The 57,671-nt window shown below is 40.8% G+C and carries 46 protein-coding genes and 1 tRNA gene (1 of these 47 running past the window's edge); 25 read left to right on the forward strand and 22 right to left on the reverse strand.

Annotated features, from left to right (window positions below):
• The first annotated feature begins 118 nt into the window (after positions 1 to 118).
• A complete protein-coding gene (locus tag RMZ95_RS22945) occupies positions 119 to 2,317 on the forward strand; it encodes an Ig-like domain-containing protein (protein WP_322685118.1) in 2,199 nt (732 codons plus the stop codon).
• Between the two features lie 460 nt (positions 2,318 to 2,777).
• Here RMZ95_RS22945 and RMZ95_RS22950 read toward each other — a convergent pair.
• Positions 2,778 to 2,849 (reverse strand) — tRNA-Thr (locus RMZ95_RS22950).
• 383 nt (positions 2,850 to 3,232) lie between these two features.
• On the opposite strand from RMZ95_RS22950, the gene argF reads away from it, so the two are divergent.
• The 5 genes from argF to RMZ95_RS22975 all read left to right on the forward strand — a co-directional run bounded on the left by argF (position 3,233) and on the right by RMZ95_RS22975 (position 9,897).
• The gene (gene argF, locus RMZ95_RS22955) at positions 3,233 to 4,153 is read left to right on the forward strand and encodes an ornithine carbamoyltransferase (protein ID WP_322685119.1); all 921 of its coding nucleotides are present in this window, start codon (positions 3,233 to 3,235) and stop codon (positions 4,151 to 4,153) included.
• Between the two features lie 223 nt (positions 4,154 to 4,376).
• The gene (gene lexA / locus RMZ95_RS22960) at positions 4,377 to 4,982 is read left to right on the forward strand and encodes a transcriptional repressor LexA (protein WP_322685120.1); all 606 of its coding nucleotides are present in this window, start codon (positions 4,377 to 4,379) and stop codon (positions 4,980 to 4,982) included.
• A gap of 96 nt (positions 4,983 to 5,078) precedes the next feature.
• On the forward strand, positions 5,079 to 6,554 hold the full coding sequence (locus tag RMZ95_RS22965) for a DNA phosphorothioation system restriction enzyme (RefSeq protein WP_322685121.1): 1,476 nt from the start codon (positions 5,079 to 5,081) through the stop codon (positions 6,552 to 6,554).
• A gap of 496 nt (positions 6,555 to 7,050) precedes the next feature.
• Positions 7,051 to 9,123 (forward strand): AAA family ATPase, encoded by a 2,073-nt coding sequence (locus RMZ95_RS22970; protein WP_322685122.1) that lies wholly within the window; start codon positions 7,051 to 7,053, stop codon positions 9,121 to 9,123.
• A 204-nt stretch (positions 9,124 to 9,327) separates the two neighbouring features.
• Positions 9,328 to 9,897 (forward strand): Uma2 family endonuclease, encoded by a 570-nt coding sequence (locus RMZ95_RS22975; RefSeq protein WP_322685123.1) that lies wholly within the window; start codon positions 9,328 to 9,330, stop codon positions 9,895 to 9,897.
• Between the two features lie 31 nt (positions 9,898 to 9,928).
• On the opposite strand, the gene RMZ95_RS22980 is transcribed toward RMZ95_RS22975, so the two are convergent.
• Positions 9,929 to 10,054, reverse strand: coding sequence for a hypothetical protein (locus RMZ95_RS22980; protein ID WP_322685124.1), 126 nt, complete (start codon positions 10,052 to 10,054; stop codon positions 9,929 to 9,931).
• A gap of 91 nt (positions 10,055 to 10,145) precedes the next feature.
• Between RMZ95_RS22980 and RMZ95_RS22985 the strand changes: the two genes are divergently transcribed.
• The gene (locus RMZ95_RS22985; protein ID WP_322685125.1) at positions 10,146 to 10,619 is read left to right on the forward strand and encodes a DNA phosphorothioation-associated protein 4; all 474 of its coding nucleotides are present in this window, start codon (positions 10,146 to 10,148) and stop codon (positions 10,617 to 10,619) included.
• Between the two features lie 12 nt (positions 10,620 to 10,631).
• Here RMZ95_RS22985 and RMZ95_RS22990 read toward each other — a convergent pair whose 3' ends face one another.
• Both RMZ95_RS22990 and RMZ95_RS22995 read right to left on the reverse strand, forming a co-directional pair.
• Positions 10,632 to 11,837 (reverse strand): DNA sulfur modification protein DndB, encoded by a 1,206-nt coding sequence (locus RMZ95_RS22990; RefSeq protein WP_322685126.1) that lies wholly within the window; start codon positions 11,835 to 11,837, stop codon positions 10,632 to 10,634.
• A gap of 103 nt (positions 11,838 to 11,940) precedes the next feature.
• On the reverse strand, positions 11,941 to 13,539 hold the full coding sequence (locus RMZ95_RS22995; RefSeq protein WP_322685127.1) for a DGQHR domain-containing protein: 1,599 nt from the start codon (positions 13,537 to 13,539) through the stop codon (positions 11,941 to 11,943).
• Between the two features lie 181 nt (positions 13,540 to 13,720).
• Between RMZ95_RS22995 and dndC the strand changes: the two genes are divergently transcribed.
• The 3 genes from dndC (at position 13,721) to dndD (ending at position 18,380) form a co-directional block, all read left to right on the forward strand.
• On the forward strand, positions 13,721 to 15,373 hold the full coding sequence (gene dndC / locus RMZ95_RS23000) for a DNA phosphorothioation system sulfurtransferase DndC (RefSeq protein ID WP_322685128.1): 1,653 nt from the start codon (positions 13,721 to 13,723) through the stop codon (positions 15,371 to 15,373).
• Between the two features lie 45 nt (positions 15,374 to 15,418).
• Positions 15,419 to 16,039 carry a Uma2 family endonuclease gene (locus RMZ95_RS23005; RefSeq protein ID WP_322685129.1) on the forward strand — a complete coding sequence of 207 codons (621 nt, stop codon included), beginning with the start codon at positions 15,419 to 15,421 and terminating at the stop codon, positions 16,037 to 16,039.
• Positions 16,040 to 16,394: 355 nt separating this feature from the next.
• Complete coding sequence (gene dndD / locus RMZ95_RS23010) at positions 16,395 to 18,380, forward strand: DNA sulfur modification protein DndD (RefSeq protein WP_322685130.1); 1,986 nt, start codon at positions 16,395 to 16,397, stop codon at positions 18,378 to 18,380.
• 14 nt (positions 18,381 to 18,394) lie between these two features.
• On the opposite strand, the gene RMZ95_RS23015 is transcribed toward dndD, so the two are convergent.
• Positions 18,395 to 18,751 (reverse strand): four helix bundle protein, encoded by a 357-nt coding sequence (locus RMZ95_RS23015; protein ID WP_322685131.1) that lies wholly within the window; start codon positions 18,749 to 18,751, stop codon positions 18,395 to 18,397.
• 105 nt (positions 18,752 to 18,856) lie between these two features.
• Between RMZ95_RS23015 and dndE the strand changes: the two genes are divergently transcribed.
• The 7 genes from dndE to RMZ95_RS23050 all read left to right on the forward strand — a co-directional run bounded on the left by dndE (position 18,857) and on the right by RMZ95_RS23050 (position 24,619).
• A complete protein-coding gene (gene dndE, locus RMZ95_RS23020; protein ID WP_322669915.1) occupies positions 18,857 to 19,243 on the forward strand; it encodes a DNA sulfur modification protein DndE in 387 nt (128 codons plus the stop codon).
• 63 nt (positions 19,244 to 19,306) lie between these two features.
• A complete protein-coding gene (locus RMZ95_RS23025) occupies positions 19,307 to 20,755 on the forward strand; it encodes a DNA phosphorothioation-associated putative methyltransferase (RefSeq protein WP_322685132.1) in 1,449 nt (482 codons plus the stop codon).
• 255 nt (positions 20,756 to 21,010) lie between these two features.
• Positions 21,011 to 22,303, forward strand: a complete 1,293-nt coding sequence (locus tag RMZ95_RS23030; protein ID WP_322685133.1) for an AmpG family muropeptide MFS transporter — start codon at positions 21,011 to 21,013, stop codon at positions 22,301 to 22,303.
• Complete coding sequence (locus RMZ95_RS23035; RefSeq protein ID WP_322685134.1) at positions 22,288 to 22,710, forward strand: ABC transporter permease; 423 nt, start codon at positions 22,288 to 22,290, stop codon at positions 22,708 to 22,710. Before RMZ95_RS23030 ends, RMZ95_RS23035 begins: the two co-directional genes overlap by 16 nt.
• Before the next feature lie 196 nt (positions 22,711 to 22,906).
• Positions 22,907 to 23,095, forward strand: a complete 189-nt coding sequence (locus tag RMZ95_RS23040) for a hypothetical protein (RefSeq protein ID WP_322669912.1) — start codon at positions 22,907 to 22,909, stop codon at positions 23,093 to 23,095.
• A 21-nt stretch (positions 23,096 to 23,116) separates the two neighbouring features.
• The gene (locus RMZ95_RS23045) at positions 23,117 to 23,674 is read left to right on the forward strand and encodes a GNAT family N-acetyltransferase (protein WP_322685135.1); all 558 of its coding nucleotides are present in this window, start codon (positions 23,117 to 23,119) and stop codon (positions 23,672 to 23,674) included.
• A gap of 186 nt (positions 23,675 to 23,860) precedes the next feature.
• On the forward strand, positions 23,861 to 24,619 hold the full coding sequence (locus RMZ95_RS23050) for a HEAT repeat domain-containing protein (RefSeq protein WP_322685136.1): 759 nt from the start codon (positions 23,861 to 23,863) through the stop codon (positions 24,617 to 24,619).
• Positions 24,620 to 24,745: 126 nt separating this feature from the next.
• Here the strand turns inward: RMZ95_RS23050 and RMZ95_RS23055 are convergent, their stop codons facing one another.
• From RMZ95_RS23055 to RMZ95_RS23085, 7 genes are all read right to left on the reverse strand, one after another.
• Positions 24,746 to 25,153 (reverse strand): phosphomannose isomerase type II C-terminal cupin domain, encoded by a 408-nt coding sequence (locus RMZ95_RS23055; RefSeq protein WP_322669909.1) that lies wholly within the window; start codon positions 25,151 to 25,153, stop codon positions 24,746 to 24,748.
• A gap of 174 nt (positions 25,154 to 25,327) precedes the next feature.
• Entirely contained in the window at positions 25,328 to 26,671 is a 1,344-nt protein-coding gene (locus RMZ95_RS23060; protein WP_322685149.1) for a sorbosone dehydrogenase family protein, read from the reverse strand.
• 156 nt (positions 26,672 to 26,827) lie between these two features.
• Positions 26,828 to 28,039, reverse strand: a complete 1,212-nt coding sequence (locus RMZ95_RS23065; RefSeq protein WP_322685137.1) for an EAL domain-containing response regulator — start codon at positions 28,037 to 28,039, stop codon at positions 26,828 to 26,830.
• Positions 28,040 to 28,069: 30 nt separating this feature from the next.
• Complete coding sequence (locus tag RMZ95_RS23070) at positions 28,070 to 29,038, reverse strand: hypothetical protein (RefSeq protein WP_322685138.1); 969 nt, start codon at positions 29,036 to 29,038, stop codon at positions 28,070 to 28,072.
• A gap of 500 nt (positions 29,039 to 29,538) precedes the next feature.
• Positions 29,539 to 32,370, reverse strand: coding sequence for a family 10 glycosylhydrolase (locus RMZ95_RS23075; protein WP_322685150.1), 2,832 nt, complete (start codon positions 32,368 to 32,370; stop codon positions 29,539 to 29,541).
• 945 nt (positions 32,371 to 33,315) lie between these two features.
• Positions 33,316 to 34,641, reverse strand: coding sequence for a TIGR03279 family radical SAM protein (locus RMZ95_RS23080; protein ID WP_322685151.1), 1,326 nt, complete (start codon positions 34,639 to 34,641; stop codon positions 33,316 to 33,318).
• A 246-nt stretch (positions 34,642 to 34,887) separates the two neighbouring features.
• Positions 34,888 to 35,712: an undecaprenyl-diphosphate phosphatase gene (locus RMZ95_RS23085; protein ID WP_322685139.1), complete on the reverse strand. Its 825-nt coding sequence runs from the start codon at positions 35,710 to 35,712 to the stop codon at positions 34,888 to 34,890.
• A 446-nt stretch (positions 35,713 to 36,158) separates the two neighbouring features.
• Between RMZ95_RS23085 and RMZ95_RS23090 the strand changes: the two genes are divergently transcribed.
• The 3 genes from RMZ95_RS23090 to nadB all read left to right on the forward strand — a co-directional run bounded on the left by RMZ95_RS23090 (position 36,159) and on the right by nadB (position 39,919).
• Entirely contained in the window at positions 36,159 to 36,938 is a 780-nt protein-coding gene (locus RMZ95_RS23090) for a DUF3120 domain-containing protein (RefSeq protein WP_322685140.1), read from the forward strand.
• A 726-nt stretch (positions 36,939 to 37,664) separates the two neighbouring features.
• Positions 37,665 to 38,093, forward strand: coding sequence for a photosystem II complex extrinsic protein PsbU (gene psbU / locus RMZ95_RS23095; protein ID WP_322669903.1), 429 nt, complete (start codon positions 37,665 to 37,667; stop codon positions 38,091 to 38,093).
• A gap of 149 nt (positions 38,094 to 38,242) precedes the next feature.
• Positions 38,243 to 39,919: an L-aspartate oxidase gene (gene nadB, locus RMZ95_RS23100; RefSeq protein ID WP_322685141.1), complete on the forward strand. Its 1,677-nt coding sequence runs from the start codon at positions 38,243 to 38,245 to the stop codon at positions 39,917 to 39,919.
• A 143-nt stretch (positions 39,920 to 40,062) separates the two neighbouring features.
• On the opposite strand, the gene RMZ95_RS23105 is transcribed toward nadB, so the two are convergent.
• From RMZ95_RS23105 to btpA, 4 genes are all read right to left on the reverse strand, one after another.
• On the reverse strand, positions 40,063 to 40,269 hold the full coding sequence (locus tag RMZ95_RS23105; RefSeq protein ID WP_322685142.1) for a hypothetical protein: 207 nt from the start codon (positions 40,267 to 40,269) through the stop codon (positions 40,063 to 40,065).
• A 771-nt stretch (positions 40,270 to 41,040) separates the two neighbouring features.
• Positions 41,041 to 43,248 carry a CHASE2 domain-containing protein gene (locus tag RMZ95_RS23110; RefSeq protein ID WP_322669901.1) on the reverse strand — a complete coding sequence of 736 codons (2,208 nt, stop codon included), beginning with the start codon at positions 43,246 to 43,248 and terminating at the stop codon, positions 41,041 to 41,043.
• Between the two features lie 623 nt (positions 43,249 to 43,871).
• Positions 43,872 to 44,855, reverse strand: a complete 984-nt coding sequence (locus tag RMZ95_RS23115) for a vitamin K epoxide reductase family protein (RefSeq protein WP_322685143.1) — start codon at positions 44,853 to 44,855, stop codon at positions 43,872 to 43,874.
• Positions 44,856 to 45,007: 152 nt separating this feature from the next.
• Complete coding sequence (gene btpA / locus RMZ95_RS23120) at positions 45,008 to 45,856, reverse strand: photosystem I biogenesis protein BtpA (protein ID WP_322670041.1); 849 nt, start codon at positions 45,854 to 45,856, stop codon at positions 45,008 to 45,010.
• 747 nt (positions 45,857 to 46,603) lie between these two features.
• On the opposite strand from btpA, the gene rimO reads away from it, so the two are divergent.
• Positions 46,604 to 47,923: a 30S ribosomal protein S12 methylthiotransferase RimO gene (gene rimO / locus RMZ95_RS23125; protein ID WP_322685144.1), complete on the forward strand. Its 1,320-nt coding sequence runs from the start codon at positions 46,604 to 46,606 to the stop codon at positions 47,921 to 47,923.
• Positions 47,924 to 48,227: 304 nt separating this feature from the next.
• Entirely contained in the window at positions 48,228 to 49,757 is a 1,530-nt protein-coding gene (locus tag RMZ95_RS23130; protein ID WP_322669898.1) for a DEAD/DEAH box helicase, read from the forward strand.
• 162 nt (positions 49,758 to 49,919) lie between these two features.
• On the opposite strand, the gene RMZ95_RS23135 is transcribed toward RMZ95_RS23130, so the two are convergent.
• The 6 genes from RMZ95_RS23135 to RMZ95_RS23160 all read right to left on the reverse strand — a co-directional run bounded on the left by RMZ95_RS23135 (position 49,920) and on the right by RMZ95_RS23160 (position 54,429).
• Positions 49,920 to 50,867, reverse strand: coding sequence for an aldo/keto reductase (locus tag RMZ95_RS23135; protein WP_322685145.1), 948 nt, complete (start codon positions 50,865 to 50,867; stop codon positions 49,920 to 49,922).
• Between the two features lie 235 nt (positions 50,868 to 51,102).
• On the reverse strand, positions 51,103 to 51,327 hold the full coding sequence (locus RMZ95_RS23140; protein ID WP_322669896.1) for a hypothetical protein: 225 nt from the start codon (positions 51,325 to 51,327) through the stop codon (positions 51,103 to 51,105).
• Positions 51,328 to 51,528: 201 nt separating this feature from the next.
• Complete coding sequence (locus RMZ95_RS23145) at positions 51,529 to 52,035, reverse strand: hypothetical protein (protein WP_322685146.1); 507 nt, start codon at positions 52,033 to 52,035, stop codon at positions 51,529 to 51,531.
• A gap of 17 nt (positions 52,036 to 52,052) precedes the next feature.
• Positions 52,053 to 52,346 carry a hypothetical protein gene (locus tag RMZ95_RS23150; RefSeq protein ID WP_322685147.1) on the reverse strand — a complete coding sequence of 98 codons (294 nt, stop codon included), beginning with the start codon at positions 52,344 to 52,346 and terminating at the stop codon, positions 52,053 to 52,055.
• 127 nt (positions 52,347 to 52,473) lie between these two features.
• A complete protein-coding gene (locus RMZ95_RS23155) occupies positions 52,474 to 52,893 on the reverse strand; it encodes a hypothetical protein (RefSeq protein WP_322685148.1) in 420 nt (139 codons plus the stop codon).
• Between the two features lie 702 nt (positions 52,894 to 53,595).
• The gene (locus tag RMZ95_RS23160) at positions 53,596 to 54,429 is read right to left on the reverse strand and encodes an Rpn family recombination-promoting nuclease/putative transposase (RefSeq protein WP_409883520.1); all 834 of its coding nucleotides are present in this window, start codon (positions 54,427 to 54,429) and stop codon (positions 53,596 to 53,598) included.
• A 234-nt stretch (positions 54,430 to 54,663) separates the two neighbouring features.
• On the opposite strand from RMZ95_RS23160, the gene RMZ95_RS23165 reads away from it, so the two are divergent.
• From RMZ95_RS23165 to RMZ95_RS23175, 3 genes are all read left to right on the forward strand, one after another.
• Positions 54,664 to 56,097: a BCD family MFS transporter gene (locus RMZ95_RS23165; protein ID WP_322669892.1), complete on the forward strand. Its 1,434-nt coding sequence runs from the start codon at positions 54,664 to 54,666 to the stop codon at positions 56,095 to 56,097.
• 153 nt (positions 56,098 to 56,250) lie between these two features.
• Positions 56,251 to 57,057 carry an inositol monophosphatase family protein gene (locus RMZ95_RS23170; RefSeq protein WP_322669891.1) on the forward strand — a complete coding sequence of 269 codons (807 nt, stop codon included), beginning with the start codon at positions 56,251 to 56,253 and terminating at the stop codon, positions 57,055 to 57,057.
• Between the two features lie 215 nt (positions 57,058 to 57,272).
• Positions 57,273 to 57,671 carry the 5' portion of a hypothetical protein gene (locus RMZ95_RS23175; RefSeq protein WP_322669890.1) on the forward strand. The gene runs 174 nt beyond the window's last position, so only the first 399 of its 573 coding nucleotides appear in the window; its start codon is at positions 57,273 to 57,275; its stop codon lies beyond the right edge, outside the window.

Here is a 57,671-nt window from a genome sequence, read left to right on the forward strand (position 1 = left end):
CCTACCCCCAACACCCTGCCCAGACGAGCTTTCAGCTTTACAAGCGTGCCATTCGATACTTGGCCAATGTTAATGGACTACTCACTTATCAACTACGAACACAACGGCAAGGCATACTATGATTTACAAGATTAAACCCAAAATACTGGTATTAGCAATTGTTCAAGGGATTGCTTTTCAACCAAATAATGCTCCTGTACCATCTGGATATATTAAAGATATCGGTCAAGCCTACAATGATACTAGAGGTTTTGGTTGGGTGCGTGAAGATAGCTTAGGCAATAGTACACCCACTCCCCTTGATATCCAACTCAATACACGCGATCGCAACCAAAGTGGCATCGATCGGCGACTAAATAGACTGATTCATCTGCAATATCCTCCTAGCAATGCGGGAACAGGAGTAACGATACCTGCTGCTTGGGAATATGCCCTATCTAATGGTTCGTACAATGTGACTGTTAGCGTCGGTGATGCTATTAATAGTGTAAATAGTAAGCACCAGATCAATATAGAAGGGACGGCTGCTATTTCTGGCTTTGTACCAACGGCAACCAAAAAGTTTGCCGCAATTACCCGGATTGTTAATGTTTCCGATGGCAAGCTCACAATTGATGCTAAAGGTGGTAGGAATACTAAACTCAACTATATTGCGATCGCACCAGGTAATCGTCCCTCGATCAGAACGACCAATCCCAATGATGGTCAGACAAACGTGCCGCCAGATATCTCGATTACAGCAGACCTAAATCTCCCTAACAGTGGGATTGCGGTTAATACTATTTCCGCCTCAACCATCAAGCTGATCGAAAGCACTACTAATACACAAGTCAATGCCAATTACAACACTTCCGGTGGTGGAGATGTAATTGTAGTGTCTCCGATAAATCGTCTCAAGAACAATACCAAATATTTGTTACAAGTCACCGACGGGATTAAAGATAGTAATGGTGCTGCATTCTTACCCTATAGTATCAGTTTCACAACAGGCTCTTTTGTGAACCCAGTAAGCAATATTACTTTCGAGCAAATCTCACTAGCGAATGTACCTATCAAACCTTACACCACAGTATTGATTGGGCCTGACAATAAACTCTATGCTGCTACCTTATTGGGTGAGATTTTGCGTTTCCCGATTAATGCTGATGGCACTCTGGGTATGCCACAAACGATTTCCTCATTGCAGACTGCAAATGGTGGTAATCGAACGATCGTTGGTATGCACTTCGATCCCTCATCAACAAATGCTAACAACCTAATTCTATGGGTAACAAATAACTACTACTGGAATGCAACTGTTGAGGCGCCAGAGTGGAGTGGTAAGATTACTCGTTTAAGCGGTACTAATCTAGAGACAGTAAAAGACTATGTAGTTGATTTACCGCGATCGAGCCGGGATCATCTAACCAATAGCATTGAGTTTAAGCCCAATGAGCCAAACGTGCTCTATGTGTTGCAGGGTAGTAATAGTAGTACCGGCGCACCAAACACTGCCTGGAGTAATCGTCCTGAGCAGTTGTTAACTGCTGCTGTATTACGAGTTGACCTGTCCAAAATTACCTCACCTCCTTTAAGCGTTAAGACGGAGGATGGAGGTACTTATAACCCCTTTAAAGCGGACGTGCCTGTAACTATCTTTGCTACTGGTATACGTAATGCCTACGATCTGGTTTGGCATAGCAATGGTCAGTTGTATGTGCCAACGAATGGTTCAGCAGCTGGTGGCAATACGCCAAATACACCTATCCCTCTACCTCTTGCCTGTCACAACCGGATTGATAAAGCTACTAATGGGGCATATACTAGTCCATCTGTGCATGCTCTTAGCAGTCTAGGCACGCAGCGAGACTTTCTGTTTCGGGTTGTTAAAAATGGTTATTATGGTCATCCCAATCCGAAACGTTGTGAGTGGGTGTTGAGTGGAGGAAATCCTACAACTGGTACAGATCCAGTTCAGATAAGTGAATATCCCGTTGGTACTCTACCTGACCGGAATTGGAAGGGTATTGCCTTCGATTTTGGAGAGCATTTTTCACCTAATGGCATTATTGAATATCGTAGTCATGTTTTAGGTGGTCAGCTGCAAGGCAAACTACTGGTGACACGCTTCAGTTCAGGGAAAGACATCATTGTGCTAACACCAGGTGGCGCAAAGTTGGATATTATAAATTCCCAAACCGGTATTAGTGGTTTCACTGGTTTTAATCCAAGTCCATTGGATTTGATTGAGAATCCCACGAATGGAAATCTCTACGTAGCGCAACTCAGTCAAGAGACGGGCATGGGCAAAATTACACTTCTGCGTCCACTTAATTAATATCAGTACCGAGCGATCGCAATCAATTCATGCTTGTAGCTGCGCTGACTTTTCACGACATCTGGAAAACCTCTCTCTAAATCTCTCTCCTAAAAGGAGAGAGACTTTGAATTTTCCTCCTTCCCTGGTCGGGAAGGGGGTTAGAGGGTTAGGTTTTTGGTGGACTTTTCCACATAACGTGAAAAGTCAGGTACTTAGAAAGGGTTTTTACTGAAACTGCAAGCATTTATGTTTGCATTTACTCTTTAACAAGCATCGATCTCATAAGTTAATTTTTGTACTTTTATAATTCACTCCAAATTACGGTTGCATTCTAGCGCGACCATAAACTTTTTATATGCATTTATCTAAATTAATGGTTACGAAGCATTCAGAATTTTATAACCCGCAACTTGGGTTAATTATGATGTTGATACTTAATTCCAAACAATTCGGCGACACTAATTTGCGAATGTACTAAAGCCAGCAGCGGGATTTGAACTCGCGACCTTCCGATTACAAGTCGGATGCACTACCACTGTGCTATGCTGGCAAGTCTGACGATTACTCTTAAATTAGCAACCACAATTTATTATTGTACCATAATCCATTTATTTGTCTAGCTGTAAATTCTAAAAAATATCTGCTTCATCCTAAATTAAGTTAAAAGACCAGAAATTTTAGCAATATCGCTGCTTTTGTCGGTTTAAATGGTTGTTCTGGCGTTGCCATTGTGATGAACCAGAAACAATTAGGCATTCTGAATCATTGATAAAGTTGATAAATTAATATTTATAGCAAATTTATAGCAAAAGCTAACTCAAATCCTGGGCTGAACCCAAAAATACCTGGTCAGTTCTAAAACTATATTTTCTTGGCATGGCACGGCTGAATAAAGGAACAGAAATATATAATTATTTTTTAGAGATTACAAGCATGGCAGCATTGCTCGGACGAGATTTATTAAGTCTAGCGGACATCACTTCTACTGAACTTCAAGAACTCTTGCAATTGGCAACTCAACTTAAATCACAACAGTTGAAGTTGCAGTGTAATAAAGTTTTGGGGTTGTTGTTCTCCAAAGCTTCAACTCGCACACGGGTAAGTTTTACTGTGGCGATGTATCAACTTGGTGGGCAGGTAATCGATCTCAATCCTAATGTCACTCAAGTTAGTCGCGGGGAACCTTTGCAGGATACGGCGCGGGTGTTAGATCGATATCTGGATATTTTGGCAATTCGTACTTTTGCACACCAAGATTTAGAAACTTTTGCTCACTATGCCAAGATTCCGGTGATTAATGCGCTTACTGATACAGAACATCCTTGTCAGGTATTAGCGGATTTATTGACAATTCAGGAAACCTTTAATACCCTTGCTGGGTTAACTTTGACCTACGTGGGCGATGGGAATAATATGGCTAATTCTCTGATGTTAGGCTGTGCTTTGGTGGGGATGAATGTCAGAATTGCCACTCCTAGCGGATACGAGCCAGATTCTCAGATTGTAGAACAAGCAAGAGCGATCGCTAATAACAAAACGGAAGTCCTCGTCACTCACGATCCAGAATTAGCAGCTAAGGGTTCTGCTGTACTTTACACTGATGTTTGGGCGAGTATGGGGCAAGAAGCCGAAGCAGACAATCGGATGCCAATTTTTCAACCTTACCAAATTTCAGAGCAGCTATTAAGCCTTGCTGACCCAGAGGCAATTGTTTTACACTGCTTACCAGCCCATCGTGGTGAAGAAATTACCGAAGCTGTTATTGAAGGTTCTCAATCACGAGTTTGGGAACAGGCAGAAAATCGCCTGCACGCTCAAAAAGCCTTACTTGCTAGTATTTTAGGGGCAGAATGAAAGGAGTTAAGAGTTAGGAGTTAGGAGTTAGGAGTTAGGAGTCAAAATAGTGAGTGTGCAATTGGCTCCTAACTACTTGCTGGTAAAAAATCCGAAATAAATGGGTAAGAGAAAAGAGAATATTTTTACTTTTGCCTTTCATATTTTTACTTTTCTCTTGTTATGGGGAGTTTTTTGTAGTACTAATGTTCTAGAGACATTTATAATTACTTCTCGGAAATTTATGGAACGTCTAACAGAAGCTCAACAAGAACTTTACGAATGGTTAGCAGAATACATCAAAACGCACCAGCATTCGCCTTCAATTAGGCAAATGATGCAAGCGATGAACTTAAAGTCACCAGCACCAATTCAAAGCCGTTTAGAGCATTTACGCACTAAAGGATATATTGAATGGACTGAAGGACAAGCGCGAACGATTCGGATTTTGCGTCCTGTTAAGCAAGGTGTACCAATTTTGGGCACAATCGCTGCTGGTGGTTTAATAGAACCGTTTACTGATGCTGTAGATCATTTAGACTTTTCTAATTTCGATTTACCTCCCCAAACCTACGCTTTGCGCGTAGCTGGCGATAGCATGATTGAAGATTTAATTACTGATGGCGATGTGGTATTTCTGCGTCCAGTAGCAGAACCAAATCATTTAAAAAATGGTACTATCGTCGCCGCTAGAGTAGATGGATTTGGTACAACATTAAAACGTTTTTATCGCCAAGGCGATCGCGTTACCCTCAAACCAGCAAATCCTAAGTACAATCCCATTGAAGTCATGGCTCAACAAGTGCAGGTGCAAGGTTCTCTCATTGGTGTTTGGCGCGGTTACAACTGAGTAATGGGGACTGGGGACTGGGAAAGATAAATACTAATGTCCAATGTCCAATGCCCATTAATTAGGGTTCGTTACCATCTTTGTGCTTAACATTTTATGTACCTGACGAAAAATTCAGTGCAGCAACTGCCCACTTTCCGATTGAAATTACCATTTACAAGGGAAAGTAAGGGCAGTTATTACACGCAACCATTACCAGGATGCCCAAGAATGCCTGTGTCTCTGCAATTGCGGCAATATCAGCGTCAAGCGATCGCTAGCTGGTTTACCAACAATGGCAGAGGGACGCTGAAAATGGCTACTGGTAGTGGTAAAACTATTACTGCATTAGCGATCGCTTGCGAATTATATCAGCAGATTAATTTACAAGTTCTGGTGGTGGTATGTCCCTACCGCCATCTCGTTACCCAATGGGCGCGAGAATGCGAAAAATTTAATTTGCAACCCATTTTAGCTTTTGAGAATTTACGCACTTGGCAAAGTCAACTTTCTACCCAAATTTATAATCTGCGTTCTGGTTCTCAACGGTTTATCACGGTGATTACTACGAACTCCACTTTAATTGGAGATGGATTTCAGTCTCAACTCAAATATTTTCCCGCCAAAACTTTAATTATTGGGGATGAAGCGCATAATTTAGGCGCACCCAAGTTAGAAGAAAGTTTACCGCGTAGTGTTGGGTTGAGACTAGCTTTATCTGCGACACCAGAGAGGTATTTTGATGATTTTGGGACGCAATCTTTATTTGATTATTTTGGCCCAGTTCTGCAACCGGAGTTTACTTTGAGGGATGCGATCGCTCAAGGTGCTTTGGTACATTATCTGTATTATCCAGTGTTGGTGGAGTTAACTGAAGCCGAAAGTATTGCCTATTTAAAGTTAACTAAAAGAATTGGGCGATCGCTACTTTACCGAGATAGAGAAAATGCACAAGCAGGATTTGAAGATAATGAAGATTTAAAGCCGTTGTTGATGCAAAGAGCAAGGTTAATTGGTGCGGCAGAAAATAAATTAAATGCTTTACGGGATTTAATGGCAACTCGCCGCGAAACTACTCACACTCTTTTTTATTGTAGTGATGGTTCTCAAGATGCGGGACAACGTTCATCACTACGCCAACTTAAAGCTGTTGCTAAAATTCTCGGAGTGGATTTAGGCTACAAGGTAAGCACTTATACGGCTCAAACAACTTTACAAGAAAGGGAAATATTACGTCGTCAATTTGAAAGTGGGGAATTGCAAGGTTTAGTCGCAATTCGTTGTTTAGATGAAGGCGTCGATATTCCCGCAATTCAAACTGCGGTGATTTTATCAAGTTCTGGTAATCCCCGCCAATTTATTCAGCGACGGGGGCGAGTTTTACGTCCTCATCCTGCTAAAGAACGCGCCACTATATTTGACATGATTGTTTTGCCACCAGATTTAGATAGAGAAACTATAGAAGTTGAACGTAATTTATTGAAAAAGGAATTGCGTCGCTTTGTGGAGTTTGCTGATTTAGCTGATAACGCAGGGGAAGCAAGAATGAAGTTACTTGATTTACAAAAGCGATATGGTTTGTTAGATATTTGATGATGAACTATATAGTTATATTATTTTGTAAAATTTTTTGAGTTTTGAAAAAACAAGCATTAAGTATGAAATAATAAAATTATGAATTAGATCATAATGGGATGTAAGTAGCTTTAAAAAGTTTACTTACATCCCATTATGATCTAAATTGTTATTATTAACAATAACAGAAAACAATTGAATAATAAAGTCTTTTTTCAAAGAAAAGTATAAATTTAAAAAATAGTTTTTCCAAAATTAAAGATAACGCTAACAGTGGCTTTACGGAGGTAAATGCAGGACTAGAGAAAGTTAAAATATAGAAAAACTATATTTCCAAACCGAAGATGTCACAAGGTGCGAATATCGATGATGTGCAGGAGCCAATAACCAGTGCTCCGCCGGAGGTACGGCGAATTATTGAGCGGGTATGGAAGCTGGAAAAAGGCAGGCTAGATAAGAAGATTAACAGCCATATCAATGATAATATTTTGGACATTATTAAGGAAGAGGTGCGATGAAGCTGACTTCAATCAAGCTATGCAACTTTCGCTCCTTTTATGGTACAACACCAGAGATGCTTCTGGCTGGAGGGAATGTTCAAAACACAACGATTATTCATGGTAATAATGGTTCTGGAAAAACTAGTTTACTGAATGCCTTTACTTGGGTATTATATGAGAAATTTAGTGCAGCATTTGCATCGATAGAACAGTTAGTTAATAAACGTGCGATCGCAGAGGCTCAAAAAGGTCAAGTTGTAGAATGTTGGGTAGAGATTGGCTGGGAACATGAAGGTAAACGCTATCGTGTGAAACGCGCCTGTAGGGGTTATAAAAACGAAGGTGATTTTGACGCTGGCAAAACTAAATTAACCATGTGGGTTGGTGCAGATGATGGCAAATGGAATATACCAACTCAGCAACCAGACGATATAATTAATCAAATTTTACCCGCTACTCTACATCAATATTTTTTCTTCGACGGTGAACGAATTGAAGAAATAGTCCGTTCTGATAAAAAAGCTGAAATTGCCGAGGCTACAAAAATTTTCTTGGGTGTAGAAGTAATCAACCGTTCCATCAGACATTTAGGAGATGCTAAAAAAACTCTAGAAAATGAGTTAAAAGCGATTGGTGATTCTGAAATTAAACAATTGTTACGACAGCAAGAAAAGATAGAACGAGAGCGTGAACGCATTACCAAGCGACAAACTGAAATTAAAGAAGAGCTAGAATATCAACAAACTTTTAAAAAAGAGACAAGTAACCGCTTACGAGAACTGAGTGCTGCTAAGGAATTGCAAGAAAGATGGCAGGATTTAGAATCGCAAAAAGCGGCAAATCAAGAAGAATATAAAAAAACCAAGGAAGCGCTAAAAAAAGTTATTTTCGCACGGGGTTATACCGTTTTACTCTCAGAAACTACATCCCAGTTCCGAGGAATTATTAATGATTTGAAGCAGCGCGGCGAGTTAACATCAGGGATTTCGCGGGAATTTGTGAATGATTTACTTAATTCCCAACGCTGTATTTGTGGCGCAGAATTACACGAGGGTAATCATTCTCATACTCATGTGAGTAACTGGCTAAATAAAGCAGGTTCCTCGGCGGTAGAAGAAACTGCAATTCGGATGAGCGCTCAAGTAGATGAAATTGATAAGCAAGCAATAGGTTTTTGGGAAGAGGTTGATAGAGAACAAAGTAGAATTAATCAGTTAAGGCAAAGCATATCTCAAATTGAAGGCGATTTAGACAATATTCAAGAACGGTTGCGAAAAGATGCTAATGAAGAAATTAGCAGTTTACAAAAACGCTTAGATGAAATTGAAAGTAAAATTGATGAGTTAAATCGAGAACAGGGTGCAAATCAGCAGCAAATTGCTCAACTCACAACTGAGATTGAAGGTTTAAATAAACAAATTGCCAAGCAAAAGCTGAATGAAGACAAGCAAACCCTAGCACAGCGACGGATTAATGCTACTCAAGATGCAATTGAACGGTTAACAGAAGTTAGAAATCGTCAAGAGCAACAATTTCGCCTGCAACTAGAAAAGCGAGTACAAGAAATATTCATGGAGATTTCTGTAACTCCATACATTCCTAAAATTAGCGATAAATATGAACTGACATTAGTAGAAAATACTACAGGGATAGAAGCACCAGTTGCAGCTTCTACCGGGGAAAATCAAATTCTCAGTTTATCTTTTATAGCCAGCATCATTGACAAAGTGCGGGAATGGAGTGAGAAACGAAAAATGATGATGATTCCCGATAGTAGTACTTTCCCAATTGTCATGGATTCGCCGTTTGGAAGTTTGGATGAAAATTCGCGGCGACACATTGCCAAGACAATTCCCCAATTAGCGAATCAGTTGATAGTTTTAGTTACTAAGACTCAGTGGCGGGGTGAAGTAGAAGCAGAAATGACAGACAGAATTGGGAGAGAATATGTGCTTACGTATTATTCTTCTAAGCCGGATTGCGAACAAGATTATATTGAGTTGGGTGGGGAAAGATATCCTTTGGTAAAACAAAGTCCAAATGAGTTTGAGTATACGGAAATTATGGAAGTCGAACGGGATAGGTAATTACAGCAGTTTTGATGTCTTTGAACTACATCTGCCGTAAGGAACGTAGGCGCAAAGATTTTTTACAGGACTGATGTAAAATACTTCTCAAATTCTTATTCATCCGTTTTCTCTGTGCCTCTGTGGTTTAATTTTCCGTTACCTGTGCGTAAGTCTGATTTTAGTTACAGTTGAGGAAATTGGCTTTTGAGAAGGAATAAGCTTATGGTTGCGAGTCCAGACAGAAACTATATGTCCCCCCAGGAATATCTGGAATGGGAAGAACGCCAAGAAATTAAATATGAATATATTGATGGTGAAGTTTTCGCCATGACTGGGGGTACTCTTCCCCATAATGATATTGCTCTAAACTTCGCTTCAGCGTTAAAAAGTCACCTGCGAGGAAGTGGGTGTCGTGTGAATATGGCGGATGGAAAAGTAGGTGTATCGGAGAATGGGCCTTTTCATTATCCCGATGTTGTGGTGAGTTGCGATGAACGGGATAAACAAGCTATTCAATTTCTCCAATATCCCTGTTTAATTGTTGAAGTTCTTTCCCCAAGCACAGAAGCTTACGACCGAGGTAAAAAATTTACGCGGTATCGTCGCATTCAGACTTTGCAAGAATATGTCCTTATCGATGCTGAAAAAATTGCTTTAGATTGTTTTCGGTTAAATGATAGAGGACTCTGGGAGTTACATCCTTATGAAGCAGGGGATGAGGTTAATTTAACAAGCGTTGATTTCCATTTTCCGATTTCTTTAGTTTATGAGGATGTTCAATTATCAATTTAAATTTCACGCAAAGGCGCAGTTGCAGAGTAGACTATGTTAGCACATAATTTGTTTGTTTAGCGATCGCCCACATACTATCATAAAATAATACTTTGGCAATTGCGTAAACGTAGCGATCGCTTTTCGCTGTCGTTGTTTGTTTAGCGATCGCCCACATACTATCATCAAATCATACCTTGGCAATTGCGTAAACGTAGCGATCGCTTTTCGCTGTCGGTTAAGATGGCAACAATGTAAATATTAATATTATGGCTGAAACTGGCAGAATCAGGGTTGCTAAAGATAAGGCTGAGTTGGTGAAAGGTTTAACATCTTCAGATGGTGGAACAGGGCCTTTTAATACTTTTGCTGATGTGATTGTATTTGCAGCAGCTTTGGGTGCAAAGCATAAAAAACGGGTGGCTTTGGGAGAGATTTCTAAAAGGGAACCATCGCCAATCAGGATAGAGTATTTTGCCTCAATGGGAAATGATATTTTAATAAAATTATTAGCAATCAATGAAACTAAAGATATAAAAACACTATCTATTAATGAAGAAGAATATGAAAGACAACGCAATCATATATTTGAAGAGTACGCTAATGGTGGACTGGAAATATTGCAAAATGAGTTGCGTGGGTCAGTAGATTACTCAGAGCGAATTTTATTATTTCTCAATTATGAACGAACTAATGCAGAGCAACAAGACGAGGAATTCGATCTTACCAAATTCCTCTCTTGAAGTTGGACATTCTCAATAGGAGGGGTTTTCAATCCAACCTAGTTTAGATTTGAGCGTCTTGACTGCATCTGTTACCGCATTTGCACCAGTAGATAGTTTATAACGCTTATCTGGATTTTTAGGGTTAGGGTCTATCCTAATTAAATTATTCTCCCAAATTGGATCACTTCTTGTCCAATTTATCTGTGCAAGTTGGGAGACTTTATCTTGATTAAAAGAATAAGTATCTGGCGTATAAGTTAAGTATAGTAGACGGCCTAGTGTTTCTAGTCCAGCACTCATACCTAGTAACCCTTTTTCCTTAAATACAATTACCTCCTCAGATTTTAATTTTTTATCCGTTTTTTCAAAAGTATTTCGCGTTTGATTGCATTCATAAAAAAATTGATTTAAACAGTTAACTAAAGCCTCAGAGCATTTATCAACATCCAAATCTAGAAGCTCATCATTTGGATTGTTAGCAAAAACGCAACTAATGAATCTAGCTATGTAATTAGTTGTGTAAATTAAACCCTTTTTACTAGGAGGAGTTGCTTTAATTTTTTCTGTCCTATTATGAAACATTGGGACTTTTTCTATTAATTGCCACATAATGCCAATTTGACCTTCATACTCTCCAAATGACTTTAATAGAGAATTATCAAGTGGTCGAGTTTGAGCCATATCTTTAAAATCTATCTGACACTGACGAAAGTCTCCCTCTAGAACCAGAGTAATGGGGAAATCAGCATCACTAATTAATTCTCCTTCATCACTTTCAATCAATTCGTGAATTGCTCGCTTACGATGCTGACCATCAGTAATATCTAACTTAACTCCACGTCTAATTACGACTAAACAAATACCTCTAGTAAATTCTAGAATTTTTATCTTTTCGGCAGCTACATTCGCAGTTATTGTACCGAGAATCCAAGGTTTTCCTTTTCGGACACGCTCAAGAACATATTCCTTTATTTCCTCAACATGACCTTTTACCTCTGGGCGATTTTTACCTGAATTAGGATCATTGTCATCAGCCGGATCTGCCCGAAGAATATCAGAAAAGTGGCCAGCTGGTACGTTAATCTGTAGCATTGTCCGCTTTCCCTGTTGAAAAATTAACCCTGGATAGCACCGGACACGGTGATAAGTAGAAAAGAATGGCTCAATAAATGCACTAAACTGACCTTGAATTTCCGGGGTAACGTCATTGTTACTACCCTCGTTTGCTTGAGTCATACAAATACTGGTAAAATTCCTAAAGGGTAGTTCATAGTATATGCTTTTATTATACTAAAAGCACCGTAATAACCACAGGAAAAAACCTTATAAACTGTGTCAATTATAAAATAGGTGGAAGTCCTACAGCTTTCGGTTCAACAAACTCGCCATTAAAACTTATAGTTTTATCTTCCACAGTCCTAGCATCCGCTAAAGCCTTACGAAGTTCAGCACGTTCCATCTGTTCCTGAATTCCACCCAGGATATAAACTAATAATTTCGCCGCTAAATCTCGTCCAGCAATCTGCACCCGCTTTTTATTTGGGTCATACAAAACCCCATACCAGAGAGATTGGGGATATTCCATACCACTAAAGCCGCCTTGCTGGTCGAACTTCCGCAGCTTCTTAAAAATATCTGCTAGGGAAAAACCTTTTTTAAATACCAAAATTCCCAAAGCTTGCGCTAATGCAACTTGAGCAACCGGACGGAAAAGCATATTTCCTTCACCTCCATCCTTCTCAAAACTGAAGCGCCGCAAAGCTGGTGTATCCTCGTGTTCTAAAATTTTATAACTGGAAAGACTAGCCAAATTATCAAATAGCTTGCTAAATTCCTCAATCCCCTGCTCAAGTTCTTCATCCTCTGGACGCATGGGAATTAGACCTTTCTCCAAGGGTTTCCAGTGGGGGAACTTTTGAGCCAAATATCGCTCAGACATATCTTGTAGAGCTTGCAATGTCGTCAAAACTGTAGAATTGGAAGCTACCGTTGCACTATTCCAATTGACGCGGGGATTGCGTTCTTGTCGTTGTTCTAATAGTGGATGTGTAACTGCAATTTTTCTAGCAACGATCGCAAAACCATCATCTTCATTCAACTGGGTTAGTTGCCCTTTAGTCAACGGTGCAGCCATCAGGTTGACATGAACAAAAATCGATCTTACTCTGCGCCTCGCCTGGGTACGAGTTTCCCCAGCCGCTACCGCACAGATAAACTCAATACCAATTTTTTCCTTGGGTAAATTTTGCAAGTAAGCAAGGTCTACTTGGTACTTTTCTATCAAATCATTGACTGTAATAAAACTGTCATCAGCACCTTTATCTTTTTTATAGCGCTGGAGTTTACGAGTTTTGATTAACTCCATCAATCCTTGAACCCCCATTAGTCGATGTTGTCCATCTAGTGCATAAATGGTTACATCATCCTCAGAAATATTTAGCAAACCTACCTTATCGTCTTTATCTAGGGGTATAAAATCAGTCGTAGACTTAGTGGCGCGTCCTTCGCTATCCCACTCAGCAGCTTTAGGATTATCCACCCACGGTTGATTAATCACCACTAGCACAGGCGGAAACTTATGATTGTCTCTAGCCGCCAAATACTGCACTAGTGGCGCTTGACGTGACCAATCAAGGGGACGTTGCTGAATTTCATCAATACTATCTGCGTCAATCTCGACATTATCAGTTTCAGGATTGTACTTTTTCTGAAACAGAGGTAAACCAGAGGCGAAGTGAACCCGACCTGCAAACCATTCCAATGTAACAGAGCTAACATAAGCCTCAGTACCACCCATCTCGGTTTTTTGAACGAGAATCTGATCTTTTCTCCCTAAAAACTTCTCTAGGAGTAAAGCTAGTACCTGTTTTTCCTTATTTTCTCGTTCCAGGTATTCTCTAGCGATGTCAGCAGTTGGGTCATATGTACTATCTTTCATGTTAAATTTTAAAAACAGAATAGCATTATGTAGTTTAATTATCTAAAAAATTAGATATTAGTAGTAAAGTTTTTAAAAACTTTTATTCAACCCACGGAGGTGGGTTTTGGATGTGTAGCCGCGAATTCTATTCGCCCTATTTTCCCAGATATTATGCCAGTGTTTCCAGAGATTAGGAGAAATGACTACAGCACAACAACCAGAAAATCAAGTTCAGCAAGCGAATACTGTAGCAGATTTAGTGGCAGATATCCAAGCTCTCACTACTGAAATTCAAGAATTGTATTGCTTAGATGAAATACCTTGGGTTGTGGGTTACTCAGGGGGAAAAGACAGCACCGCGATTTTGCAGCTTGTGTGGAATGCGATCGCCGCACTCCCTGACGTAAAGCGAACTAAAACAATCTACGTAATCACCACAGACACACTGGTAGAAAATCCTATTGTTGCTACTTGGGTACGCAATTCTCTAAAACAGATGAAATCTGAAGCCCAAACCCAAGGATTACCATTTGAACCCCATTTGCTACAGCCAGAGTTTAAAGAAACATTTTGGGTAGGTTTGATTGGTAAAGGTTATCCAGCACCCAAAGGAAAATTTCGTTGGTGTACAGAACGCCTGAAAATTAATCCCTCTAACCGCTTTATTCGTGATGTGATTCGAGCGAGTGGAGAAGCGATCGTTGTGTTGGGGACTCGCAAAGCTGAAAGTACAAAACGTGCTAGCCGAATGAGAAAATTGGAAGCCCAACGGGTACGCGATCGCCTCAGTCCTAATATGAACTTGCCAAATTCTTTAGTTTATAGCCCTATTGAAGACTGGCAAAATGATGAAGTCTGGATTTATCTCATGCAGTGGGAAAACCCTTGGGGGTACAGCAATAAAGATTTATTTACCATGTATCGAGGCGCTTCTGCTGATAATGAATGTCCTTTAGTAGTCGATACATCTACCCCTAGTTGTGGTAGCTCTCGTTTTGGTTGCTGGGTTTGCACACTCGTTAGTCAAGATAAATCACTGGCGGCGATGATTCAAAATGACGAAGAGAAAGACTGGATGCAACCTTTACTTGATTTCCGTAAAGAATTAGATTCTGAAGAAACCCGTGATAAAAGAGATTTTCGACGTAGAAATGGTGGTGTCCAACTTTATGAACGTAACTTAGAAGATGGGACATCTATTGAACCTATTCCTGGCCCATTTATTAAAGAAGCGCGGGAGGAATGGTTAAGAAAATTGCTTACAGTTGAAAAACAAATTCGTCAAACAGCGCCAGAAAATATGCGCGATATTACCCTAATTACTCTAGAAGAAATGAGCGAAATTCGCCGCATTTGGCTAGAAGAAAGACACGAATTTGATGATAGCTTACCCCGGATTTATCAAGAAGTGACTGGTGAAGAATTTCAAGATCCCCGTCCTGGTGCTGACCTTAGCTTACTAGGTCGTGATGAATGGATAGTATTAGAAGAAATTTGTGAAGGTGACGCGATGCACTTGGAACTCATGGCGAAATTGTTAGACACAGAACGCCAGTATCGTAAAAAAACTCGTCGCGTGGGAATATACGAAACCTTAGAAAAATGTTTTAATACGAGTTCCCGTTCTCCAGAAGATGCGATTAAAAATGCTCGTTTGAAACGCGAATTAAGCGAAGCAGTTAGTCAAGGTGATGTTGCTAAAGTCAAGCAGATGACTTTGGGCGATGTTGCAGCAATCAATGAAGTCGATGAATGTGAAAGTGAAAGCGATGAACAGGTAACTTGGGCAAGTATGAAATTTAAAAATGAAAAAAATAGAATAATAGAAGATAGGAGTCAACAAACTACTTAAAGAACGCTTGACAAAGTTTGATTATCTTAAAACAAGCCAGGTTCTATGATTCAAGCCATACACAAATTAGTAACTTTTGAAGATTTTGCAGCTTGGCGGCCTGAAGGTGGAAGATACGAATTACATGATGGCGTGATTGTTGAAATAGCTCAACCAGTTGGAGATCATGAGGATGTTGTTGGTTTTTTGGCGCTAAATATATCTATCGAAATTGGGCGACAAAAACTTCCTTACTTCATTCCAAAAACTGTATTAGTCAAGCCATTTGAAGGTGACTCAGCTTATTCACCAGACATCTTAATAATCAATCGACCAAATTTAGTGAATGAGCCTTTCTGGAAAAAAGAATCAACTGTATCTCAAGCTACATCTATTCCCTTAGTTATTGAAGTTGTTAGTACTAATTGGCGAGATGATTACTACAAAAAATTAGCTGATTATGAGGCTATAGGTATTCCCGAATATTGGATTATAGATTACGCGGCTATAGGTGCTAGGAAGTTTATTGGCAATCCTAAACTGCCTACTATATCCATTTATGAATTAATTGATGGTGAGTACCAAGTTACTCAATTTAAAGGCGATACCCATATTGTCTCGCCTACTTTCCCAGAATTGAATTTAACCGCCGAACAGATTTTTCAAGCTGGAGGTGTGCAAATCTAGCCACGCTTACCAACACCCAGACAGATGCGATCGCATTTCTTAAGAGTTAGTGATGGTATTATCTATATTTCATAGACAATATTTTTTCTCAATGCATCAGACAAAACCATCTAATTAATTTTATCTGATTCCTTTGATCGCAAAGTTTCTGCTTCTGCGATCGCCGTCGAACTCATGTTAATCTTAGGATGTTTTAAAAGTCGTGATTGATTTATCAAATATTTTACCCCACCCTAACCCTCCCCTTATAAAGGGGAGGGAACTTGATTTTCTTGTTTCCCCCCAATATATCGGGGGGATTAAGGGGGGTAAAAAATCACACCATATAACTTTTCAAACACACTCTTAAAAATCAATGATATTTCTTGAACTCGTATTACAAAACTTTGGCCCCTATAGTGGAAAACAAGTAATCAACCTTAACCCAAAAATTGATGAGGAAACCTCACACCCAATTATCTTATTAGGTGGGATGAATGGCGGCGGAAAAACTACCCTTATGGATGCCATTCGTCTCGCTCTTTATGGCCCCCGCGCCCAATGTTCTACCCGTGGGAATTTAAGTTATAGCGATTTTCTCAATCAATGTGTCAACAACAAAGTAGATCCAATTGCAGACACCCGGATTGAATTACTTTTTGAACATATTGAAAACGATAAACCAATAAAATACCGTGTTGTGCGTAGTTGGACAAAAAATCCTAAAGACGGGAAAGATACATTAGGTATTTTAGGTGACAGTGATACCTGGCCTGATGCTTTAGTTAATATTTGGGATGAATATATTGAAAATCTCCTGCCATTAGGTATTTCTAACTTATTTCTCTTTGATGGTGAACAAGTTAAAGAACTCGCAGAACAGGAAACACCACCACCAGTTGTAGTAGATGCGATACGCGGACTTTTAGGTTTAGAATTAGCAGATCGTTTAGCAGTTGATTTAGATATCTTGGTTAACCGTAAACTTAAAGAAGTTGGTAATAGTAAAGATTTAGCAAACCTAGAGGAAATTGAAACTAGGTTAACCCAACAGCAAGAAGATTATCAAACAACAGAAGAAAAGTTAGAAACTCTCAAAAATCAGGTAGAAGATTTAGAACAAAAGCAGCAAGAAGCCTTTGATAAATTCATTTATGAAGGTGGGAAGATTGCCGCAGAACGCAATCAACTAGAACTACAACAGGATGCAAAAACTGCGGAAATCGAACAAGTACGTCAATCGATGTGTGAATTGGCGGCTGATGTTTTACCTCTGGCATTAATTCCCAATTTGCTTAATCAGGTGCAAGCACAGGGAGAAAAGGAATTTCGCCATCAACAGGTAGAAATTTCTAAAGATTTGTTAATTGAGCGAGATCAGCGCTTACTCGCTTGGCTAAATCAAGGGGAAATTTCTCCGATTCAAGTTGAAAAAATTCAATCTTTTCTAGTCCAAGATGTAGATAATTTATATGCCAAGACTATCCAAATAGAAGCACCTTGGCTATTAGCTGATGATGAAAGCTTAAGTCAGCTAGATAATCTCATATATCACTTACAAAATTCTAAACTTTCTGCAAAAGAGAAATTAGGTATTCTCAAAAATAAAGAAGAAGAAATTCATACTCTAGAAAGACAAGTGCAAACAGCAGCAGCACCAGAAGATTATACAAAGCTGCGTCAAGCACTAGAAACGGCACAAAATCAAGTTGTTGAAGCTAAAGCAAATTACGAAACAATCCGCCGCTGTTTAGCTGAGTTAGAAACTATTATAGCCAAATCCAAGAAAGAATTAAGTGATTATACTGTAGAAAATATTAAACATAAAAATAGCGAACATATTATTACCTCAGCAGCAAAAGTTCAAAACACACTCAAGATTTTTCGGGAAAAATTAACTCTGCGAAAACTCAATAAATTAGAGGAGGAAGTTAAAAACTGCTTCCTTTATCTCCTGCATAAATCAGATTTAGTGCATCGGATTACCATTGATACTAAGACTTTCAGCCTTTTGCTTTACGATTTAAATGGTAAACCTGTCCCTAAACATCGCCTCTCTGCTGGTGAAAAACAATTACTAGCGATCGCATTCCTCTGGGGTTTAGCCAAAGTCTCTGGACACCGCCTACCAGTAGCAATCGATACGCCGCTAGGTAGACTTGACTCCTCTCATCGCAGCAACTTAGTTGAACGTTACTTTCCATCTGCTAGCCATCAAGTGATTTTGTTATCTACGGATACTGAGATTGGCAAGAAAGAAGTAGAAACACTGCGAGAAAATGAAGCGATCGCCCGCGAATATCTCCTCAAATACGACTCGTCCACCCGTCAAACAACTATCCAATCAGGCTACTTTTGGTAATTCGTAATTCGTAATTATTTACCTTTGAGTCGTTTGGTGGAAGCAACTAGAATTTTGCCAATTTCGTTTGCCTCTTGGAGAAGTAGTTGAAATTTTTGTCTATCCACTAGTTCGGATTCAATTAATATTTCCAACCAGTATTGTGTTTCTCTTGCTTCTTTCAAAGCAATTTGTAATTTATTGATAAAATCTCTATTAGATTGGGCAGACTGTGCTTCTCGAACATTTGCACCAATGGAAGTACCGGAACGAAGTAATTGTTTAGAGACAATTCGATAAACTCCAGGTTTTTCATCTAAAAAGCAACAAGCTTTAACAATTCTTACCGCAAAACTTCTTGTCCTGTCAGTAATGCTACTATTAGTTACCATATTTCTCTTTTAAATCTTAATATCTATGTTTTCCCCATCTAAAATAAAAATTACAGTATTAGTCTAAATAAATTACGAATTACGAATTACGAATTACGAATTATTATGGAATCCCCAATCGAAAGAATAAAACTGTCTCAAACAGCCAAAGACCAACTTACCAAACTTAAGCGCAGCACCAAAATCGATCAATGGAATATCCTATGCCGTTGGGCGTTTTGTCGTTCCCTCGCAGAAGCAACCACACCCTCCCCCGTCCCAATTCCCCAGGATAGTAATGTCGAAATGAGTTGGCGCGTTTTTGGTGGCGAAATGTCTGATATACTCCTCCTCGCCCTCAAGCAACGCTGTCATAATGACGGTTATTCTATTGACAAAGAAACCCTTGCTACCCAATTTCGGTTACATTTGCATCGCGGAATTGGCTACTTAGCAGGCGATCCAAATATCAAGAAAATTGAAGATTTAATTGAACTGGCTGTTAAACCTTGAAAGAATATTAGCTGCTAACTGTCTTAATTACGAATTACGAATTACGAATTACGAATTAGTATTATGCCTGAAACGCTAGAAATCGAGCGTCATAGAGCTGCGATCGCTCGCACTGATTTATCTCGCCCTGTGCGATTGGCAATAGAATGGGCAATCCTGAATCCAGACACCACTTTTTTTGATTACGGTTGCGGCTATGGTGGTGATGTCCAACGAGTTAAAAACTTAGGCTACACCAGTACAGGCTGGGACCCTTACTACTATCCCGATGTCCCACGCACCCCCGCCGATGTGGTCAACTTGGGCTATGTCCTCAACGTCATTGAAGACTCAGAGGAACGCCGTCAAAGCCTAATCCAAGCTTGGGAACTCACCGGGAAAGTTTTAATTGTCGCGGCTCAAATACTGATTAACGCTCCCAGCAAAACCCAACTTGCTTACAATGATGGCATTGTGACGCGCCGCAATACTTTCCAGAAATATTACGAACAACAAGAACTCAAAACTTATATTGATGAAGTTTTAAATGTTGATGCAGTACCGATCGCACTAGGAGTCTATTTTGTTTTTCGAGATGAAGCGGAAAAAGAAAGTTACAAAGCTATCCGCTTCTTTTCTACCACTTCTACACCGCGAGTCCGCATCCCCACTAAGCGGTTTGAAGATTATCAAGAACAGCTGCAACCACTCATGGCTTTTTTTACCAAGCGCGGTAGACTACCTGTGAAAGGCGAATTGGAAAATGAGCAAGAATTACTGAGGGAATTTGGTAACTTTCGCCGTGCATTCGGTGTAGTTTTGCAAGCTACTGATGAGGCTGAATGGGATGCGATCGCTTATCGTCGTTCTCTGGATATCCAAGTTTATCTCGCCCTGACTCACTTTGATAAACGTCCCGCATGGCAAAAACTAGCTCCAGAAATGCGTCACGATATCAAAGCCTTTTTTAGTAGCTACGAGGAAGCGTGCCTTGTAGCCGACCAAAAGCTTTTCAGCTTGGGTAAATCTGGAGTAATTCAAACTGCTTGCGAAAAAAGCAAAATTGGTAAACATACGCGCGGTGCGCTTTACGTCCATGTTTCAGCATTAGCAGCACTCGATCCCTTGCTACGAATTTGTGAAGGCTGCGCTAGCCGCACCATTGGGCGTGTAGATGGGGCTACATTAATAAAATATCACACTGATAAGCCGCAAATATCCTACCTGTTTTACCCCGACTTCGATACTAATCCCCACCCGGCGTTAAAAGCCAGCATAGGTATTGACTTAAAAACCCTATTCATCACTCACCGAGACTACGAAACTAGGGCAAATCCGCCGATTTTGCACCGAAAGGAAACATTTGTTACTAGCGACTACCCACGCTACGAAGAATTTGCTAAACTCACCCAACAAGAAGAGAAATTAGGATTGCTCAAGGGTAAAAGCGATATCGGCACTCGTGAAGGTTGGGAAAAATGCCTCACTGCACACAGAGTCGAAATCAGAGGGCATCAGGTTTATTCAATTTAAGAAAGTTAAGAAAACGCTGACCTATAAGGTTATCCTGAATTTGTATTTAACCTAAGTAAATCTTGGTAGTTTGTCATATTTGCGATAAATTACACAGCAGCTGTAGCAAATTTCAATCCCCGATCGGGATTATATAAGGAACTGCTGCCGCTCGGATAATTCAAACCTTTATAGGTAATAGTTACATGATATGCTTTTACATTTCCTCGTTGGATTTTATTGATATTTCCTCAAAAGAGGCAAAAAGTTGAGAATATGAGGAAAATTAAATCGCTGCTGGGAGTTTTCGGTAGTCGCAAGATGGCGGCTTTATTATTTTTAGGTTTTTCATCGGGTTTACCATTATTGTTAATTGGTAATACCTTAAAAGCTTGGATGACCGTAGAAAAGGTAGACTTAGCCGCTATTGGTTGGTTTAGCCTTGCTAGTTTGCCTTATTCCTTGAAGTTTCTGTGGTCGCCGTTCCTAGACAGATTCAGCTTACCAATTTTGGGACGAAGACGGGGTTGGTTAATTTTGACGCAGATTGCTTTGATTATAGCGATCGCATTCATGGCTTTTCAACAACCCAAACAAGCATTACAGCTACTAGCCATCAACGCCATAGTCATTGCTTTTATCAGTGCAACTCAAGATATCGCTGCTGATGCCTACCGTACCGACGTTTTAGAAAAACTAGAAATGGGGGCTGGTGCAGCAGTTTTTATCTTAGGTTATCGAATTGCCCTGTTAGTGGCAGGTGCTTTAGCCTTGATACTTGCCGACAAACTGCCTTGGTCATCGGTTTACTTGTTTATGGCTGGAACGATGATAATTGGTATTCTTGCCACCTTGTTCGCACCAGAACCCCAGGAAATTAGCCCTCCAAGTTCTCTTGCTGATGCTGTCATCTTGCCGTTTCAGGAATTTTTTCAGCGTCAAGGGATTATCAAAGCTATTTTAATGCTTGCATTCATCACTCTATACAAGCTAGGCGATGCTTTGTTGAGCAATATGACCACGCCTTTTTTGCTGCAAACTGGTTTTACCAAAACCGACATTGGGGCAATTCAAGTGGGGATGGGGTTAATTGCGACGATTGTTGGCGCTTTAGCAGGTGGTTCAATTTTGAGTGCTATTGGCATCAATAGATCGCTTTGGGTTTTTGGTATTCTACAAGCAGTAAGTAATTTAGCTTACTTTTTTCTAGCATATATCGGTCAAAACTACCAAGCTATGGTACTTGCCATCAACGTAGAACAATTTTGTGGTGGATTGGGGACAGCAGCCTTTGTTGCCTTTTTGATGAGTCTTTGTAACCAGCGATTTTCCGCTACCCAATATGCTTTGTTATCCAGCTTAATGGCTGTCAGTCGTGATATTCTGGCGGCCCCTGGAGGCGCGATCGCCCAAAGCACGGGTTGGCCTATATTTTTCTTAATTACCATCGCCGCCGCTGTACCAGGACTATTCCTATTGCCAGTATTTGCCCCCTGGAACCCTCAGCCAGTGGCAGTATCCAGACCAGGACTTGAGGACGAAGAAGAGGATATATGGGGAATCAAGTAGTTATTGCTGTCGGCACATTCATCCTCTTACTGACTGGTTTATTACTTGGCTATGTTCTCTCGCAGTTAGTTCTAGGATTTTTAGCATTTAACCTCTTAACTTTTTTTGGAACACTCAGCCTAATTTTAATTTTTGGTACGCTTTATTACGTTTTATTTTGGCAATTGCGAAGAGAACAATCCCGGCCATCAACTCCATCAACCATCAATCAAGGGATACCAACCCAGGTTGAGGAGGGTTTATCTGATAGCTATCTCAAAAACAGGCTAATAGCTAAATTATCTGGTGACACTGCCGCAGCCGAACGGTTAATTGCACAGGCAAAGGAAACTTATCCTGGGATGCCGGAGAACTGGTACTGCGAAAGAGTACTTGATGACTTGGAAAGCGATCGCCAGAGGGAGTAGGGGAAGCAGGGGAGGCAGGGGAGCAGGGGGGCAGGGGAGCAGGGGAGCAGGGGAGCAGAGAAGAATAATTAATCCCTAATGCCCAATTCCCAATGCCCCATTCCCATCTACAAAAAATTGCTAAAATCAATCAAGAATACTTCACAAATCTTTAGCTAGGTTCTCATAAAAGTTCCTAGCTTCTTGCAATTAAAATATGGCTATTTTTCGTCAATACATCGCCCCACTGCTTGTAGTACTAGTATTTGTTTTTGCCCTAGTGGCAGTCAGCGCCCGGATATTTTTACCATCCGATATGGCAGCACCCGCACCAATTGAAGAGGTACAGGTAACTTCTCAACCTACTCCAACTGATTTACCTCCAGCAACACATAACGCGATCTAGCTAAGTCAATAAATATCAGTAGTGTCTGAGCAACTATTACCTGGATACATTATTCGCCGTGGCTCCCTTTTAGAGCGATCGCTGCTGCTCAAATTCATGCAGCGAACTTACCAGGATCTCTTTCCCAATGAAGATTTTTCGCACCTAGAGCAAACAGTTAAGCAATACTTTTCTAGCGATACGCCCTTGTGGTGGGTAGAAGAGGAGGGGGAGCAGGGGAGCAGGGGAGCAGGGGAGCAGGGGAGCAATAAAAAATCTCTCTCCTCTGCCCCTTTGCCTCTCTGCCCCTCTGCCCCCCATCCACCTATCGCCTGCCTTTGGGTGGGCAATGCTATAGATCAAGTACATGGGAATCGTCATGCTCACATCTTTATCCTCTACGTTGTACCAGAACATCGGCGGCGGGGTATTGGTACAGCCTTGATGCGATATGTGGAAAATTGGGCTATTCAAAGAGGCGATCGCCAAATTGGCCTGCAAGTGTTTCAATCAAACAAACCCGCATTGAATCTTTATAATCAGTTAGGCTATCAAACCCAATCCCTATGGATGGTAAAATTCCTGAGTGCAGAAAAATAAACTCAAGGATAGCGATAATATACTGTTGCATCTGAGTTATGGAGGTTCTCGTTTGCATAAAACTCAACGAGGAAGAAAGGAAAATGTATAAGAACCCAACTAATATATATAAATATAAAGATAAAGCTTTAACTTATTAGCGCGGGGGATTATGTGTTAATCCCTTTTCGGGATTGAAATCAAATTATGTATGACGAAGACGATCTAAGCCTACTGGATATTGAGGAGGAGCTAGAAAGCCCCTTAGATAAAATAGAGCCGCTAACTGCCGAATCAGTTGTGGCCAAGCCCGATCCAGAAGTGATGCTAGCCTTGCTGGAAAATCCCCAGCCCCAGCAAAGAATGTTAGCAGCACGTGCTTTTTGTGATATAGAAGATGCCCGTGCTACCCCCCATCTGATTCGCCTGTTAACTGATACCTGTCCCTTGGTGCGGGTAAGTGCAGCTTATGGCATCGGACGCAATCCCAGTTTAGAAGCAGTGAGTCCGTTAATTGCTCAACTAAACAGTGATTGGAATGGCTATGTGCGTAAAGGTGTAGTTTGGGCTTTAGGAAACTGTCGCGATCGCCGTTCTTTAGCACCTTTAGCAAACGCTCTCAGAACCGACATTTCCGCAGTGCGTTTGTGGGCTGCTAGCGCCTTAGCACAAATGGCAGAAGTCGGTTATGAAGCAGTGATAGGCGCAATACCACCATTAATCGAAGCCTTAGTCCAAGATCCCGTGGCAGCAGTGCGGAGTAACAGTGCTTGGGCAATTGGTCAACTGTGCCGCGAATTACCTTCTAATGTAGTTTATGCCACAGCGATCGATGCCCTAATTCAAGCCTTTGCTGAAGATCAAGATTTGGGAGTCCGAGAAGACGCCAAAGCCTCACTATTAGGAGTGGGCGATCCTCGTGGCTTACAGCTAATTGAAACCTTGGAACAAGAAGGATGGTTTTGATTTGGGCATTGGGCATTGGGCATTGGGCATTGGGCATTGGGCATTGGGCATGGAGTATTAATCACTTGAATTCCAATTCCTAACTCCTAACTCCTAACTCCCAACTTCTAACTCCTAACTCAGCCCTTACTGTCCTTCAGCTACAGGTTTGACCAAATTTAAGTCATAAGGGCGCTCAGTATCATCCTCACCCAAATATTCACCATTTTGAATTTCCAGAATAACTAGCGGAATATGCCCAGGATTATCTACTTTATGTAGTGTTGCAGCCGGGACATAAGTTGATTCGTTTCGATTCAGTAATATTTCCGTATCGCCACAAGTCACCTTCGCCACACCGGAAACTACAACCCAATGTTCATTGCGGTGATAATGAATTTGTGGTTTAATTCCGTGCCTGGGCTTAATTTCCACACGACTAATTCTATAAGTTTCTCCCTCCTCGATTACCTCTACCTCACCCCAATATCGTGTACCTGAATGTGGAGACAATTCGTTGATATTTGACTGGGTATTATTTTCATTGGGAGTCATAATTAATTTCTCAACCAGATAAGTATTAGTATTTATCAGTAATTTACCGTAAACGAGATAAACCTGGGTAGGGAGATGCAGTAACAACGTCTCTATTGATGACAACTGCTCTAACTTTACTTGAGGCAACAGATTCTATCCGTGAATTTTTAAATGTTTGAAGGCGTGAATTGTTCACTCCCCCGTATACTGAATCCGATAAATCCGATTATTGGCTTCTTCTGTTAGTAGTAAACTGCCATCTGGCAACACCAGTAAACCTACAGGCCGTCCCCAAGTGGTTGGTACAGAAGGATTTAGCAAAAATCCTGTGAGAAAGTCTTCGTAGTAGCCAAGCGATCGCCCTTTAGCATCGAAGGGAACAAATACAATTTTATAACCAGTGCCGCGATCGCGATTCCAAGAACCACGAAAAGCAGCAAAAGCACCGTTCTGGTATTTTTTGGGATACGTTTTACCATCATAAAACTGCAAACCCAATGCTGCGGAGTGCGCCTGAAACAGTACATCTGGCGTTTGAGTTCGGGCTACTAAATCAGGACGTTTACTTTTGTTATCCGTCTTTTGCCGCGGATCGAGGTTGTTTGGTGTTAGATAAGCATAGGGCCAGCCGTAAAATGCCCCCTGTTTAACGCGTGTCAGATAGTCTGGCACCAAATCATCACCAATTCCATCCCGTTCGTTAACAGTGGTATAAAGTTCCTTAGTTACAGGATGAAAGTCTAAACCAACAGGGTTACGTAAGCCGGAAGCAAAAGTTTGCTGCTGGGAACCATCTAAATTCATCACCTGTATCGAAGCCCGTGGTAGGGGTTCTTCATCTACATTGGTTCCCGATCCAACTGAAATATATAATTTATTGCGATCGGGTGAGACAACAACATTGCGCGTCCAATGGTTGTTATAACCTTGAGCGGGCAAATCGGCAATTTTTTCCCCTTTACCTGTAATTTTGTTTTGCTCTTTCGTATAGGGAAAACGCACTACAGCATCTGTGTTTCCCAGAAAAAAGGAATTACCTGCAAAAGCCATTCCAAAGGGTCTATTGAGTCCGTTATCACTACTAGCAAAGGTTTCTCGAACGTCAGCGACACCATCGCCGTTGCTGTCACGCAATAGACGAATCCGATTTTGCCCGGTTTCAGTCACTAAAACATCACCCCTGGGGGTTAAAGCTAGCCAGCGTGGGGCATCTAAACCTTCAGCAAAGACATTTACTGTGAAGCCTCGTGGTACACGCAGCACCGGATTTTGAGGAATAGGCACAACTTCAGGCCGCTTCGAGGCGCTTTCGGTTGCAAAGGGTGCTGGTAAATTCTTTAGATTGATTCGGATGGGTGTAGGTGAAAGTACTTCAGTACGGACAATATTTTTTGGCTGTGTAGGATTCTGTGTCAGTTGGGCAGAAGGTACGGATTTTTGAGGTGTGGGATTATCTGAGTTAGCGCGAGTCTGGTTACAGGCTGCTGCCAAAATCATTAAAAAAACTGGCAGCAAAAAACGCGCAGGAACTTTCATGGTGGTAGACACTATACACAATGTTCCTACTCTAGACCTGAGGCTTAATAATTGTCGCCAGTCAAAAGTTTGATTTTTCTTAGTTGTCAACTATTAATAATTCAAAAATAAAGCACTAGTAACTAGATTCTATTCCCGATGACCAATGCTCAATGTTTACACATACAAACATTTATTAGTGAACAAAAAATTTTCAAATTCTGCTGCTGGTAAGGGACGACTAAATAGAAAACCTTGCATAGAGTTACATTTGTATTGGCGTAAAAAACCTAGTTCTGGTTCTGTCTCTACACCTTCAGCCACTACATCTAAATTGAGATTGTGAGCCATCTGAATTAATGCCTTAGCGATGGCTGACTTTTGCGAATCATTAGCAACATTATGGATAAAATAACGATCTATTTTTAATGTATTTATTGGTAAGTTTTTCAGATAAATCAAAGAAGAGTAACCCGTACCAAAATCATCGATCGCAATTTTTATACCCAAGGATTGCAATTTGCTCATAGTAGCGATCGCACTATTGACATCTTGCATAATCATACTTTCAGTGAGTTCTAGTTCTAGGTCATGTGGTTCTATATTATTCACGGATATAAAATTAACTATATTATGAATGAAATCTGGCTGATTAAATTCAATAGCTGACAGATTTACAGCAACAATCAATGAATCAATTCCAGCATCACGCCAGCTTTTAATTTGTTCGCATACCCTTTTTAATACCCATTTCCCAATTGGAACAATTAAACCTGTAGACTCTGCTAACGGAATAAATTCTGTTGGATAAATCATTCCTAACTCTGGACTTTGCCAGCGTAATAAACTTTCAGCACCTACTATTTTTCCAGATGTAATATCGACTATTGGTTGATAATAAATTTCAAATTCTTGAAAATTATGTTGTTTTATAGCTCGGTGTAAGCTAATTTCTAACAACTGTATTTTTGGAGACAAGTTATTAATGACAGTCTGAGAAGATAAATACCTTTTTAAAGTAGCGTATTTTTCCAACCTGTTCATAATGGCACTTAATAACTCAGCTCGAGTGAATGGCTTAGTTATATAGTCATCTGCACCCATATCCATACCTTGGCGGAAGTCAGATTTAGCAGATTTGGCAGTGAGAAAGATGAAGGGAATTATTGCCGTAGATGGTTCTTGACGTAATGCTGTTAGCACGCCATAACCGTCAATTTCTGGCATCATCATATCACAAAGAATTAAATCAGGAACTTCGGAGATAGCCAAATTTATCCCAATTCTGCCATTAGCCGCAGCAATAGTTTCAAAATCCTCAGCTTCTAGCAAATCTAAAATGTTTTCCCGGACTGCTTCTTCATCTTCTATTATTAATATTTTTGGCATAACTTACCTCATAATTTATATTTTATTATTTCACAACACCATCCAGCAATACTTATTACAAAAAAAACAAACTTTATAATTAAGTATTTTAACTTTGTAGATATCTCCACAATCTTTTAAAATTGCCATTTTTAATCTAGCATTTAGTATATTAACACCATTGCTAGCGCGATAAAACGATTTAAGAATGTCTACTATGTTTTTTTGAAAAATACAAATTTGCCAATCTTTAATTTCAAATACGGTTTGTCTATATTGGCTAAGTAAATTCAACTTGAAAGTGCTATCATCAAAGAAAGATTTTATATAAATTGAAAATAAGTTAGTCCAGATGTGTGTCAAAAGTTTTTCATCGATGCAGCAGGTTACAAATTTATATTGACTGGTGAAAAAAATCAAGCGCCGATAGCCCAGATTCATCTGTATTTGTTCTGGCAATTGTCGGCTGTATTCAACCAAATTGAAGTATGTTGGTCTATACTCTAATTTTCCTACTTCTAACTGGCCAATAATCAACACATCATTCAACATTTCAGTCATGATTATGTGATATTTGGGCTTCTTTGTCTGCATGACCCTATTAGACTTACGGTAAAAGTCCAAATCTCCCTCATAAAGTTCAATGAAGTGAGTGTATTTGCTTGTCGTAGCTTTACGTACTATAGCGCGTACTAGTAACCATTGGGGCTTGAGTAATTGTCTCTCAACGAAAATCTGATGTTCTACCTCCAAGGAACCAATACTAGCATTACCTCTAGTTTTCTCTGTTTTTTGTGCCAGTGCTTGACAGATATAGATGCTTTCAGGAGTAATATTACCGACAATGTTACGTTGCTTATCTACAACTTGAAGTAGTTCCAACTGATGCTGGCACAACCGTGATAGCACTGAGACTATCTCCGAAAATTCTGACATGTTCAATGTCATGATTAAGGTATGCATAACTTCAAGAGTATTGGCTGTTTTTAAGCTATTTTCAGAAGCTACAAACAGTACCATATCATGCTTGGTGAAGTATCCTACTACCTGCGAAGATGAAAAAACAAGATATTTTTACCCCGTGCTACATCAGTGCGTAAGCATAGCCCGTTGTCGAAATAGCATCTACTTGAGTAGTGATGTTTTTAACACAACCATTACGAGCAAACAGTCAATTCTTAACTCTAAGCTTTGTAGGCTGATGAGCTGAGGTAAAGCTTGCATAGATTTTCACGATAGCTATCATCAAATAATAGTTATCTAAAGCTGCTTATCTAAGTATTTTCCAATATTTTGACCTTAAACAACTAGTAATTTTTGGGATACAAACACTACAAAAAGTGTGTTAAGAATTACAAACTAGCTTATATCCAGCTAGTTGGGTATTGAGCATTGGGCAAAACAGTTTTGAGTGCTGTTAGCGGAAAGCTAAGGTTTAGCCCGTGCTGAGTTAGGAGTTTTCTTTTGTCCCCTTGTCCCCTTGTCCCCTTGTCCCCTTGTCTCCCCGCTTCTCTGCCTCTTCACAAAGGACGTAACTGCAACCGCCGTTCGCCATAACGTAATAGCCTTTCTATAGTTACGAGCCGATTTTCCCAAACTTTGACTTGATAGGAATTCGACTTAATTTCTTGGCTCATCAATACCCGAAATTGTGACTGGAACCGAGTTAGAGAGGCTCTCGCCACGAGTAACTTACTAGCAGAAGGAGAAGCGGCAAGCTGATTTAAAGCACTGCGTAAAACTTCTGCCTGGTTGTTAAAATCTGAAATTTTTTGAGATGGTCTTGGTCGTTGGTCATTTTGGAAAACAAATTTCCATTCCCGTTGTAGCGCGGTGTAACGGATGGCGGCAGTTTGAAAAGGCTGACTCAGAGGAATCGGTTCACTTGTTGTAGATTGAATTCTACCTTGGGTGTTACTAAAGAGTTTTTGGAGATCGTTGTTAAAATTCTCTGCGGCAAATAGTGCATAACCACTAACTGGCAAGTCTCTTACCAACTGGAGTTGATCGAATGCCCCGATGGTTGGCAAAGAAAGCAAGCGAATTCCCGGCACCAACAAGGTAGCCCCTAATTGTTTAGAGGCAATCCAGGGTTGGGCCAGTCGTTGAAATCGAGAAGTATCAAGAGCATAAGTCATGGGAACAATTAAATCTACATCCCCCCGTTTTGCCCAAGTTTCCCAATTTTGTTGAATTTTCTGAATCCGTTCTAGTTCTGGCAAAGGAAATACTGCAACCGACAAAATCAAATTCGGTTGCTTTTGTCGCAACTGCTGTGATACTTGGGCGACAAAGCTATCAACTTGCTCGGTGCGAAATTTTGTCCATTTTTGCCACAAATCTGCTTGGCTAGGAGAAATATTCACTGGATCTACACCAGTAAGTTTCTGAAATTGCGCTCTTGCAGCTTTCCCATAGCCATAAGTTCGGCCTGCTGATGGATCTTGGAAAGGGTAGCGAATGTAGTCTAGCTGTAAACCATCCACCTTATATTTAGTGACAATTTCCTCATACAGCTTGAGCAAGTATTGCCGCACTTCGGGGTTGGCTGGGTCGAAGAATGGCTTAGTCTGCCCAACGGGAATCATGTTGCCTAGATTATCGTAGTTTGCCCAATCGGGATGAGCCGCCAGTACTGGCCCTGGATAATTAGGATTAAGGTTGAGAATTTCATTATGACGTTGGTTGCCAGCAGCAAAAGTCCACACCCAAGCGTGTAATTCCATGTCTCGCTCATGGGCTAGTTTCACCGCTTCTTCCAGTGGGTTCCACCCACGAATTAATGGGTTTTGCTCTTTTGCGACTTGGCTCGGATAAATTGTATAGCCAGCGTTAACAGTTTCAAAAAAGACGGTATTAATCCCGGCTTGGGCGAGGCGATCAAAAATCTGTGCCAGTCCCGCCTTACTACCAGCGCGAACAATTGTTCCCCGATCTAACCAAACTGCGCGAATTTCTGGTTGAGCTAGTTTCCGATCGACAGGAAACTGCTGCCACAAAGTTGTTTTAGCGATCAGCCACTGTTGACGAGCCAAAGCGTAGTTTTTTTGAGCAATCAATTGGGGTAAATTTTTAGCAATTAGCCTTGCTTGTGCTAACACTTGGTCTTTACTTATGGCTAACGCCCCCAGTTTGGTTGAGGCTAATTGTGTTGGCTGTTCTTTGACAGACTGGGGGGTGTTCAAATTCCTAGAAAACTGTTTTCCCTCACCCTCAGATATTGTTTCGCCAACATTAGCCGCATCAGCTAACACCGCTAAATGAGCGCTTTCCACGCGACCAATCAGATTTTCTAGTTCTTGCTGGAGAGCGATCGCTTGGTTGTTATCAATCGGCTCATTGGAGTTGGGTGCAACATCCAAACGCACTGCTTGTTCTAATTGGTCAATAGCCTCCTGAGAACTTGGGGGTTTGACCATAGGCAAAGGTCTAGGTATAGGAGCAGTGGCAGTTTTAGGAGGAGTCAATGAGGGAGATAAGGGAGATGAACTACCCCCCTGCCCTCCTGCTCCCCTGCCCCTCTGCTCCCCTGCCCCTCTGCTCCCCTGCACTGAGGGCGCAGCTGCAACAGTTGTAGAGCAGCTTTGGGAACCTCCTGGTATTTTTTTGGTGCGATTTGATGGCGCTAGTGCTGTTAAATAGTGATTGATAGTAGTTTTTAACCAGGCATTATCCAACTCGGCTGCGGAGGCTGTATCTGTTCCCCAGCGCCAGCCCAAAAAGGTGGAACGCTCAGTTGTCACGACTGCGGCCGGACTATCTTTGGAATTCCAAACAACAGGAGATTCAGTGCCCATATCATTAGGAATCACAACGCCGCCGCGCACTTTACCAAATAGTCCAGTTTGATTTGCCCATTCTGGAATCCTGGTTTTTGCAGCTTGAATCTGTTCTGTGTCACTAAGGCTGAATCCCCAATAACCTCCCAAGAGCGATCGCAATAATTGCCGTACTCCTGGCGATGATAAACTACCTACAGGCCCACTAGCAATCAAACGCCCTCCCTTACTCATCCAGTCTTCTAGAGCGATCGCTTGAGTTGGTGTTAATGTCTCGACGTTTGGCAAAAATAATACGCGGCGATCGCCCCAATCTGCCCCACTCTTGACATCATTTAGGGAAATTACACAATATTTCACTCCTGTTGTCTGTAAGCGATCGCTTATCCCTCTCCATTGATTTACATTTTCTTGCCCATACACTACGCTTAATACGGGTTCTTCTGTCGCTGCCGTTGCTGGCAAAATACTCAAAAAACTTAAAACTACAATTTCACAACTTAAAATAAATAATCTTTTAGCTTCTTTAACTTTTAAACTTATATCTTTTTGGTTTTCCTGATAATTCACCAGTGACTCCTCACTTCATTATTAATTAATTTAGTTATTAGTCTTAATTCATTAGTACAGAATATAGGACTTGAGCTTTATCCTAGTAAGTCTACTGAGATTCTCACTTGGCTTAAGTAAGCTAATTTTTTACTTTGCAAAAATTAAATATAATTCCTATAAGCTTTTCGTAGAAGTACTTAGTGAATGACTTTCATCAATCTAGCCTATCAAAAGCAGTAAAAAATGCCAAGATGGATACTCAAATTGCCCAGGCGATTCTATAGAAATTGTTAGCTATTACATTGTGAATTTCATTCCATTGGTGACTAGCTTTTTAGAAAATTTTGTGTTTACCAATTCCAATAGGCTTTTGAGCAATAGCAGAGATTTTTCATTTAAACCTAAAATAAAAAATGCCACTCTTATTCTGATTATCTATTTTTCAGGATTTTTGTGAGTTAAAAAAGTAATACTAGTGCATTTTAAAGCCCTCACTCTAAATCTCTCTCCCAAGCTTGGGAGAGGGACTTTGAAATTGGCTCGGCTCCCTTTTTGCCAAAATTGTGAGAACGGGTTGGCGGATGAAGACAGATTTTGTATTTGTGCAATAAGTCTAATTATTACTCTTGACGATCGCCAGAGTTAAACTAACAATAATTTTTCACGAATTTTTCCAGAAATTTTTAGATAAAATAAGATAATAATTTCAACAGTCGCAATTGCAATCACCAAAATTTATTAAATGTAAAGCTTATCAATTTTGTATTTAACATTAAAATCTTTGGATACAAAAAAATTGCTTTGAGTTGAAAAGCTTAAAATTATACTGATTCAAAAAACGTTTATAACAGATAACCACACCCCCAAAGCATTTTCTTGACAAAAATAGGTATCGGGGGTGAAATTTTGCTATGTACTTCATCCACCTGGAAACTACTATAAAACTAAAGGACTAACAAAAACAGCTTAAAGAATACAAGTATTGATTAAATCTTCAACTCCTCCTACTGGTAAAATTTTTGTCTCAAGTTTGCAGGCTAATTCTTCAATACTCATATCATCTAAAAATACCAATTCACCATGTTTGAGCATTACATTTGGTAGTAAAATTCCGTCTCCCAAATCTTGTCCTTGTAAGTTCAACAGCAAATCATGACCCGTTAGTAATCCCGTGACAGTGATACTCTGTCCCCAATAATCACTACATAAAGCACGCATATTTACTTTTAATCCTTCAACAGAATTTAACCGTTTCAAGATAGGTTCAAAGGCATTTTCTACTGCGTTGCCTACTACCCAAGTTAATTTTCTCTGAGGATAAACTTTTAGCGGTAGTAATTCTGTTGCCGCGGCTGCAAATTGCTTGATAAACAACTGAATTGAACCAACACCATTATCAATTTGGGGATACTCTTCATATTCAGATTCGCTCGGTAATTCTTCACCTGCAATCAAAAACCACTCATCAGCTAACCAAGCGACGTTAGAGGAAAACTTTTGACGAAATTGTTGCGAGAGTATTCGCACTTGAGAAATCACTTCTTTCGCTTTTTCTTTGGTTACGGGTGTAAGTTCGTCTTCTGGAGGCCGAAACCTTGTCAATCCGACTGGCACAACTGCCACCGATGCCACCGTAGGCACTTCACCAGTATGAAAGGATGCTAAGTCTTTTAAGGTTTGCTCTAGATGTTCGCCATCATTTATACCAGGACAAACAACTACTTGAGCATGAACTTGTAGCCGTCTTTTTTGAAACCACTTGAGTTGTTGCAAGATTTGTCCTGCACGGGGATTTTTCAAGAGTCTAATTCTAACTTCCGGCTCCGTGGCATGAACAGAAACATACAACGGAGATAAGCGCATTTGTTCAATCCGCTGCCATTCTCTTTCTGGTAAATTGGTCAGGGTAAGATAAGAGCCGTACAAAAAGCTTAAGCGGTAATCGTCGTCTTTAAAGTACAAGCTGGTGCGCTTACCTGGTGGTTGTTGGTCGATAAAGCAAAAAGGACAACGGTTATTACACTGAATTAAGCCATCAAATAGGGCAGTTTCAAATTCTAGTCCCAAGTCTTGGTCGTAATCTTTTTCGATTTCCAAGCTATGAGTTTTACCAGTAGCGTCTAAAACTTCTAATTCTAAAATTTCATCAGCACACAAAAACTGATAATCAATTAAATCGCGGGGATGTGTACCATTGATTGCAACGATCGCATCCCCAACTTCAAAACCAATCTCTGCGGCTATTGAGTCTGGAAGAACTTTGGTAATTCGAGCAGGATGAATGGTAGTCATGGGGAATGGGGCATTGGGCATAGGGCATTGGGCATTATAGCGTTTCTTAGTTGAGTTTAATACAGACTTAACCTCAGCCTCTTCCCTAGTCGCGTTGGGGAGTAAAATTTAAAGCCTCTCTCCTTTTAGGAGAGAGGAATGGAAGTGAGGTTAGATTGTATTACATACAACCGAGCGATCGCTCTAGTCATTTGCTTTGGACAAAGGACAAATGACAAATGACTAATGACTAATGACTAATGAATATTATCCTTTCCAACCAGCTGCGATCGCTAGTAAGATTGCACTACCGAATGCTAATCTATACCATACGAATATCAAAGTGTTTTTGGTTGCTAAGTATTTGATCAAAAATGCAATTGATAGGTAGGAAAAAATAAACGTTGAAATAATTCCTAAAATTAACAGTGCAACAATGTTATCTGGCAACTGGTGAGCTTGAAACAACTTGAATATTTTCAAGCTTTTGTACAGCGTCGCAATTGTAAGAGTTGGAAACCCTAACAAAAATGAGAATTTTGCTGCTGTAGCACGTTCTAATCCTAAAAATAAGGCAGTTGTCAACGTCGAACCAGAACGAGAAACGCCCGGAATCAAGGCAAGTGTTTGTCCCAATCCAACCAAAATACCATCCTGAATCTGCAATGACTCAAAACCGCGCTTACGAGTGCCAATTTTTTCTGCTAGAGCTAGTAAAAGTGCCATAATAATTGACATGATGCCAATAATTAATGCACTCTCAGGTAAAATATCTTTCAAAAGGAAGCCGAAAATTAAAGCCGGCAGTGTTCCGACGACAATACCGACAAGAATCTTCCATTCTTCGCGTTGCCAGTCTTTGGCTTTTAGTGCTTCGATTCCACCTTTGACAATACTAGAAATCAGCGACCAAAAATACCCCACAATTGCGATAACGCTGCCGAATTGAATCGCATCAACAAAATCTTTAGAACCTAGTTCTTTCCAACCAAATACCTTGGTAAAAATTATAAGATGTGCAGTACTACTGATTGGTAAAAACTCTGTAATACCTTGAACAATACCTAAAATAAAAGCTTGAATAAACTCCATATACAATTAATACCTTTTTCGTGTGATAGAGATCGTGATGAACATTGTTTGGCTGAGTTTAGCTGATGATGTTGCTTTATATACTCTCTATTGCACCCAATCTTGTAGAAAACTCAATTTGACCGATCGAAAACATCATCGAAGACGCTGACTATGTTCTTACACCCGCCTCAATAAGTCAACGCAATTTGAAAAATTCATCAAATTTTAATATTTAGCAGACTCATAGCAGCTGACTTTTCACCTCTGTGTAATCCCTTATTTATAAGGAACTACAAAGGAGTTCTGTATCAGTGGAACTTTAATGGATTCGTCTGGCGCAGAATGTTTTGTTTGGTTTGCACCAGCGCTTGTGGAAATTTTAGTATAATTACAATGCCCCAGGGGGGGATTTGAAAATGTGATATCTTAAGTAAAATAAAGTTTAGTAACAAATATTAAAAACTTTGATTAATAATACACTGTCTTCCTACAGCGTTTCTACCCCTTCTATTGATACTGAGTTGGATTTAGCTGATACTGCGCAAAACGGTATCAGACAATTGGAATCTACACTTTCCCTTTCTTCCTCTTTACCCTTATCTCCTTCTACCCGACAAACTTGGTTAGTGTTTGCAGCAGCGGTGTTTTTGGTAACAGTGCCAGTATTTATAGAAGCGCCAATAGTGCGATCGCTACCAAGTCTGAGTTTAGCGCTGACAGGATTTTGGGTATGGCTCAGTTTTGTATTAATGTCACGTCCTGCAACTTACGTCTGGGGCGATTTGCTCTTGGGGTTTAGCTGGAGTTGGTTAGCAGGAGCGATTTACTGGGGTTGGTTACGTTGGGAACCTTTATGGCATCTGCCTGTGGAATTTATCGGTTTACCGTTTGCTTGCTGGTGTCTGGCAAAGAATTGGGGCAAGGTAGGTAACTGGTTTTATTTAGGTTCTTTACTCGGTACAGTTTTAACAGATATATATTTTTATATAGTAGATTTGATGCCCTATTGGCGGCAAATTATGAGAGTAGATGCAGATGTAGTACCGCAAATCTTACAAAATGCTCTCATACAAGTACAAGCACCTTGGGGACAAACTTGGGCGATAATTCTCGCCGTAGTGCTATTAACAGTAGGAATTTCAGCTTTAGGTCGAAATCAAAGACACTGGTATGCCTTTGGTGGCGCAGTTTTAAGCACAATTTTGGTAGACAGCCTATTTTTGTTAGCTGCGATCGCAGCGTGAAGAAGGTAGGAGACACTATATAGGAATCCATTTTGATTCGGAGAAATTATTTGCGTAGGGAGGGAACAGGGAACAGGGAAGAAGGAATAAAAGTGTACTGAGTTTTTTTCAAAAATCAAATACGAGTCCTATTATATGTTGATGTTGCAATGAGCGTGTGGGCTTCTCTTACTGAAACTTTTCCCAGCCCAATCTACGGCACATCAAAAATGATGCTGTAGATGATTAATTAGTTAAGAAATATTACATAAAAATCGATCGGCATCAAGTCTTTTTTGGCAAGGTTTTCGATCTTAGAAATCGTGCAGTTTTGTGTCTGCTTGAAAGGTAGAATCAGCCACCCCGAAAAGATTTCGTCAAGCAGAGAATGCTGCTGGAATCGTCGATGTAACGCTATTGCAGCCATACAGGCACTCTTTCCACGATGAAAATTTTTGGCAAAAGTATAGTCAAACCCAGTAACGGTAAATATTGTGGATATTAATACGCTGTATATTAGTTTCTGATGACTGCTGTGTTGACTAAGCTATCAGCTTTTGTCCTTTGTCCTTTGTCCTTCGTCCTTTGTCAGTTGTCAGTTGTCCTTTGTCCCTTGTCAGTTGTCCTTTACAAATGACCAATGACCAATGACCAATGACCAATGACCAATGACTAATGACTAATGACTAATAACTGTTGTTAGCTTAAAACTTTTATTGCTGTTTGATGGAAAGAGGTAGAAAAATCGTGAAAGGATTGGCGCGTTTATTAACAGTGTTTAGCTTGTTACTTAGTTGCTGGGGATGGTTGGGAACAACTCAGATAGCCCAAGCTGCTAGTTTCAACAGTTTTGCTTTTCCCCAAGTCCCAGTTCTGGCAATTGAGCGGCAGAATCGGGCAGACGCTAAACTAAGAACGGAATTTGGTAAAAAAATTGATTTGAATAATACCAACGTCCGAGCTTTTCAACAGTTTCCAGGGCTTTATCCTACCTTGGCTAAGAAAATCATCACCAATGCTCCCTACCAAAAGGTAGAGGATGTATTGGATCTTCCAGGATTGAGCGATCGCCAAAAACAAACCCTGCAAGCCAACCTCGATAAATTCACCGTGACAGACCTAGAGCCTGCCTTCAATGAAGGAGACGATCGCTTTAACAACGGTATCTACAGATAACTGAATTGCAGTTAATGTAGCAAATAGCAGCCCACTCCTGATTCTAGGGAGTGGGAGATGATATGAGTTAGGAGTTAGGAGTTTTGAGTTAAAAATTCAAAACTCCTAACTCCTAACTTCTAACTCCTCACTTCCCCCTACACATTACCTTGTCTCAGATAGATATTCCCAGCCAATTTGATGTCTTAGTAGTCGGCGCTGGTGCCGCTGGACTATACACAGCGCTATGTCTGCCAGAATCCTTGCGAGTCGGTTTGATTACCAAAGAAACCGTTGCTTTATCCGCTAGTGATTGGGCACAAGGTGGCATTGCCGCAGCGATCGCGCCAGAAGATTCTCCCACGCTGCACATTGAAGATACGATCCAGGCGGGTGCAGGTTTATGCGATCGCACCGCTGTTGAATTTCTCGCCGAACATGCCCCTAGCTGCATTCAATCCCTAGTTAACTTGGGGGTAGCTTTTGACCGTCATGGTCAAGCCTTAGCTTTAACTTTGGAAGCCGCCCATTCTCGCCGCCGTGTTCTCCACGCTGCTGACACTACAGGCAGAGAAGTTACTACTACCCTCACCGCTCAAGTATTACGTCGCCAAAATATTCAAGTCATTCAGCAAGCTTTGGCTTTGAGTTTGTGGATTGAACCCGAAACTGGTTGCTGTCAGGGAATTAGCCTGTTTTATCAAGGTAAAATCACCTGGATAAGAGCTGGTGCTGTGGTACTAGCAACCGGTGGCGGCGGTCAGGTATTTGCCCAAACCACTAACCCGGCAGTGAGTACCGGTGATGGGGTAGCGATCGCAGCTCGTGCTGGGGCTATCCTCCGCGATTTAGAATTTGTCCAATTTCACCCGACTGCTCTCACTAAACCTGGTGCCGATCGCTTCTTGATCAGCGAAGCTGTACGCGGTGAAGGGGCACATCTCATCGATAATGAAGGGCGGCGTTTTGCTTTTGACTATCACCCTGCGGGTGAACTTGCGCCTAGAGATGTGGTCAGTAGAGCAATTTTCAGCCATTTACAACGTACTGCCCTTGATTTGGCTACTGCTCATGTGTGGTTAGATATGCGCCCCATCCCCGCTGACAAAATTCGTCAGCGCTTTCCCAATATCATCAAAGTTTGTCAGCATTGGGGAGTTGATGTCTTCCACGAACCAATTCCTGTAGCGCCAGCTGCCCATTACTGGATGGGTGGAATTGTTGCGGATCTGATGAATCGCACAAATATCTCTGGTTTGTATGCAGTGGGTGAAACCGCTAGTACTGGAGTACATGGAGCAAATCGCCTTGCCAGTAATTCCCTGTTAGAATGTATTGTGTTTGGGGCCCAGATGGCTGATATTAAGTTAGAAAATATTGGGCTATCCTCAGAAATACCAGTGCTGCCGTTACGGAAATTTAATGCCGATCCTAGTGAGTGGCACATCCAACAAGCACAGCTAGAAGCACTCAGGGAGAAGTTACCGCGTCTAGTGTGGGAAAGTGCTGGTATTTGTCGGGAGCAATCAAGGCTGGAAAGTGCGATCGCGACTATTGAATCTTGGCAGCAAGATTTTGCCGCCTTGCCTTTAACTCAATTCTTGCTTGCTTTACGTCCAGCAGAACCCGCTAGTTTTGACCTACCAGATGTTGAACGGCAATTGGGACTTTGGGCAGAAACCCGCAATTTAATAGATGTAGCTGATTTAATTCTCAAAAGTGCTGCTTTTAGAACCGAAAGCCGAGGCGGACACTTCCGTTTAGATTATCCTCAACCAGACTCAAATTGGCAAGTTCACACACTTATACAAACAAATCATTGGTGGAAATCTCCACTATTGTCTTGAATAAACTACCTTAAATAGCCTGATGGTTTTCGCAACCCTAAGTACAACATCTTGGAATCAGCTGTTAAGTACAAAGATGTGGTGTCCAAGACGGTAGTTAATTCATCGCGTTGCTCACCAGAATCTAAAATTCAAAATTGCCATCAGCGAGTGCCGCTACCATTATGACTGTCGGGACCACCATAATTTGGTGGAATGTATATGTCTTGTAAATTTTGAGAATTGACCTTGCGGGCGATTAAGGTATTACTGCTAGTAGGGCCAAAAGAATTAGCACTTGCAGTACTGAATATACCTGTGCAATCGGCAATTTTTGGGATCAGTAAATAAGCACCTATGCAGAATATCATAAACTTTGTGATTCGGAAGTTACTCTTCATATATTTCAGTAAATTTACTAATTTTTTTATTTCAAAACGTATTTTTTAGTTACTACCGTATATTTACTGTACTTTTTCAAAAAAGTATTTTAACTTTATGAAATTATTGCTGGTACTGTACAAATCATTGTGGTATTCCCTTGTCGATTAACCTTAATTTGCCGATATTAAATAGTTTTCATACTTAAGTGGTATTTCAAATAGGCGATTTTTACATCAGTCTCAAGTTAGATATGTCAATGATTTACTGCCAGCTTTTTGAGTACTTCATTATTTATTAATAATATCTTAATACTTTTAAGTATAAACACTATGTTGCATAAATCATGAGTTCAAAAAAACATGAAATAATACTTATCCAATTGTATAGTTTATAGATTTAATGAGTAAAGATATGTAAAGATAAAACAACATATCTATAGTAATAAAAGGATTTTAAAATTTTGTCTTGCATAATAAGCGAATAAGTACAAGTATAAAAATATTTGTAAATTAAATTACATTAAATTTATTTTGAAAATTATTTTTGTTCGCTAATTATTTTTTGACTTAAATTATGAGGTTTAGCGCTCAAGCCAAAAAGCCTTGGCAGGTCTAGATTTGACGAAAAATTTACCTCGCAAGATAGATGTTATATTTTTTCGAGACAGTGCCTTAGACCTGTCTCTGGTCTAAATTCTTAATTTGAATGTAAAAATTGTAACTTTAGTGAAAAAAGCTGGAGGCTTGACTCTTAATTAATTAAGCAAACTCGTAGCGATTTTTACCAAGGCGCTTGGCACGGTACATTGCTGTATCAGCTTGTTTCATCAAAGTTTCACTGTCTTGACTGTTGTATGGATAAACACTAATGCCAATACTGGCAGAGACTCGGATTGTATAGCCATCCAAAACAATTGGCTTGGTAATACTGCTTAAAATTTTTTCAGCGACTTTAGCAGCTATTTGGACATTAGGTATTGCCCGTAAAATCACAGTAAATTCATCGCCACCCAAACGAGAAACTGTATCACTAGCGCGTAAAGAGTTGCTGAGTCTTCCAGCAATAGTCATTAGCAAGCGATCGCCCGTCTCGTGTCCTAAAGTATCATTGACTTGCTTAAAGCCATCTAGATCGATAAACAGCAGTCCCAACAACAAGTTATTGTGTTGTGCCCAATGTAAGGACTCGTAAAGTTGTTCGGCAAAAAATTCGCGATTAGATAAACCAGTGAGGGGGTCGTGATATGCTAAATAACGTAAGTGGTCTTCTTTGAGTTTTAATTCATTGTTAGAGCGGGATAGTTCAGCAGCAGTACGCTTCAGCTGTTCTTCCATCAGCTTGCGCTGAGTAATATCTCGGATGACACCAACTAAAAAGAAATTGCCGGCTGAGTCTTTGTGGAGCGATCGCTTAGTGGCAATTAGATGAGTCTGGCCATCGGCATTTGTAAATTCTTCTTCATGTTCTTGGGGTTGCTGAGTCCGAAAAACAAGATCGTCTTGTTGTCGAAATACATCAGCTTCATGTTTTGGGAAAAAGTCATAGTCTGACTTTTCAATCAAAAACTTATTTGGATAACCGATAAATCGACAATACGCCTCATTTAAAACAATCCACTGATGTTGTTCATTTTTCACAAAAATTGGATCGGGGATCGTGTTGATAACGTGATGCAAAAATTCCTTGGAACGTTTCCACTCTCCCTGCATGTGAGCAATATGACTAGTCATCCAAATAGCTGAAGTGCCAAAGCAAACCAATGAGGGAATGAGTGGTATCCACCAACCATATAAGAAGAAAGCAAGGTATGCACTCAGGGTCAATACAAAGCAACAAATTAGGATACAGAAGAGACTCCTAGTTGCGTGTCGTATCTGCCATATCGTCACGGCTCCCAGATAAGACCAAACAAAAATCCACAAGTATTCCACCAAGTCAGGCCAGACTTTCAGTAATGGTCTTCCATCAACAGCAGCAGAGATTAACTGACTAATAAAATAAGCCTGCAATTGAATACCAGGTAGAGGCTCAGGCTTTGCTATACCCATTACACTGCTGGAGTAAGGAATAAATACAGAATCTTGGAGACTGGGCGCAGTTGAACCAACAAGTATAATCCGATCTTTGATTAAGTTTGCTTTGACTTTATCTGCCAGTACATCTCTCATCGATACTTGGCGAAAACTACAAAATTCTCCAGACGAACTTTGACATTTAGGTTTGGGAAAATTGCTCAAAATTTGATAGCCTTTATCATCAGCTCCCACATAAGCACCATCATTAGCCTCAAAACGAGTAAATGCTGCCTTACCCAATTGCAAATACTCAGGGTTGCTTTTTGCTTTGGTGGGAGTAATTCCCTTTGACTTTAAATACAATAAAGCCAACTTCAGGGCAAAACTTTCGTGTACTTCATTTTTAACGTGCCAATACAACAAACTGCGACGCACTTTACCATCAAGATCGTACAGCACGTTATTAAAGCCCACTTGATTTTGATTCAGTCCCACTGGAGGCGGAACACTAAAGTTTTTGTTTTTTGACAGTAGTTCAATACCAATTAAGTTGGGCATTGACTGATAAACATTACGCAATTCTTGATTACCAGGCTCTACTGGCAAATTTCTGTAGATATCTAAGCCAATCGCACGGGGTTTGTGGACATTTAATTTTTGCAACAACTGGACAATCTTCGCATCTGAAATCGGCCACGAACCTACTTCGTTTATATAGGTTTCATCAATTACTACGATCGTAATCCGGTCTTCTGGTGGTTCATTTGGACGTAAGCGAAAAAATTGATCCAAAGCCGCTAACTCCAAAGATTGCAATAATCCAAAGGAGTGCAAAAGCAGGACGCAGACTGCAACGCTGGCCGCAGTAATCAATTCTCTGTGTCCTCGACTAAGCGATTGTTTCAGTCCAAAGGTTAACTTCACAAAACGCTTGCCTAGCTGCTGATTCATTGCCATTACCTAGTAGGCAGAAATATTCTCTATTTCCTATAGCTATTAACTATCGGACTAACATAGCTCAAGTAAGAGCTAAATAGAGTTTCTAAAAATTTTTTTAACTCAGCAAGGTTCTTTAAGACATCGTGATATTTGTGATGTATTACCATATATTGAGGCTAATTGTCTGACTAAAAGGCAACTGTGATTGTGGCTCTCAGCACAGATTAATCAATATTGTTGGAAGTGAATTCAGTAAATTTAACTCTCAAAGCCTTCTCTAGTAGAGCCTACTTAATTAAACTCACATTTGCGATCGATTAGGTATTTTACTGAGAATTACGTTAACTTCTAACAGAAACAGCTCTCGGTTCGAGCCTGACATGATTACATCCCAAGGTGGCTCTCAAGTGTTATAAAAAGAAATTAAAATATACAATTTTTAAAGTAAATGTACTTAGCTAATTTCCTTGAGCTTAAGTATTTGCAGATCAAAGCCGAAATAAAATTAGTAATTGGGCATTGGATGAGACCTATTATCTGTTACCAAAAACAAAAAAGCCAACTGGAAACAGATTTTACTGTATTCATCCAGTTGACTATGGGGTGTGAACTACTGAATATTCAGTGTAGGTACTTTACTTAAAATACTTGAAGTTCTGAGGCCCTGTGTAACCAGAAACTTTCGCTAGTTCCTCTAAGTTTTGGACTCCGCTATAGCTTTTACCATTAACGATCCAAGTGGGGAAACCTTCAATTTTTGCAGCTTTACATACTTCTGGTTGAGCTTTGAGTCCATCGGGGGCGCACTCTACCTTAATGCCATTATTGATTATTTCCTCAGCTTCTTTACCAAAAAGTAGCTTTTGTTCGTGACAGTGAGGACACCAATAAGCACTGTATTCCTTTGCACCTACCTTTGCCAGATGGCTTGCTAAGGCTATTTCTGCCTCACCAGAAGTAGTGGTAACTTCCCAACCGAACGCTGGGTTGGGGTTTTCTTTGGGAGTAAAGGTAATTTTAGTGGGTTGTCCAGGAGTGGCAGGTGTCACACCTGATTGATTCACGCCAGCATAGACGCCTAAAGTACCAATCAGCGTTACCATCCCGACAATCAGGGCGGTAAACAAGATTTGTCCAATATCCTCCCAAGTCCGACCGATAATCGTTAGTACCAAAAGACTTACAGAGAACAAAGCTGAACCGATACAGTAAAGACAAATCGCTTTGATTTGAGATGTCAGCACATACATTAAGTAGCCGCTAAAGACAGACATAGCGATCGCACCTACCAGCAGCAGCCACCACGTCCAATTTTCCAATTGTTTGCGGTTATTGTTTTCCCCTGAGTTGAATACCAAGGGAGCCAAAGCCAATATCACCATACTGGTGTATGCCAAAAACCCAAACAAAGCTAATGGCTGTCCAAAAACCGTTGCCCAAGGACTGGAAAGCACATCATTACAGCCCTTAGCGCCAGCCTGTGCCACACAAGCGGCACTGCCTCCGGTTAACTTTTCTATAGTGAGATAACCTGTTATCAGGGCACCACATCCAGCGATCGCGGCAATCAATGGACGTGACCATTTATGAATCCAAGGAGTAGAACGGCGGCGAATCATAAATTGTTATTGGTTAATGGGCATTGGGGAGGCAGTTGCTCCACTTGGGGTCTCCTCAAGTGGAGCAACTGCTGTCATTGGGCATTGGGCATTGGGCAATTGAGTATTAATTATTTCTTCCCATGCCCCATTCCCCATGCCCCATGCCCCAATTAAGAATGTAACTTCACTTGTTCTGCTGATTTGCTTTCACCTTTGGAGTTCCAATTGCGACGGGCAACTTCCACAAATTGACTGACGCGAATTGGGTCAATTGGTTGCTCTATGCGTCCATGACGTTTTAGGGAACTGGAAACTATTACACCATCTGCTGCTTGCATCAATGTATCAATATTTTCCCAATTAGCCCCACTGCCGATGAACACTGGCGTGCCATTTGCTGCACCACAAGCTAGTTCCAAATCTTCTAAATTAGGAGGACTACCTGTAGCCCAACCAGATAAAATCACTCCGTCTGCTAAACCCCTTTCAATGGTGTCTTTCACGGCGACTGTGAGATTTGGAGAACTCAAAGGACGGGCGTGTTTCACCAACACATCGGCCAGGATTTTAACATCACAGCCCAACTCCCGTCGATAGCGGAGTAGTTGATGGGCTTCTCCCTCAATTAATCCCTGGTCGGTTGCCATCACCCCTGTGAGGACGTTGACGCGGATAAATTGCGCCTGTACGCAGCTAGCGATCGCTATTGCACTTTTGGCGTCATTTCGCAAAACATTTAAGCCTATAGGCAAAGTTACCAAATTTTGTATCCGCTGCACCACAATGGTCATGGCACTCACAACTACTGGATCGACTTGGTTTTTGGTAAACGGCGCGTCGAAAAAATTCTCGACAATCAGACCGTCAACCCCTCCACTTGCTAAGGCTGCGGCTTCTTGTTCGGCACGGTCAATGACCGCTTTTAGGCTACCTCCCCAACGGGGTGAGGTAGGCAGTGGTAGCAAGTGAACCACGCCAATAATTGGTGAGCGAGTTTTAAATATCTGATATAAGTCCACGTCTTTAATCCGCCTCGCACAGTCCAGAGTCCAGATTTTTTTGACTATTGAATGCCAGTTCAACACCACTCCCCTGAAGGTTGGGAACCTCTATATAAGGGTGGCTCTTCAACGGGGAAAACCCCACACGTGACTGGCTTTTCTTGACCCTTGACTCATGACTTTTCATTAACTAGTCAAATGTGTTTTATGATAGTCGGTTTATTGCCTCTTTCCTCAGATGGAAATTGGCGTGAAACCTCCCATAAGATATGTTAAGATAAAACCTGGCTACAAGAGGAGTTTGCCACTCACTAGACGCAAGGCAGCTTTCCGTGGTTTAGGCGTCTTGTCCGCGCACAGTCGTAGGACTTGCCAATCGCCAGGGTAGCATTACTGCTTTATAGGCGTAGTCGATTTCTCTGAGGGTAGCGACTTCTCACAACAAGCCCTTTGGGCGGCTTCCCGATGGGTAGGTTAACAACGCACACGCTGTGGTAATGTAAAATATCAATAGGCAAATTGTTAAAAAAGATTACAAGTGTCAAATGTACCCAAAGACACTTCAATTTACCCTGGGGAACAGATTGATAAAAGTATCATAACATGACCTCTATTTTTATTATTTGATAGGGTCATAAGTCTATGGACAGTTGCTGACAGTGAGAATCTGTTGTCGTACTGTTATTAGAAGGATAGCGATCCCAAACAAGCAAAATTAGCGCCAGAATGTTGACTACAAGAAAAAAATGAAGATATTTTCAAAATATGGGTGACAAGCCAACAATTGCCATTTCTCACCTGGGCTGCGAGAAAAATCGAATTGATACAGAACACATGTTGGGAATGCTCGTAGAAGCAGGCTACGGTGTAGATACAAATGAAGAATTAGCAGATTACGTTATTGTTAATACTTGTAGTTTTATTGAAGCGGCCCGGCAAGAATCTGTCAGAACTTTGGTAGAACTGGCAGAGGCAAACAAAAAGATCGTAATTACTGGCTGTATGGCGCAACACTTCCAAGAACAACTTTTGGAGGAGTTGCCTGAAGCAGTAGCCGTTGTGGGTACAGGCGATTATCACAAAATTGTAAATGTAATTGAGCGTGTTGAACTTGGCGAGCGGGTCAAACAGGTTAGTATTGAGCCAACCTACATCGCCGACGAAACTACACCTCGCTATCGCACGACAACGGAGGGCGTAGCTTACCTCCGAGTTGCGGAAGGATGTGATTATCGTTGTGCATTTTGTATAATTCCTCATCTTCGAGGAAACCAGCGATCGCGTACTATTGAATCTATCGTCGCCGAAGCGGAGCAATTAGTTAGTCAAGGGGTAAAGGAAATTATTTTAATTTCCCAAATCACTACTAATTATGGTCTAGATATTTACGGTCAGCCAAAATTAGCCGAATTACTTCGCGCTTTGGGGAAAGTAGATATACCGTGGATCAGAATGCACTACGCTTACCCCACGGGACTGACCCCAAATGTGATAGCGGCCATCCAAGAAACACCCAACGTCCTGCCTTATCTGGATTTGCCCTTGCAGCATTCTCATCCAGAGATTCTCCGCGCCATGAACCGCCCTTGGCAAGGGCGCGTAAATGATGGGATTATAGATCGCATCAAAACGGCGCTACCAACAGCCGTACTGCGGACAACATTTATTGTTGGTTTCCCAGGAGAAACAAGCGAGCATTTTGAGCATCTACTAGAGTTCGTCCAGCGGCATGAATTCGATCATGTTGGTGTCTTCACCTTTTCCTCTGAGGAAGGAACTCCAGCTTATAAGTTGCCAAATCAGTTGTCCCAAGAGGTGATGGATGATCGCCGATACCAACTGATGGAACTCCAGCAACCGATTTCTCAAAAGAAAAATCAACAGGAAGTAGGCAAAATAGTCGATGTCCTGATTGAGCAAGAAAATCCTGAAAGTGGTGAACTAATAGGTCGTTCAGGTAGATTTTCCCCAGAGGTTGATGGTCTGGTGTATGTCAAAGGCCAGGCAAAGTTAGGAACCATCGTGCCAATAGCGATTCACCACGCTGATACATACGACCTCTATGGTCAAGTAGTCAATAACTAAATTGTCTTTTGTCTTTTGTCCTTTGTCTTTTGTTAAATGACCCTTACAGATTTACCCTTATCCCAATATCGACGCTGCATTAATGGCAGTTTTAATGAGGGTTTACCTGAAATTCGGGGACTCACTCGTGGGCATAGCTTCTCCAAAAGTTGAGGCTTTGCTATCGCCCTTGGCTAACTAACTAGCCAATAACTTAATGACTAATGACTAATGACTAATGACCATTGTACAGACGCGATTAATCGCGTCTCTACTGACTAAATGACTAATCCAAAAATCCTTACATAAAATTTAGGACGAATTAATGACTCTTTCATTTCAAGAATTAGGCATTTCCCAAGAACGTGTCGAACAACTAGAAAAAATTGGTTTTACCGAACCAACCAACATTCAAGTGCAAGCAATTCCCCAATTGCTAGCCGGTCGTGATGTGGTAGGTCAATCTCAAACTGGAACAGGTAAAACGGCAGCATTTTCACTGCCAATTTTAGAACGGCTAGATATTAATCAAAGAGCCGTGCAAGCCATAGTTTTAACACCAACTCGTGAATTAGCGATGCAAGTTCACGATGCGATCGCGCAGTTCATCGGTAATGAAGGATTGCGGGTGTTAGCAATCTACGGTGGTCAATCAATCGACCGTCAAATGTTACAACTCAAACGTGGCGTTCACATGGTCGTGGGTACTCCCGGACGCGTGATCGATTTGCTCGATCGCGGCTGTTTAAAGCTCGATCAAGTCAAGTGGTTTGTATTGGATGAAGCTGATGAAATGTTGAGCATGGGCTTTATCGACGATGTAATCAAAATCCTCTCTCAAGCACCCGTAGAACGCCAAACAGCTTTATTCTCGGCAACAATGCCACCATCGATTCGGATGTTGGTGAACAAGTTCTTGCGATCGCCGGCGACAGTCACCGTTGAACAGCCAAAAGCCGCTCCCAACAAAATCAATCAAGTAGCTTACTTGATCCCTCGTCATTGGACAAAAGCCAAAGCTTTACAGCCGATTCTGGAAATGGAAGATCCAGAAACAGCTTTAATCTTTGTCCGCACCAGACGCACAGCCGCAGAACTCACCAGTCAGTTACAAGCAGCTGGTCACAGTGTCGATGAATACCACGGTGACTTGTCTCAGCAAGCACGAGAACGATTATTAAGCCGATTCCGTAACCGTCAAGTGCGCTGGGTGGTAGCAACTGATATCGCAGCGCGAGGATTAGATGTCGATCAACTTTCCCATGTGATCAACTACGACTTACCCGATAGCGTAGAAACCTACGTTCATCGCATTGGTCGTACTGGTCGTGCTGGTAAAGAAGGAACAGCAATTTCTTTAGTACAACCATTTGAGCGGCGCAAGCAGCAAACATTTGAACGTCATAATCGCCAAAGTTGGCAATTGCTGTCGATTCCCACACGCGCCCAGATTGAAGCAAGACACATTCTGAAATTGCAAGAACAGGTGCGAGAAGCTTTGATGGGTGAGCGTTTGGCTTCATTCTTGCCAATTGTTAGCGAACTAATTGAAGAATATGATGCTCAAGCGATCGCCGCAGCTGCACTGCAAATCGCTTACGATCAAACTCGTCCCGCTTGGTTGAGTTCAGACGTAGAAATTCCTCAAGAGGAAAGCTCAACTCCCAAACCAAGACTCGGTAAACGTCGCGAATCTTCTAGCGATCGCCCCCGTGCTGCGTGGAAATCAGATAGCAACAATGGTGAAGAAAGACATTCTTCTCCCAAGCCCAAACTGCGGACAAGTGGACAGGATTCTTCTGCATCTCCTAGTAAAAAGATAGGTTCACCTACAGCTAGGGAATCAGCTTCTTAGTCAAGAGTTAGAAGTTAATCAATTTTGGATTTTAGACTTTTCCTTTAATCCAAAATCAAAATCTAAAATTCGGCAAAGTTAAGAGTTGAGAGTTAAGAGTCAAGAGTTAAGATTTTGACTTTATACTCTTGACTTTTTGGCTTTTTTAGAGGGTTAAAAATACTACAGCCAAGGACGACTAACTTGTTCTAACTCTCTAATTTCATCCTCGTTCAATTTCCAGCCCAAAGCACCAGCATTCTGACGTACCTGTTCGGCTGTCTTCACCCCAGCAATGGGAATAACGTTTCCCTGAGCAATTAACCAGTTGAGAGCAACTTGGGCAGGAGTGCGATTGTATTTTTCTCCGAAATTGCGTAGCAAAGATATGACTGGGGCAATTTTTTGCAGACCTTCTTTCTTAAATCGTGGGTCTATTTTCCTTGCACCAGTGGGGGTTTCGGTACTATCAATACTATACTTCCCTGTGAGTAATCCTTGAGCCAAAGGACTGTAAGCCAAGATAGTCACACCCAACTCACGGGCAGTTGCGATAATACCTTTGCTTTCAACTTGGCGAGTGAGTAAAGAATAGCGCACTTGATTGACAGCCAAAGGTACTCCACGGGTTGCCAATATTTGATGCGCGTCTCGCATTTGCTCTGCTGAGTAATTACTCACACCGACTGCGGCAATTCTGCCTCGCTTCACTTCATCTGCTAGGGCATTCATCAAAGTTTCTTGGCTTAAAAAGAAGGCAAAAGGCCAATGCACTTGATACAGGGCGATTCGTTCAAGTTGTAGGCGTTTGAGACTGGCTGTTAAAGCATCAGAGACGGATTGGGCTGTAAATCGCCACGGTAGTGGGCCAAATTTTGTAGCGATTTGTACAGGTTGTTGTGTCTGTTGCAGAAATTGCCCCAAAAATTTCTCTGATAGTCCCATTCCGTAGATTTCGGCAGTGTCAAAGAAGGTAATACCAGCTTCTAAGGCTGCTGTAAATGCTTCTTGTAACTGTTCTGGGCCGTAGGCACTGCCATAATTCCAAAATAGTTTATCACCCCAAGCCCAAGTGCCTATGCACAAGGGTGTAACAACTGGGCCATTTTGCCCCAATGTGATGTTTTCCACAGTTGCAAAATTTAATTTATTTACATTTCTTTACTTTTATAGTGTATCGTTACAGGCAAGATTGGGTGCGATCGTCATCATTTGCCGCAATTCTTGTTGTGCGTAGGCGTAGCCCCTCGTAGGCATCGCAGTTTGCATCAAGATTTACAAATTACACTTGACAATATATCTATTCTCAGAATAGAGGGAGGCTAATAACCTCCCTTTTATAATAGTTGAGTGTATTTACTTGTATTTAAGAATTAGATGATTTATCCTGCTTGGCTTTTTTGATTAATTCCATGTAGACATTAATCTCACTAATTTCTACATCATGCTCAACTCTAGTTACTTTCCATTTCTCCTTTTTTAGGTAAACTTCCTCTCCTACTCTGGGAGTAAATTGGAGGTCATAAAACTTTTTTAGAAAATCTTTTTGATTTTCTTCCCATAATATTACTTTGACTACTTCTTTGCTCATTGCTTATGCCTTTTTGGTTACTAGATGAAGCTAAGTACTTTGATGACATATACACGGCAAGTTTATCTTACTAATTCAATTGAATAGCGTAGTTAAAACCACATTTTTACATTGATATTTTTATGTGCCTTGATTGCGTCTCTTTAAGTTAAAGATTTTTTATTTTTATAGCGTATCATCATTGTCTGATTCATCGCCTTATTAGCTGTGTCTGTATAATTCAGATACATATTGCTTACGGTCAAACTTGAATGGCCCTAGATTATATTGCCAGTCACGATGAAATTGATGAAGATCAGCCCACTCAACAGTTGATTCATTAAGTGTGATGCGAACCTGAATAAACCAGCACTCAATCACCCCACAGGTACAACCTAAAACAATTGCTTTGCCAGCTTGCAAATTATTTGATTCCAAGCTAAACCCATGATCCCAAGGTTCGCCAAGCAAATTGCGTGAAGGAAGTAAAATCATCGAAGGTGGTAAATACAAATAGTCTCCTGCTGGAAAGGCTAACTCATCAATATCTTCCCCCGCAGCACGCCGTTCCTTAATCTCCGCTTGAACAAATGGTTTTTCAATTAGACGCACTACTTCTATGAGCGGTTGATTATTGATATAAATCTCAGCCACACAAAGCCCCTTACCTAGCGTCCAGGGAGGGAATGAGCGATTGATTCGTATTTCAAAGCGATCAAAATTTTCCATATTAAAAACTTATTCCATCAACTATCATAAACAACAGTTGGCTGTCCTGTGATGGTTGCTAAACGATCGCTGATTGATGTCACAATTGCAAAAGCTGTTTGTTTTGTTATGATACCTGACTCGAAAACAACATGAATGCCATGCATTTCGTATGAAAACGATACTTCGCAGCCACAAACTTTAATTTGGCATACGTCCTGTCCCTCAATTATTTTTGAGCGATAGTCAAGCGGTTGATATATCTCGCAACCAGCGCTTTCAGGGAAGATAAACCATCCGCCAGCCTGCGGCTGGATATTAAATTCAAGCATATAGAACCTTATAGGGCTATAGATTATGCTTCAGTAAATTAATGATTACTGATGGTGTGTAGATTTAAGTAAATGTAAATTTAAAATGCTATTAGCTTAAGTAAGTGAATTAGCTCTTAAATTAAATTTAATCTTGAAAAAAACTTTCTACTTGTTGTCCAATCGGTTGATGTAGTTCCATCGCTAAAGATTTGTGAAGAAATTGTGCTAGAGCTTCTCGTTGCAAGGGAATATTTAACTCAGGAAATTCTTTTTTTATCCGAAATAAACAAATTGCCAAAAATGATGCTGTTGAGCGCACATCAATTCTTTTATCTTGAGTAATTGATAAAAGTTTATTAGCGAATTGTGTAATATTATGATATTTCATTTGATATGAAATACGCAGTAAATTTATAACTTGATATTCAGTGAGGTTTGGTTCATCTATTTTTACTAATAGATAATCAAATGCAGGTTTACCAAGCTTAATAATTTCATTAGCTACATGATCAGATAAACGTTTACTATGAAGCTGTTTGATTAGTTTTTCAAGGGTATTATCCATCTTTTAGGTTTCTGATACCGTTGGTGATTTTAGAGAATTTTCGAGAATACCCAACTTAAGAGATTGGTAGTTGTAAGTTTAGATTAGATTCAAACATTTTCCCATCTATTAGCTACACCTTTACTTCGCAATAAAAATACGAATAAGAGGCTCTTAAAACCTTTGAGATCGCTGAACTACGCCAAAAATTGATAAGAGGATGTTTGAAAAGTCCTCTTATCGGTATCAAAAGTTTTAGATCCCCCTAAATCCCCCTTAAAAAGGGGGACTTTGATTCCGGTTCCCCCCTTTTTAAGGGGGGTTAGGGGGGATCAACAAGTGCCTAAAATCACAGCCAAAGACTTTTCAAACAACCTCTAAGCTCGACTTTATCCAAAATTAAGAACTTGCTTATTTTGATACGGCAAAAACCCTAGCTTTTTGGCAAAAACTTTTTCCATGTCACTGATTATCGGTTAAATCTAAAAAGTAAAACTACCGTCCCACAAAGGTTTCAGTGTCAGGTTTTGGGTTTCGTAAAAATGGATAAAGTCGAGCTAAGAAATACAGTGCTAAAGTTTCTTACTTTAGTCATTTTTCAAGCTTTTTTACGATTTGCTACTTTGAGGCGATCGCTCTGGAAACCATAAAAGGGCAATTGAGGATTTTAATCAAGCTCTTGTCATTTTGTAAAAATATAACAATAGACATGAAATGTCCATTCTATGTGTTTTGCTGTGCGGCAAGCTGGACAGCTTCTATATCAACATTGAGGTGTTGAGCAATCTGCTCCACACTCATCCCTGTTTTTAGTAGCAGAGGCACAGTAAGTTTCAACATTTCAGCTTCCCGTTCTTCTCGACCTTCTTCTCGACCTTCTTCTCGACCTTCTTCTCGACCCTCAGCTTTCGCTTCCTGATAAACCCTTGTTTGCTCTAAAGTCAATCCCAGCATAGCTTCAACTTCCTCTCTACTCAAGGTCGAAAACTTATAAACGGCGATTGTGGTTATGATATTGAGTATTTCGTTTTGCGGCAGTGTGTCCGTTTCCTCTAATTTTACCCGCTCAATCAATTGCTTTGCCTGCTCTGCCATCACTTCATCCGATGCTAGAGTCAACTGCATCAAGTTGATGCCTATTGGCTGCTGATTAGTCGCGCCTAACTCATCTAAATAGATTCGCTGCACTTGGTCGCTATTGAGAAATATTCGATGAGTTTTTTGATCGCTTGGTTCCAAAGAGCGTGATGAAAAAATTACCACACAGAACCAGTCATCATACTGAAAACGATTCCGGTTCAGGTACATCAGCGACTCGGTAAAGAACCGATGGTAAAGAGCTTCATCTCTTTGGAATTGAACTTCAGCAAAAAAGATAACTCTGGATGTTGCATCCTCTGGAGGTAAAAAAACACCATCGATGCGGAAAGCCGTTTCTTTGACTTCAAGTGATTCAAATCGATAGTTTTGTGCTTGAGGAGGAGGGACATCAATCAGTTCAAAGAGTAACCCAGGAAAGCGCTTAAAAATTTGATAGTAAATTGAGTCTCGTTTCACTATTTCATCCTAAAATTCTCTGGTTATGCGTAGGCGTAGCCCGTCGTAGACATCGCACATTACAACCAAGTCCTAAAAATTAATCGTAACTTGGCTGAAGCCTACGCTAATCAAGGTGTATAATCGCTTGCCAAATCGCAACTTCAACTTTTCGTTCGCTGATTTGGAGTGAGTAGGGTTTATCTTTATTTAAAGAGAGAAATTAAATCCTATAAAGCATACGAAAAAGTAGCTATGGCAAGCGGTGAAGTATTTGATACCAAAACCAAATCCCTATCTGTGCCAAGGGTAAACCTGCTGACCATGTTCCGCCTGGGTTTATTTCAAATGGGGTTGAGCATGATGTCCATCTTGACTCTAGGCGTACTCAACAGAGTCATGATTCAAGAAATAGCAATTCCGGCGACGCTGGTATCGGTAGTTCTAGCACTGCCTTTATTTGTTGCTCCTTCGCGTGTCTGGTTCGGACAGATTTCCGATGCCAAGCCGTTATGGGGATACCACCGTACAGCTTATGTTTGGGTGGGCGCGGCAATATTTGCGATCGCAGCATTTTTAGCTATACAAGTGATATGGCAGCTTAATATTGCTGGAAATAATGCAGGTACTTGGGTATGGACAACCCAAACAATTGGCTGGACAGGTCTTTTGGCTTTAGTTTTTGCTGTATACGGTCTAGGAATTTGTGCTAGCGGTACTGCTTTTGCTGCTTTGTTGGTGGATATATCTGAAGAAGATAACCGTTCCAAAGTAGTCGGTGTGGTTTGGTCGATGCTAATGGTGGGGATTATTGTTGGGGCGATTATTAGTGCCAGCTTGCTGAAACAGTTAACCCCAGAAGCAACTGTAGAAACTTTGCAGCCAGCAATCAACCGATTGTTTACTATCGTCCCAGCAATTGTATTTGGTTTAGCGATCGCAGCGACATTTGGCGTAGAAAAAAAATACTCTCAATACTCAACCCGTTCTACATTGGTGAATCGGGAAGATAGCATCACTCTAGGCAATGCTTGGAAAATTTTGACAGCTAGTCCACAAACAGGTATATTTTTCACCTTTTTATTGGTGATGACTATCAGTTTGTTTATGCAAGACCCGATTTTAGAACCTTATGCGGGTCAAGTATTTAAAATGCCCCTAGCGGAAAGTACCAAATTAAATATTTTTTATGGAACAGGTCTATTGATTGCTTATGGCGTTACGGGCTTTTATATTATCCCGCGTTTGGGTAAGCGCAGAACTGCACGTTTTGGCTGTATGTTGGTAGCATTCTGTGCAATATTGCTAGGTATCTCAGGATTCACAGCTAATGCAGCAGTTCTTAAACTAAGTTTGGTCTTGTTCGGTTTAGCCACAGGTTTCTTAACTACAGCCGCAATTAGCTTGATGTTGGATCTCACAGCAGCAGAAGCCGCAGGTACGTTTATTGGAGCATGGGGATTAGCGCAGTCCATCTCTAGAGGAATCGCCGTGGTAATTGGAGGTACAGTTTTGGATATTGGACGCAAGCTGTTACCTAGCGCAGAGTTAGCTTATGGACTGGTATTTGTTCTAGAAGCGGTAGGAATGGTGCTGTCGATTTGGTTTCTGAATCGGGTGAACATCACAGAATTTCAAACAAGTACCAAGCAAGCGATCGCTTCAGTTTTAGAAAGCGATTTAGATTAAACTGTATAGGGCATGGGGCATGGGGCATGGGGCATTGGGCATTGGGCATGGGACAAATGACCAATACTTCGGCTTCTCTACGAGACGCTATGCGTTAGCGGAGCTTTCGCTTTAGCGATACGCTCAGTACAAATGACAAATGACTAATAACCAATGAATGATTTTTGGACAACAATTCTTGATTTTGCCCAAACTACCACTACCAGAGTGGGCAAGCAACTAATGCAAGATTTTGGGCAAGTACAGGCTGACCAAAAAGCTGATGGTAGTTTGGTGACGCAAGCAGATAAATGGGCAGATCGGGAAATTCGGGATGCGATCGCTTCTACTTTCCTTGGCTACGGCATTTTGAGCGAAGAGAGCGATCAGTCATTTCCCGGTACTGAGTGGTGCTGGGTAATCGATCCTCTTGATGGTACAACGAACTTCACACGCGGCATTCCCATCTGGACAATATCTCTGGGTTTGCTGTATCGAGGTACGCCCATTTTTGGGTATATTTACGCCCCAACTCTGAATCAAGCTTTTCATGGGTTTTGGGCAGGTTCATCTGGGTTAACACCCCCAATAGGAGCATTTCTCAACAACCACCCCATCCACACCAGTGTAGATAGTCCTAGCAATAATCACTTTTTTAACCTCTGTTCTCGTAGTACCGCAGTTATCAAAAATGGCTTTCCCTGCAAAATTCGGATGTTGGGTGTAGCTAGCTATAACTTTTTGACAGTTGCTACTGGGGCTACTCTCGGTGGGATTGAGGCGACACCAAAAGTTTGGGACTTAGCCGGGGCTTGGGTAATTGTCCAAGCTGCTGGTGGAGTCTGGGCTTCGCTGAAGTCAGAACCGTTTCCATTGTCACCGGGAGAAGATTATAGCGATCGCTCTTTTCCCACCCTTGTGGTTAGTCGTGCCGAATTAATTCCGGTATTTCAACCTTTTCTCGAAGGCGTAAAAATTTAATTTGCAAGTTTATACCTTAAGGAAGCGCTTTTGTCAATCAGCCTCTCGGAGTATTGCATAAGCGATATTAAACTTAACAAAACCCAAGTCAAACAAAGAATTGAGTATAAATAAAGCTAGTAATAATCCTGATTTAAGTGCAAAACCAGTGTAGTTATTAATTTAAGTATAATTGTGACTTTCATCACACTGGTTAATTTAGTATAAAAAATTTTATGTTGTCTAATCTAGATTTAATTCGAGAGTTTGTACAAAACTCTATTCAAAAAAAAGACGTTTTGTTGTCAAATCCTGTTTTGACAGCGCAAACAGTGTATAAAATAAACCAACTAACAGCAAAATCTGAAGGCGTAATTGCCACTGCTCAACTATCAAATACCCTATCTGAATTCTCGATTTCTCCAAAATCAACCCAGTGGGAATTGATAAATCAGGCATTAGCAGAATATAGTTATATTCTCAAAGGAGAAGTAGATAGTCGGGGTTTCTATCAGTATCAATACTGCGAAGTTCCCAAAGGCTATCAGATGAATTGTACTAAATGTGTCATTCTATGGCGGGCCTGGTGGAAATATTGCAAACATAGTTCAAGACCAGGGATTCCGTTGGAACTT

This window comes from Nostoc sp. DedQUE07 (assembly GCF_034530975.2).
GTDB lineage: Bacteria > Cyanobacteriota > Cyanobacteriia > Cyanobacteriales > Nostocaceae > Nostoc.

Coding starts and splice junctions, on each gene's coding strand:
- RMZ95_RS23165 (WP_322669892.1), top strand. CDS start 54,664: ATGGCAAGCGGTGAAGTATTTGATACCAAAACCAAATCCCTATCTGTG.
- RMZ95_RS22995 (WP_322685127.1), bottom strand. CDS start 13,539: ATGAAAGATAGTACATATGACCCAACTGCTGACATCGCTAGAGAATAC.
- lexA (WP_322685120.1), top strand. CDS start 4,377: ATGGAACGTCTAACAGAAGCTCAACAAGAACTTTACGAATGGTTAGCA.
- RMZ95_RS23030 (WP_322685133.1), top strand. CDS start 21,011: ATGAGGAAAATTAAATCGCTGCTGGGAGTTTTCGGTAGTCGCAAGATG.
- RMZ95_RS22975 (WP_322685123.1), top strand. CDS start 9,328: ATGGTTGCGAGTCCAGACAGAAACTATATGTCCCCCCAGGAATATCTG.
- RMZ95_RS23110 (WP_322669901.1), bottom strand. CDS start 43,248: ATGAATCAGCAGCTAGGCAAGCGTTTTGTGAAGTTAACCTTTGGACTG.
- RMZ95_RS23070 (WP_322685138.1), bottom strand. CDS start 29,038: ATGGTACTGTTTGTAGCTTCTGAAAATAGCTTAAAAACAGCCAATACT.
- dndC (WP_322685128.1), top strand. CDS start 13,721: ATGACTACAGCACAACAACCAGAAAATCAAGTTCAGCAAGCGAATACT.
- RMZ95_RS23150 (WP_322685147.1), bottom strand. CDS start 52,346: ATGCTTGAATTTAATATCCAGCCGCAGGCTGGCGGATGGTTTATCTTC.
- RMZ95_RS22990 (WP_322685126.1), bottom strand. CDS start 11,837: ATGACTCAAGCAAACGAGGGTAGTAACAATGACGTTACCCCGGAAATT.
- RMZ95_RS23035 (WP_322685134.1), top strand. CDS start 22,288: ATGGGGAATCAAGTAGTTATTGCTGTCGGCACATTCATCCTCTTACTG.
- RMZ95_RS23155 (WP_322685148.1), bottom strand. CDS start 52,893: ATGGATAATACCCTTGAAAAACTAATCAAACAGCTTCATAGTAAACGT.
- RMZ95_RS23085 (WP_322685139.1), bottom strand. CDS start 35,712: ATGGAGTTTATTCAAGCTTTTATTTTAGGTATTGTTCAAGGTATTACA.
- RMZ95_RS23040 (WP_322669912.1), top strand. CDS start 22,907: ATGGCTATTTTTCGTCAATACATCGCCCCACTGCTTGTAGTACTAGTA.
- dndE (WP_322669915.1), top strand. CDS start 18,857: ATGGAATCCCCAATCGAAAGAATAAAACTGTCTCAAACAGCCAAAGAC.
- rimO (WP_322685144.1), top strand. CDS start 46,604: ATGGGTGACAAGCCAACAATTGCCATTTCTCACCTGGGCTGCGAGAAA.
- RMZ95_RS23170 (WP_322669891.1), top strand. CDS start 56,251: ATGAATGATTTTTGGACAACAATTCTTGATTTTGCCCAAACTACCACT.
- RMZ95_RS23140 (WP_322669896.1), bottom strand. CDS start 51,327: ATGAGCAAAGAAGTAGTCAAAGTAATATTATGGGAAGAAAATCAAAAA.
- RMZ95_RS23060 (WP_322685149.1), bottom strand. CDS start 26,671: ATGAAAGTTCCTGCGCGTTTTTTGCTGCCAGTTTTTTTAATGATTTTG.
- RMZ95_RS23130 (WP_322669898.1), top strand. CDS start 48,228: ATGACTCTTTCATTTCAAGAATTAGGCATTTCCCAAGAACGTGTCGAA.
- RMZ95_RS22945 (WP_322685118.1), top strand. CDS start 119: ATGATTTACAAGATTAAACCCAAAATACTGGTATTAGCAATTGTTCAA.
- RMZ95_RS23105 (WP_322685142.1), bottom strand. CDS start 40,269: ATGATATTCTGCATAGGTGCTTATTTACTGATCCCAAAAATTGCCGAT.
- RMZ95_RS23065 (WP_322685137.1), bottom strand. CDS start 28,039: ATGCCAAAAATATTAATAATAGAAGATGAAGAAGCAGTCCGGGAAAAC.
- RMZ95_RS22985 (WP_322685125.1), top strand. CDS start 10,146: ATGGCTGAAACTGGCAGAATCAGGGTTGCTAAAGATAAGGCTGAGTTG.
- RMZ95_RS23025 (WP_322685132.1), top strand. CDS start 19,307: ATGCCTGAAACGCTAGAAATCGAGCGTCATAGAGCTGCGATCGCTCGC.
- RMZ95_RS23145 (WP_322685146.1), bottom strand. CDS start 52,035: ATGGAAAATTTTGATCGCTTTGAAATACGAATCAATCGCTCATTCCCT.
- RMZ95_RS23050 (WP_322685136.1), top strand. CDS start 23,861: ATGTATGACGAAGACGATCTAAGCCTACTGGATATTGAGGAGGAGCTA.
- dndD (WP_322685130.1), top strand. CDS start 16,395: ATGATATTTCTTGAACTCGTATTACAAAACTTTGGCCCCTATAGTGGA.
- RMZ95_RS23115 (WP_322685143.1), bottom strand. CDS start 44,855: ATGATTCGCCGCCGTTCTACTCCTTGGATTCATAAATGGTCACGTCCA.
- argF (WP_322685119.1), top strand. CDS start 3,233: ATGGCAGCATTGCTCGGACGAGATTTATTAAGTCTAGCGGACATCACT.
- RMZ95_RS23015 (WP_322685131.1), bottom strand. CDS start 18,751: ATGGTAACTAATAGTAGCATTACTGACAGGACAAGAAGTTTTGCGGTA.
- RMZ95_RS23055 (WP_322669909.1), bottom strand. CDS start 25,153: ATGACTCCCAATGAAAATAATACCCAGTCAAATATCAACGAATTGTCT.
- RMZ95_RS22965 (WP_322685121.1), top strand. CDS start 5,079: ATGTACCTGACGAAAAATTCAGTGCAGCAACTGCCCACTTTCCGATTG.
- RMZ95_RS22980 (WP_322685124.1), bottom strand. CDS start 10,054: ATGTGGGCGATCGCTAAACAAACAACGACAGCGAAAAGCGATCGCTAC.
- RMZ95_RS23005 (WP_322685129.1), top strand. CDS start 15,419: ATGATTCAAGCCATACACAAATTAGTAACTTTTGAAGATTTTGCAGCT.
- RMZ95_RS22970 (WP_322685122.1), top strand. CDS start 7,051: ATGAAGCTGACTTCAATCAAGCTATGCAACTTTCGCTCCTTTTATGGT.
- RMZ95_RS23080 (WP_322685151.1), bottom strand. CDS start 34,641: ATGACTACCATTCATCCTGCTCGAATTACCAAAGTTCTTCCAGACTCA.